The organism is Herbaspirillum sp. YR522 (genome assembly GCF_000282575.1).
GTDB lineage: Bacteria > Pseudomonadota > Gammaproteobacteria > Burkholderiales > Burkholderiaceae_D > Herbaspirillum.
The window spans coordinates 1-50816 of the sequence record NZ_AKJA01000101.1; the positions used below are offsets into that span (position 1 = coordinate 1).

Annotated in this window: 63 protein-coding genes; 50 read left to right on the forward strand and 13 right to left on the reverse strand. The window is 64.0% G+C overall.

Annotation, left to right across the window (positions count from 1 at the left end):
• A partial coding sequence (locus PMI40_RS12270; RefSeq protein WP_008115750.1) for a copper chaperone PCu(A)C occupies positions 1–382 on the reverse strand: 382 nt, incomplete at its 3' end.
• 185 nt (positions 383–567) lie between these two features.
• Between PMI40_RS12270 and PMI40_RS12275 the strand changes: the two genes are divergently transcribed.
• The 4 genes from PMI40_RS12275 (at position 568) to PMI40_RS12290 (ending at position 4448) form a co-directional block, all read left to right on the forward strand.
• On the forward strand, positions 568–1551 hold the full coding sequence (locus PMI40_RS12275) for an ABC transporter substrate-binding protein (protein WP_008115751.1): 984 nt from the start codon (positions 568–570) through the stop codon (positions 1549–1551).
• Positions 1552–1689: 138 nt separating this feature from the next.
• Positions 1690–2661 carry an ABC transporter substrate-binding protein gene (locus tag PMI40_RS12280; RefSeq protein ID WP_008115752.1) on the forward strand — a complete coding sequence of 324 codons (972 nt, stop codon included), beginning with the start codon at positions 1690–1692 and terminating at the stop codon, positions 2659–2661.
• 97 nt (positions 2662–2758) lie between these two features.
• Complete coding sequence (locus tag PMI40_RS12285) at positions 2759–3652, forward strand: ABC transporter permease (protein ID WP_008115753.1); 894 nt, start codon at positions 2759–2761, stop codon at positions 3650–3652.
• A gap of 1 nt (position 3653) precedes the next feature.
• Positions 3654–4448 (forward strand): ABC transporter ATP-binding protein, encoded by a 795-nt coding sequence (locus PMI40_RS12290; protein WP_008115754.1) that lies wholly within the window; start codon positions 3654–3656, stop codon positions 4446–4448.
• Between the two features lie 124 nt (positions 4449–4572).
• Here PMI40_RS12290 and PMI40_RS12295 read toward each other — a convergent pair whose 3' ends face one another.
• Both PMI40_RS12295 and PMI40_RS12300 read right to left on the reverse strand, forming a co-directional pair.
• Positions 4573–5055, reverse strand: a complete 483-nt coding sequence (locus PMI40_RS12295) for a tRNA (cytidine(34)-2'-O)-methyltransferase (protein WP_008115755.1) — start codon at positions 5053–5055, stop codon at positions 4573–4575.
• Positions 5056–5081: 26 nt separating this feature from the next.
• The gene (locus tag PMI40_RS12300) at positions 5082–5942 is read right to left on the reverse strand and encodes a ComF family protein (RefSeq protein ID WP_008115756.1); all 861 of its coding nucleotides are present in this window, start codon (positions 5940–5942) and stop codon (positions 5082–5084) included.
• A 66-nt stretch (positions 5943–6008) separates the two neighbouring features.
• On the opposite strand from PMI40_RS12300, the gene PMI40_RS12305 reads away from it, so the two are divergent.
• From PMI40_RS12305 to PMI40_RS12335, 8 genes are all read left to right on the forward strand, one after another.
• Entirely contained in the window at positions 6009–6950 is a 942-nt protein-coding gene (locus tag PMI40_RS12305) for a methyltransferase domain-containing protein (protein WP_008115757.1), read from the forward strand.
• Between the two features lie 216 nt (positions 6951–7166).
• Positions 7167–7406, forward strand: a complete 240-nt coding sequence (locus tag PMI40_RS22950) for a DUF2244 domain-containing protein (protein ID WP_008115758.1) — start codon at positions 7167–7169, stop codon at positions 7404–7406.
• 8 nt (positions 7407–7414) lie between these two features.
• Positions 7415–8575 carry a cytochrome c oxidase subunit II gene (coxB, locus tag PMI40_RS12315; protein ID WP_008115759.1) on the forward strand — a complete coding sequence of 387 codons (1161 nt, stop codon included), beginning with the start codon at positions 7415–7417 and terminating at the stop codon, positions 8573–8575.
• A gap of 49 nt (positions 8576–8624) precedes the next feature.
• Positions 8625–10232, forward strand: coding sequence for a cytochrome c oxidase subunit I (gene ctaD / locus PMI40_RS12320; protein WP_008115760.1), 1608 nt, complete (start codon positions 8625–8627; stop codon positions 10230–10232).
• Positions 10233–10256: 24 nt separating this feature from the next.
• Positions 10257–10367 carry a cytochrome oxidase small assembly protein gene (locus tag PMI40_RS24380; RefSeq protein ID WP_008115761.1) on the forward strand — a complete coding sequence of 37 codons (111 nt, stop codon included), beginning with the start codon at positions 10257–10259 and terminating at the stop codon, positions 10365–10367.
• Positions 10364–10912 (forward strand): cytochrome c oxidase assembly protein, encoded by a 549-nt coding sequence (locus PMI40_RS12325; RefSeq protein WP_008115762.1) that lies wholly within the window; start codon positions 10364–10366, stop codon positions 10910–10912. Before PMI40_RS24380 ends, PMI40_RS12325 begins: the two co-directional genes overlap by 4 nt.
• On the forward strand, positions 10905–11123 hold the full coding sequence (locus PMI40_RS12330) for a DUF2970 domain-containing protein (protein WP_008115763.1): 219 nt from the start codon (positions 10905–10907) through the stop codon (positions 11121–11123). Before PMI40_RS12325 ends, PMI40_RS12330 begins: the two co-directional genes overlap by 8 nt.
• 54 nt (positions 11124–11177) lie before the next feature.
• Entirely contained in the window at positions 11178–12038 is an 861-nt protein-coding gene (locus tag PMI40_RS12335) for a cytochrome c oxidase subunit 3 (RefSeq protein WP_008115764.1), read from the forward strand.
• Positions 12039–12092: 54 nt separating this feature from the next.
• On the opposite strand, the gene PMI40_RS12340 is transcribed toward PMI40_RS12335, so the two are convergent.
• Complete coding sequence (locus PMI40_RS12340; RefSeq protein ID WP_008115765.1) at positions 12093–12293, reverse strand: twin transmembrane helix small protein; 201 nt, start codon at positions 12291–12293, stop codon at positions 12093–12095.
• Between the two features lie 90 nt (positions 12294–12383).
• Between PMI40_RS12340 and PMI40_RS12345 the strand changes: the two genes are divergently transcribed.
• The 5 genes from PMI40_RS12345 to PMI40_RS12365 are packed head-to-tail and all read left to right on the forward strand — an operon-like array spanning position 12384 to position 16370.
• Positions 12384–13106 (forward strand): SURF1 family protein, encoded by a 723-nt coding sequence (locus PMI40_RS12345; protein WP_040501982.1) that lies wholly within the window; start codon positions 12384–12386, stop codon positions 13104–13106.
• Positions 13093–13707 carry a redoxin domain-containing protein gene (locus tag PMI40_RS12350; protein WP_008115767.1) on the forward strand — a complete coding sequence of 205 codons (615 nt, stop codon included), beginning with the start codon at positions 13093–13095 and terminating at the stop codon, positions 13705–13707. Before PMI40_RS12345 ends, PMI40_RS12350 begins: the two co-directional genes overlap by 14 nt.
• Before the next feature lie 54 nt (positions 13708–13761).
• Positions 13762–14874, forward strand: a complete 1113-nt coding sequence (locus PMI40_RS12355; RefSeq protein WP_008115768.1) for a heme A synthase — start codon at positions 13762–13764, stop codon at positions 14872–14874.
• A 1-nt stretch (position 14875) separates the two neighbouring features.
• Positions 14876–15769 (forward strand): heme o synthase, encoded by an 894-nt coding sequence (cyoE, locus tag PMI40_RS12360; protein WP_008115769.1) that lies wholly within the window; start codon positions 14876–14878, stop codon positions 15767–15769.
• A 7-nt stretch (positions 15770–15776) separates the two neighbouring features.
• Positions 15777–16370, forward strand: coding sequence for an SCO family protein (locus tag PMI40_RS12365; RefSeq protein WP_008115770.1), 594 nt, complete (start codon positions 15777–15779; stop codon positions 16368–16370).
• A gap of 78 nt (positions 16371–16448) precedes the next feature.
• Here PMI40_RS12365 and rpoH read toward each other — a convergent pair whose 3' ends face one another.
• From rpoH to ftsY, 4 genes are all read right to left on the reverse strand, one after another.
• The gene (gene rpoH, locus PMI40_RS12370) at positions 16449–17348 is read right to left on the reverse strand and encodes an RNA polymerase sigma factor RpoH (protein WP_008115771.1); all 900 of its coding nucleotides are present in this window, start codon (positions 17346–17348) and stop codon (positions 16449–16451) included.
• A gap of 325 nt (positions 17349–17673) precedes the next feature.
• Positions 17674–18597: a permease-like cell division protein FtsX gene (gene ftsX / locus PMI40_RS12375; RefSeq protein WP_008115772.1), complete on the reverse strand. Its 924-nt coding sequence runs from the start codon at positions 18595–18597 to the stop codon at positions 17674–17676.
• The gene (locus tag PMI40_RS12380) at positions 18594–19286 is read right to left on the reverse strand and encodes a cell division ATP-binding protein FtsE (protein WP_008115773.1); all 693 of its coding nucleotides are present in this window, start codon (positions 19284–19286) and stop codon (positions 18594–18596) included. The genes ftsX and PMI40_RS12380 overlap by 4 nt, the downstream gene beginning before the upstream one ends.
• Positions 19287–19295: 9 nt before the next feature.
• A complete protein-coding gene (ftsY, locus tag PMI40_RS12385; RefSeq protein WP_008115774.1) occupies positions 19296–20432 on the reverse strand; it encodes a signal recognition particle-docking protein FtsY in 1137 nt (378 codons plus the stop codon).
• A gap of 152 nt (positions 20433–20584) precedes the next feature.
• Between ftsY and PMI40_RS12390 the strand changes: the two genes are divergently transcribed.
• The 6 genes from PMI40_RS12390 (at position 20585) to PMI40_RS12415 (ending at position 25593) form a co-directional block, all read left to right on the forward strand.
• A complete protein-coding gene (locus tag PMI40_RS12390; protein ID WP_008115775.1) occupies positions 20585–21955 on the forward strand; it encodes a pitrilysin family protein in 1371 nt (456 codons plus the stop codon).
• A 48-nt stretch (positions 21956–22003) separates the two neighbouring features.
• Complete coding sequence (locus PMI40_RS12395) at positions 22004–22630, forward strand: ParA family protein (protein ID WP_008115777.1); 627 nt, start codon at positions 22004–22006, stop codon at positions 22628–22630.
• 64 nt (positions 22631–22694) lie between these two features.
• Positions 22695–24020, forward strand: a complete 1326-nt coding sequence (locus tag PMI40_RS12400; RefSeq protein ID WP_008115779.1) for a pitrilysin family protein — start codon at positions 22695–22697, stop codon at positions 24018–24020.
• 10 nt (positions 24021–24030) lie between these two features.
• Positions 24031–24684: a 16S rRNA (guanine(966)-N(2))-methyltransferase RsmD gene (rsmD, locus tag PMI40_RS12405; protein ID WP_008115782.1), complete on the forward strand. Its 654-nt coding sequence runs from the start codon at positions 24031–24033 to the stop codon at positions 24682–24684.
• A gap of 37 nt (positions 24685–24721) precedes the next feature.
• Positions 24722–25210, forward strand: a complete 489-nt coding sequence (coaD, locus tag PMI40_RS12410) for a pantetheine-phosphate adenylyltransferase (protein WP_008115784.1) — start codon at positions 24722–24724, stop codon at positions 25208–25210.
• Positions 25211–25326: 116 nt separating this feature from the next.
• Positions 25327–25593 (forward strand): YfhL family 4Fe-4S dicluster ferredoxin, encoded by a 267-nt coding sequence (locus PMI40_RS12415; RefSeq protein ID WP_008115787.1) that lies wholly within the window; start codon positions 25327–25329, stop codon positions 25591–25593.
• Between the two features lie 54 nt (positions 25594–25647).
• On the opposite strand, the gene PMI40_RS12420 is transcribed toward PMI40_RS12415, so the two are convergent.
• Positions 25648–26760, reverse strand: coding sequence for a sensor domain-containing diguanylate cyclase (locus PMI40_RS12420; protein WP_008115789.1), 1113 nt, complete (start codon positions 26758–26760; stop codon positions 25648–25650).
• Positions 26761–26936: 176 nt separating this feature from the next.
• Positions 26937–27845 (reverse strand): SAM-dependent methyltransferase, encoded by a 909-nt coding sequence (locus tag PMI40_RS12425; protein WP_008115791.1) that lies wholly within the window; start codon positions 27843–27845, stop codon positions 26937–26939.
• Positions 27846–28080: 235 nt separating this feature from the next.
• On the opposite strand from PMI40_RS12425, the gene PMI40_RS12430 reads away from it, so the two are divergent.
• A complete protein-coding gene (locus PMI40_RS12430; RefSeq protein ID WP_008115793.1) occupies positions 28081–28614 on the forward strand; it encodes a DUF3833 domain-containing protein in 534 nt (177 codons plus the stop codon).
• Between the two features lie 2 nt (positions 28615–28616).
• Positions 28617–29159: a chalcone isomerase family protein gene (locus PMI40_RS12435; protein WP_008115795.1), complete on the forward strand. Its 543-nt coding sequence runs from the start codon at positions 28617–28619 to the stop codon at positions 29157–29159.
• Between the two features lie 102 nt (positions 29160–29261).
• Here PMI40_RS12435 and ychF read toward each other — a convergent pair whose 3' ends face one another.
• A complete protein-coding gene (ychF, locus tag PMI40_RS12440; RefSeq protein ID WP_008115797.1) occupies positions 29262–30353 on the reverse strand; it encodes a redox-regulated ATPase YchF in 1092 nt (363 codons plus the stop codon).
• A gap of 295 nt (positions 30354–30648) precedes the next feature.
• Between ychF and PMI40_RS12445 the strand changes: the two genes are divergently transcribed.
• The 24 genes from PMI40_RS12445 to tatC all read left to right on the forward strand — a co-directional run bounded on the left by PMI40_RS12445 (position 30649) and on the right by tatC (position 47891).
• Entirely contained in the window at positions 30649–31452 is an 804-nt protein-coding gene (locus PMI40_RS12445; RefSeq protein ID WP_008115800.1) for an ABC transporter ATP-binding protein, read from the forward strand.
• Complete coding sequence (gene mlaE / locus PMI40_RS12450; protein ID WP_008115802.1) at positions 31449–32228, forward strand: lipid asymmetry maintenance ABC transporter permease subunit MlaE; 780 nt, start codon at positions 31449–31451, stop codon at positions 32226–32228. The genes PMI40_RS12445 and mlaE overlap by 4 nt, the downstream gene beginning before the upstream one ends.
• Before the next feature lie 72 nt (positions 32229–32300).
• A complete protein-coding gene (gene mlaD / locus PMI40_RS12455) occupies positions 32301–32777 on the forward strand; it encodes an outer membrane lipid asymmetry maintenance protein MlaD (protein ID WP_008115805.1) in 477 nt (158 codons plus the stop codon).
• Positions 32774–33490: a VacJ family lipoprotein gene (locus PMI40_RS12460; protein WP_008115807.1), complete on the forward strand. Its 717-nt coding sequence runs from the start codon at positions 32774–32776 to the stop codon at positions 33488–33490. The genes mlaD and PMI40_RS12460 overlap by 4 nt, the downstream gene beginning before the upstream one ends.
• A gap of 151 nt (positions 33491–33641) precedes the next feature.
• Positions 33642–34277 (forward strand): phospholipid-binding protein MlaC, encoded by a 636-nt coding sequence (locus PMI40_RS12465; protein ID WP_008115809.1) that lies wholly within the window; start codon positions 33642–33644, stop codon positions 34275–34277.
• A 35-nt stretch (positions 34278–34312) separates the two neighbouring features.
• Entirely contained in the window at positions 34313–34609 is a 297-nt protein-coding gene (locus PMI40_RS12470; protein WP_008115811.1) for a lipid asymmetry maintenance protein MlaB, read from the forward strand.
• Positions 34610–34809: 200 nt separating this feature from the next.
• A complete protein-coding gene (locus PMI40_RS12475) occupies positions 34810–35721 on the forward strand; it encodes an ABC transporter ATP-binding protein (RefSeq protein WP_008115813.1) in 912 nt (303 codons plus the stop codon).
• A complete protein-coding gene (locus PMI40_RS12480; RefSeq protein ID WP_008115814.1) occupies positions 35718–36482 on the forward strand; it encodes an ABC transporter permease in 765 nt (254 codons plus the stop codon). Before PMI40_RS12475 ends, PMI40_RS12480 begins: the two co-directional genes overlap by 4 nt.
• 42 nt (positions 36483–36524) lie before the next feature.
• Complete coding sequence (locus PMI40_RS12485) at positions 36525–36761, forward strand: BolA family protein (protein ID WP_008115817.1); 237 nt, start codon at positions 36525–36527, stop codon at positions 36759–36761.
• Between the two features lie 11 nt (positions 36762–36772).
• The gene (murA, locus tag PMI40_RS12490; protein WP_008115819.1) at positions 36773–38023 is read left to right on the forward strand and encodes a UDP-N-acetylglucosamine 1-carboxyvinyltransferase; all 1251 of its coding nucleotides are present in this window, start codon (positions 36773–36775) and stop codon (positions 38021–38023) included.
• A 13-nt stretch (positions 38024–38036) separates the two neighbouring features.
• Positions 38037–38687, forward strand: coding sequence for an ATP phosphoribosyltransferase (gene hisG / locus PMI40_RS12495; RefSeq protein ID WP_008115821.1), 651 nt, complete (start codon positions 38037–38039; stop codon positions 38685–38687).
• A gap of 35 nt (positions 38688–38722) precedes the next feature.
• The gene (gene hisD / locus PMI40_RS12500; RefSeq protein WP_008115823.1) at positions 38723–40036 is read left to right on the forward strand and encodes a histidinol dehydrogenase; all 1314 of its coding nucleotides are present in this window, start codon (positions 38723–38725) and stop codon (positions 40034–40036) included.
• A 4-nt stretch (positions 40037–40040) separates the two neighbouring features.
• Complete coding sequence (locus tag PMI40_RS12505) at positions 40041–40844, forward strand: site-specific DNA-methyltransferase (protein WP_008115825.1); 804 nt, start codon at positions 40041–40043, stop codon at positions 40842–40844.
• On the forward strand, positions 40825–41952 hold the full coding sequence (hisC, locus tag PMI40_RS12510; protein ID WP_008115827.1) for a histidinol-phosphate transaminase: 1128 nt from the start codon (positions 40825–40827) through the stop codon (positions 41950–41952). The genes PMI40_RS12505 and hisC overlap by 20 nt, the downstream gene beginning before the upstream one ends.
• Before the next feature lie 40 nt (positions 41953–41992).
• Entirely contained in the window at positions 41993–42589 is a 597-nt protein-coding gene (hisB, locus tag PMI40_RS12515) for an imidazoleglycerol-phosphate dehydratase HisB (protein WP_008115830.1), read from the forward strand.
• Between the two features lie 39 nt (positions 42590–42628).
• Positions 42629–43267 carry an imidazole glycerol phosphate synthase subunit HisH gene (gene hisH / locus PMI40_RS12520; protein WP_040501983.1) on the forward strand — a complete coding sequence of 213 codons (639 nt, stop codon included), beginning with the start codon at positions 42629–42631 and terminating at the stop codon, positions 43265–43267.
• An 80-nt stretch (positions 43268–43347) separates the two neighbouring features.
• The gene (gene hisA / locus PMI40_RS12525; RefSeq protein ID WP_008115834.1) at positions 43348–44145 is read left to right on the forward strand and encodes a 1-(5-phosphoribosyl)-5-[(5-phosphoribosylamino)methylideneamino]imidazole-4-carboxamide isomerase; all 798 of its coding nucleotides are present in this window, start codon (positions 43348–43350) and stop codon (positions 44143–44145) included.
• Position 44146: 1 nt separating this feature from the next.
• Positions 44147–44911, forward strand: a complete 765-nt coding sequence (gene hisF / locus PMI40_RS12530; RefSeq protein ID WP_008115836.1) for an imidazole glycerol phosphate synthase subunit HisF — start codon at positions 44147–44149, stop codon at positions 44909–44911.
• Positions 44908–45384, forward strand: coding sequence for a phosphoribosyl-AMP cyclohydrolase (hisI, locus tag PMI40_RS12535; protein ID WP_008115838.1), 477 nt, complete (start codon positions 44908–44910; stop codon positions 45382–45384). Before hisF ends, hisI begins: the two co-directional genes overlap by 4 nt.
• The gene (locus PMI40_RS12540; RefSeq protein ID WP_008115840.1) at positions 45381–45719 is read left to right on the forward strand and encodes a phosphoribosyl-ATP diphosphatase; all 339 of its coding nucleotides are present in this window, start codon (positions 45381–45383) and stop codon (positions 45717–45719) included. The genes hisI and PMI40_RS12540 overlap by 4 nt, the downstream gene beginning before the upstream one ends.
• A 27-nt stretch (positions 45720–45746) precedes the next feature.
• Positions 45747–46124: a histidine triad nucleotide-binding protein gene (locus PMI40_RS12545; RefSeq protein ID WP_008115841.1), complete on the forward strand. Its 378-nt coding sequence runs from the start codon at positions 45747–45749 to the stop codon at positions 46122–46124.
• Positions 46125–46200: 76 nt separating this feature from the next.
• Positions 46201–46404, forward strand: coding sequence for a Sec-independent protein translocase subunit TatA (gene tatA, locus PMI40_RS12550; RefSeq protein WP_008115843.1), 204 nt, complete (start codon positions 46201–46203; stop codon positions 46402–46404).
• Between the two features lie 132 nt (positions 46405–46536).
• The gene (tatB, locus tag PMI40_RS12555; RefSeq protein WP_008115844.1) at positions 46537–47061 is read left to right on the forward strand and encodes a Sec-independent protein translocase protein TatB; all 525 of its coding nucleotides are present in this window, start codon (positions 46537–46539) and stop codon (positions 47059–47061) included.
• A 47-nt stretch (positions 47062–47108) separates the two neighbouring features.
• Complete coding sequence (gene tatC, locus PMI40_RS12560; RefSeq protein ID WP_008115846.1) at positions 47109–47891, forward strand: twin-arginine translocase subunit TatC; 783 nt, start codon at positions 47109–47111, stop codon at positions 47889–47891.
• Positions 47892–48001: 110 nt separating this feature from the next.
• Here tatC and PMI40_RS12565 read toward each other — a convergent pair whose 3' ends face one another.
• The gene (locus tag PMI40_RS12565) at positions 48002–48688 is read right to left on the reverse strand and encodes a DUF2461 domain-containing protein (protein ID WP_008115848.1); all 687 of its coding nucleotides are present in this window, start codon (positions 48686–48688) and stop codon (positions 48002–48004) included.
• 63 nt (positions 48689–48751) lie between these two features.
• Positions 48752–49933, reverse strand: coding sequence for a Do family serine endopeptidase (locus PMI40_RS12570; RefSeq protein WP_040501984.1), 1182 nt, complete (start codon positions 49931–49933; stop codon positions 48752–48754).
• 24 nt (positions 49934–49957) lie between these two features.
• On the opposite strand from PMI40_RS12570, the gene PMI40_RS12575 reads away from it, so the two are divergent.
• Complete coding sequence (locus PMI40_RS12575; protein WP_008115852.1) at positions 49958–50722, forward strand: Nif3-like dinuclear metal center hexameric protein; 765 nt, start codon at positions 49958–49960, stop codon at positions 50720–50722.
• The last annotated feature ends 94 nt before the right edge of the window (positions 50723–50816 follow it).

The following is a 50816-nucleotide window of genomic DNA, read 5'->3' on the forward strand; positions in this document are numbered from 1 at the left end:
CCGCCAGCGGCTTGGCCAGCCCCATCAGCATGATGTGATAGCCGTTGCCTGGCTGCATGCTGATCTTCTGGCCGGGTTTGATTTCCAGCGCGCCGTCGACTGCGCGCATCTTCATCACATTGCCTTCCATGGCCATCGTATGGATCTCGGTGGTCTTGGCCGCCGGTGTGGACAGGGCCACCAGGCGGTCGGCTGCAGTGCCCTTGTTCTCGATGCTGAGATAGGCGCCGCCGGCCGGCTGGCCGGGCACGGTAGCGCGTGCATAGGGGTGGCCGATGTCCAGCTTGCCGACATGGTATTCATGGGCCTGCGCCAAGGCCGGTGCGGCCATTGCCGTTGCCAGGGCCAGTGCCGCCACGCCGTGTTGCATCAACTGCTTCATGTGCATTCCTTTGTGTTGTTCCGTCGCGCCCCCCACGGGCGCCGGGCGATTATAGCAACTGCCGCCATTGAGCCTGGACGTGGGCTCCAGCCCGATAATGACGCCGCGCAAATTGATTGTTGGGGTGCGCTAGGCTAGACTTACCCACTTTTCGCCCATTGGCCACCACTTTCACGAGGCAATCCATGTCCTACTACTCGAGCAACATGACACTGCGCGCGCTGGTTGGCGCATTGACCCTGGCCGCGGTCTGCAGCGCGCCCGCGATGGCGGCCGACAAGTCGGTGGCGGTCACCGCGATCGTCGAGCATCCGGCGCTCGACGCCGTACGTGACGGCGTCAAGGATGAGCTCAAGGACGCCGGCTTCGAGGCCGGCAAGAACCTGAAGTGGGATTACCAGAGCGCCCAGGGCAATACCGGTACCGCGGCCCAGATCGCCCGCAAGTTCGTCGGTGACAAGCCCGACGCGATCGTGGCCATCGCCACGCCGTCGGCGCAGGCGCTGGTGGCCGCCACCAAGACCATCCCGGTGATCTACTCCGGCGTGACCGACCCGGTGGCCGCGCAACTGGTGAAGGACTGGAAGGCTTCCGGCACCAATGTCACCGGCGTGTCCGACGTGCTCGAACTGGACAAGCAGCTCGAACTGATCAAGAAGATCGTGCCGGCGGCCAAGCGCGTGGGCATGGTCTACAACCCGGGCGAAGCCAATTCGGCGGTGGTGGTCAAGGCGTTCAAGGAACTGCTGGGCAAGTCCGGCATGACCCTGGTGGAAGCGGCCGCGCCGCGTTCGGTCGATGTCGGCAGCGCCGCCAAGAGCCTGATCGGCAAGGTCGATGTGATCTATACCAATACCGACAACAACGTGGTGTCGGCCTATGAGGCGCTGGTCAAGGTCGGCAACGATGCCAAGATCCCGCTGGTGGCGTCCGATACCGACAGCGTCAAGCGTGGCGCCATCGCCGCGCTGGGGGTGAACTACTACGACCTGGGCCGCCAGACCGGCAAGGTGGTGGTACGGGTGCTCAAGGGTGAAAAGCCGGGCGACATCGCCTCGGCCACCAGCAGCAAGCTGGAATTGTTCGTCAACACCGGCGCCGCCCAGAAGCAGGGTGTGACACTGTCGCCCGAACTGGTGAAGTCGGCCAAGACGGTCATCAAGCAATAAGTTAAAGTAGCGCCTGCCGCCACCGGCCAAGGGGGCGGCAGCGTAGGGTTTTGCCGGGATTGATCGCGTCAAATTCACGATAAGGGGCCAGGCGACGCCGTCGCCCAGGCCACGACACCACTGAAAGAGGAGAGGACCGTGTTTAAGTTATCCACATCGTTGCGCGCCATTGCAGGCGCGCTGGCGCTGGGCGTCGTGTGCGCCGGTGCCCTGGCGGCCGACAAGGTGGTCGCCATTACTTCCTTCGTCGAACACCCGGCGCTCGACGCCGTGCGCGACGGTACCAAGGACGAACTGATCGCCGAAGGCTTCGAGCCCGGCAAGAACCTCAAGTGGGATTTCCAGAGCGCGCAGGGCAATGCCGGCACCGCCGGCCAGATCGCCAAGAAATTCGTCGGTGACAATCCGGACGCCATCGTGGTGATCGGCACCCCGTCGGCACAGCCGATGGTAGCGTCCACCAAGACCATCCCGGTGGTCTATTCGGCCATTGCCGACCCGATGGCGGCGCAACTGGTCAAGGACTGGAAGCCTTCCGGCACCAACGTCACCGGCCTGTCGCACATGCTCGACCCGGTCAAGCAGGTCGAGATCATCAAGCGCGTGGTACCCAATGCCAAGCGCGTCGGTATCGTCTACAATCCGGGCGAAGCCAATTCGGTCTCGGCGCTCAACAACATCAAGGGCGAGCTGCACAAGCAGGGCATCACCCTGGTCGAGGCTGCCGCGCCCCGTTCGGTCGATGTGGCGCCTGCCGCCAAGAGCCTGATCGGCAAGATCGATGTGATGTACAGCACCACCGACAACAACGTGGTCTCGGTATTCGAGTCGCTGGCCAAGGTCTGCAACGACGCCAGGATCCCGCTGGTGGCGTCCGACACCGGCAGCGTCAAGCGCGGTGCGGTGGCGGCCCTGGGGGTGAACTTCTACGACCTCGGCCGCCAGACCGGCAAGGTCGTGGCGCGTATCCTCAAGGGTGAGAAAGCCGGTGACATCGCGTCGTCCACCAGCAAGAACCTGGAGCTGTACATCAACACCGCCGCCGCCCAGAAGCAAGGCGTGACCCTGGCGCCGGAGTTCCTGAAGTCGGCCACCAAGGTCCTGAACTGAAGACGGGCGCCCGCCCTGGCGGCGGGCGCCCAGCAGAAGACATTCGGCATTTGCGCAACACGCCAATGCCGAATGTGTTTTTTTTGAAAGTCCTGTCATGTCGTTGTATACCCTGTGGGGCGCGCTCGAGATCGGCCTGATCTTCAGCCTGGTCGCCCTCGGAGTGCTGATTTCGTTCCGCATTCTGGTCTTCCCCGATCTCACCGTGGACGGCAGCTTCCCGTTGGGCGGCGCCGTCGCCGCGACCATGATCGCGGCCGGGTTCGATCCCTTCCTGTCGACCTTCGTGGCAATCCTGGCCGGCGCCCTGGCCGGCTTCATCACCGCATGGCTCAATGTGCGCCTGAAGATCATGGACCTGCTGGCCAGCATCCTGATGATGATCGCCCTGTATTCGATCAACCTGCGGGTCATGGGCAAGCCGAATATCCCGCTCATTTCCGAACCGACCATCTTCACCGTGCTCGAGCCGGCGTGGATCCCCGACTACATCGCCCGTCCGCTGATCCTGCTGGTGGTGGTGACCGGTGTCAAATTGCTGCTGGACTGGTTCTTCTCGTCCGAGATCGGCCTGGCCATGCGCGCCACCGGCGCCAATGCGCGCATGGCGCGCGCCCAGGGCATCGCCACCGGGCGCGCCACGCTGGCCGGCATGGCGCTGGCCAACGCACTGGTGGCGTTCGCCGGTGCGCTGTTTGCGCAGACCCAGGGCGGCGCCGACATCTCGATGGGCATCGGCACCATCGTCATCGGCCTGGCGGCGGTGATCATCGGCGAAAACATCCTGCCGGCACGGCGCCTGGTGTGGACCACGCTGGCCGTCATCCTGGGGGCGATCCTGTACCGTTTCTTCATCGCGCTGGCGCTCAACAGCGACTTCATCGGACTGCAGGCGCAAGACCTGAACCTGGTCACGGCGGTGCTGGTGATGCTGGCGCTGGTGCTGCCGATGGGCAAGCGCAAGCTGAAACTGCTCAAGAAGGGAGCCTGAGATGCTCAAAGCCAATGATCTCAAGATCACCTTCAACCCCGGCACGCCGATCGAGAATCCTGCCTTGCGTGGCCTGTCGCTGGAAATCCCTACCGGCCAGTTCGTGGCCGTGATCGGCTCCAACGGCGCCGGCAAGTCGACCTTCCTCAACGCCATCTCGGGCGACCTGCTGATGGATTCGGGCAAGATCGAGATCGACGAGGTCGACGTCACCCGCAAACAGGCGTGGGACCGGGCCGGACTGGTGGCGCGGGTGTTCCAGGACCCGATGGCCGGTACCTGCGAAGCCCTGACCATCGAAGAGAACATGGCCCTGGCGATGGCGCGCGGGCGCCGTCGGGGGTTCAACTTCGCCATTCGCGGCAAGATGCGCGAACTGTTTCGCGAGAAGCTGGCGATCCTCAACCTGGGCCTCGAGAATCGCCTGACCGACCGCATCGGCCTGCTGTCCGGCGGCCAGCGCCAGGCGGTGAGCCTGTTGATGGCGTCGCTGCAGCCATCGCGCATCCTGTTGCTGGACGAACATACCGCCGCGCTCGACCCCAAGACTGCCGCCTTCGTGATGGAACTGACGGCCAAGATCGTCACCGAGAGCAAGCTCACCGCCATGATGGTGACGCACAGCATGCGCCAGGCGCTCGACTATGGCGATCGCACCGTGATGCTGCACCAGGGACGGGTGGTGCTCGACGTGGCCGGCCAGGAGCGCGCCGGGCTGGATGTGCCGGACCTGCTGCGCATGTTCGAGCAGACCCGTGGCGAGAAGCTGGCCGACGACGCATTGCTGCTGGGATAGACAGGCCCTGGCCCGGACCAATGCCGGCCAGGTGAACAAATGCCGTCCGCTTGCACGCCGGACGGCATTTTTTTGTGTTGAACGTCGACCGACCGTTTGCGGCGGCAGCCTGTGCCGCGGCGTCTCAACTACCGCCGGCGTAGCCGTTCTGCCGCCAGGCCTCGTACACCACCACCGCTACCGTATTGGACAGGTTCAGGCTGCGATTGTCGGGCCGCATCGGCAGTCGGATGCGTTGGCCGGGGGCAAACGACTCGCGCAACTGCGGCGCCAGGCCACGGGTTTCGGCCCCGAACACGAAGGTGTCGCCAGGTTGGAAGGCCAACCCCGCGAAGGGCGTCGAGCCGTGGGTGGTCATGGCGAACATGCGCGTGGGGTCGAACAGCGGATCGGCGCGGCGACGCGCCAGGAAGCTGTTCCAGTCGGGATGCACCTGCATGGTGGCGTAGTCGTGGTAATCCAGCCCTGCGCGACGCATCTTGGCGTCGTCGAGCGGAAAGCCGAGCGGTTCGATCAGGTGCAACTGGACGCCGGTATTGGCGCACAGGCGGATGATGTTGCCGGTGTTGGGCGGGATCTCGGGTTCGACCAGTACGACGTGAAACAAATGCTTCTCCAGATGAAAGGGATGGCCTACAAGGCCAGGGTCCGCGCGAAGACCAGGTTGGTCACGCGCTTGGCGCCGTGGCGCTTGAGGATGATGGCCACTTCGTTGAGCGTCTGGCCGGTGGTCATGACATCGTCGACGATACCCACGTGGCGTCCCTTGACGTGGTCCGACAGTCGATAGGGCACGGCAAACGCATTGCGGGTGTTGCGCGCCCGCGCCGACAGTGGCAGGCCGGATTGGGCCTGGGTGTCGCGCACCCGCTCCAGCAATTGCGGATGCAAGTCGATCTCGAGCAGGCGCGACAGCGGCCGAGCGATCTCGAGCGCCTGGTTGAACCCGCGCTCGCGCAGCCTGGCCGTGCCCAGCGGCACCGGTGCCAGCATGGTCGGCAGGGGCAACCGGATGTCGCTGCCCGGCAGCGGGTCGCGCAGCGCCGCGTTGCCGATCAGGTCGGCCAGCAGGGGCGCTACCCGCAGGTCGCCGCCGAACTTCAATGCCAACGCCATCTGGTCGGCCGGGCCGATGTAGTCGGTGGCGACGATGGTGGCGTCGAATGCGGGACGGTCCTTGAGGCAGGCGCCGCAGCGTGGATCCCTGCCGGTCACCGGCATGGGCAGGGCGCATTGCACGCAACGCCGGTGCTGGCGCGTGAAGAAACGCTGGCGGCAAGGTGCGCAGAGGGTATCGCGCCCATCCTGGCCGCACAGCACGCAGCTCGACGGCAACAGGCGGGGCACGCGTGCCAGCGTACGCAGCAGCCAGTTGCGGCCCGGCTTGGCCGCGTTTTTCAGCGCCGCTTTCTGCGCCGCGTTCTGGCGCGCACGCTCGAGCGCGTTCAATGGCGGTTTGCCGGGTGTGGCCGGCTTATGCGGTTTGCTGATCATGGTGCGCCCGGGAAAAAAGGATTTCGACTAAACTACGCGCAATTATCTCACCAGTCCCGCCCGCCGATGTCCGTTGCCCCACCTTCCGCCAGCGCCAAGCTCAGCGCACCGATCGACCTGCCGCTGGTGCGTCGCCATTTCGGCCGGCCCCAGCGGGTGGCGGAGTCGGACTTCCTGCGCCGCGAGGTATCGAACCGGATGCAGGAGCGGCTGGCACTGGTCAGGATCGAGCCGCGCCAGGTCCTGGACGCCGGCTGCGGCGAGGGCGCCGACCTGCCGGTGTTGCAAAAACGCTATCCGCAGGCGCAGGTGCTGGGCCTGGATGGCGCGCTTGGCATGCTCGATGTAGCGGCGCAACATCAGCGCAGTGCACAGTCGTCGCTGGACCGCTTGTTCGGATCGGTCAACCGTTGGCTCGGAACCTCCTCGTCCAACGGCCCGCAGCTGGCCTGCGGCGACTTTGCGCAACTGCCGCTGGCCCCCAACAGCCTGGACCTGGTCTGGTCCAACCTGGCGTTGCACTGGCATCCTCAGCCGGACCGGGTATTTGCCGAATGGCGCCGCGTACTGCGGGTCGAAGGTTTGCTGATGTTTTCCTGTTTCGGGCCCGATAGCCTGCGCGAGGTGCGCTCGGCCTTCGAGCGCATCGATCTTGCGCCGCATACCTTGCCCTTCGTCGACATGCACGATTTCGGCGACATGCTGGTCAATGCCGGCTTCTCCACGCCGGTGATGGATATGGAAACCATCACCGTCACCTACGACACGCCGCAGCGGCTGCTGGCCGATGTCCGCGCCTGGGGCGGCAACCCACTCGAAAACCGGCGCCGCGGATTGCTTTCGCGCAGCCAGTACCAGCATTTGCTGCAGGCCCTGGACGCCATGCGCGCTCGCGACGGCAAGATACCGCTGACCTTCGAGGTGGTCTATGGCCATGCCTTCCGTCCGGTGCCGCGCACCACGGCGGCGGGCGAATCGATCATTCGGCTGGACTTTCCGAGGAAATAAGCGCGGCCGGGGCCGGCTGATGCAACAGTTGTCGACATGTCACCGGGAGGCTGCCTGACGGCTGCTTGATCGTTCGCGGCGTTACCCCTTATACTCAAATGGTTAAAAATATAAAGAGCCGCATAGCGGACACTGCGCGCGCCACGGCGAGTGCATGGTCTACTGGTGGTTCGACCACGAGACACGCTCGACCGACTATGATGCTGGCGAGGTGCTATGGAGACGCGGGAATGGATATTGAAGCGCAATTGCTCGATTGCGCCACGCCGGCAGGCGTGGGTCACCGCAATTTTCTGTACCGTATCGCTGACGAACCTGTCGGCGTTCTTCGTCCAGGGGGCCTGGACCATCCTGATCGTTACCGTCGCTAGATGGGCTGCGTCCGGCGTTGCCGCTGCATGCGCGCCGATCGTGGACTGTCGGTCCAACCAGATTCTTGTCATCGCGGGCTTTTGAGGAAATCCATGAAACATGCGAAGCGCCTTCAGACCTTGACCCTCGGATCATCATTGCTGATGGCGGCCCTGCCGGCCTTGGCGGTGGTTGACAGCCAGGGAGGGCCGGCAGTCATGCAGATGAACTTCCAGCCGCCCGTGACCCGCATTGCCGAGCAGATCTACGACCTGCACACCCTGATGTTGATCATCTGCCTGGTGATCTTCGTGGCGGTGTTTGGCGTGATGTTCTATTCGATCCTCAAGCACCGCAAGTCGCTGGGCCACAAGCCGGCCACCTTCCACGAGAGCACCTACGTCGAGATCGCCTGGACCGTGGTGCCTTTCCTGATCGTCATCGGCATGGCCCTGCCGGCCACCAAGACGGTGGTGGCCATGAAGGACACTTCCAACGCCGACCTCACCATCAAGGTCACCGGCATGCAGTGGAAATGGGGCTACGACTACCTCAAGGGCGAAGGCGAGGGGATCTCTTTCCTGTCCAACCTGGCCACGCCGCGCGAGCAGATCACCGACCCCAGCATCAAGAAGAACGACAACTACCTGCTCGAAGTCGATAATCCGGTGGTGGTGCCGGTCAACAAGAAGGTGCGCATCGTCACCACCGCCAATGACGTGATCCACTCGTGGACCGTTCCCGCCTTCGGCGTGAAGCAGGACGCCATCCCCGGCTTCGTGCGCGACACCTGGTTCCGGGCCGAGAAGATCGGCACCTATCGTGGCCAGTGCGTCGAGCTGTGCGGCAAGGACCACGCCTTCATGCCGATCGTGGTCAACGTCGTCAGCGATGCCGACTACAAGAAGTGGGTCGACCAGAAGAAGAAGGAAATGGCCGCCAGTGCCGATGACCCGAGCAAGACCTGGACCATCGACGAGCTCAAGCAGCGCGGCGAAAAGGTCTACCTGGCCAATTGCGCGGTGTGCCACCAGGCCAGCGGCAAGGGCTCGCCAGGCACCTTCCCGGCGCTAGACGGCGACCCGGTGGTCAACGGCCCGCGCGCGGCGCAGATCAACGTGGTCCTCAACGGCAAGAACGCCATGCCGCCCTGGAAGGGGGTGTTGAACGACACCGAGATCGCCGCCGTGATCACCTACACCCGCAACAGCTGGTCGAACAAGGCGCAGGAAAACATCGTCCAGCCGGCAGAAGTCGTGGCCAGCCGCAAATAACCGAACACGAAGCGCACACCGCATCGCATACCGCATCGGAGACCGCAACATGACCACCACCGTCGACCACGCACCTGCCCATCCGCACGATCCGGGGCACGAGCACGGCCACCATGATCATCCGCACGGCTGGCGGCGCTGGCTGTTGGCCACCAACCACAAGGACATCGGCAGCCTGTACCTGTGGTTCTCGTTCACCATGCTGTTGTCGGGTGGCGTATTGGCCCTGCTGATCCGGGCCGAGCTGTTCCATCCCGGGCTGCAGTTCTTCCGTCCCGAGTTCTTCAACCAGCTCACCACCATGCACGGACTGGTGATGGTGTTCGGCGCCATCATGCCGGCCTTCGTGGGCTTCGCCAACTGGATGATTCCGCTGCAGATCGGCGCCTCCGACATGGCCTTTGCGCGCATGAACAATTTCTCGTTCTGGCTGCTTCCGCCGGCCGCGCTGCTGCTGGCCGGTTCGTTCCTGGCGCCGGGTGGTGCCACCGCCGCCGGCTGGACGCTGTATGCGCCGCTGTCGACCCAGATGGGACCGGGCATGGACATGGGCATCTTTGCCATGCACATCATGGGCGCGTCCTCGATCATGGGTTCGATCAACATCATCGTCACCATCCTCAACATGCGCGCCCCGGGCATGACGCTGATGAAGATGCCGATGTTCTGCTGGACCTGGCTCATCACCGCCTACCTGCTCATCGCCGTCATGCCGGTGCTGGCCGGCGCCATCACCATGACGCTGACCGACCGTCATTTCGGCACCTCCTTCTTCAACGCCGCCGGTGGCGGCGACCCGGTGATGTACCAGCATATCTTCTGGTTCTTCGGCCACCCCGAGGTCTACATCATGATCCTGCCGGCCTTCGGCATCGTCTCGCAGATCATCCCGGCGTTCGCCCGCAAGCCGCTGTTCGGCTATGCGTCGATGGTGTATGCCACGGCCTCGATCGCGATCCTGTCGTTCATCGTCTGGGCCCACCACATGTTCACCACCGGCATGCCGGTGACGGCCCAGCTGTTCTTCATGTACGCCACGATGCTCATTGCGGTACCGACCGGCGTGAAGATCTTCAACTGGATCGCCACCATGTGGCGCGGCTCGATGACCTTCGAGACGCCGATGCTGTTCTCGGTCGGCTTCATCTTCGTCTTCACCATGGGCGGTTTCACCGGGCTGATCCTGGCGGTGACGCCGATCGACATCCAGATGCAGGACACCTACTACGTGGTGGCCCACTTCCACTACGTGCTGGTGGCCGGCTCGCTGTTTGCGCTGTTCGCCGGGTTTTACTACTGGGGCCCGAAGTGGACCGGTTTCATGTACAACGAATGGCGCGGCAAGTTCCACTTCTGGGCGTCGCTGATCACCTTCAACGTCACCTTCTTCCCGATGCACTTCCTGGGCCTGGCGGGCATGCCGCGGCGCTATGCCGACTACCCGGCGCAGTTCACCGACTTCAACATGGTGGCGTCGATCGGGGCCTTCGGTTTCGGCCTGTCGCAGGTGTACTTCCTGTTCTGCGTGGTGATCCCGTCGATCAAGGGCGGCCAGAAGGCCGAGGCCAAGCCTTGGGAGGGCGCCGAGGGACTGGAGTGGACGGTGCCGAGCCCGGCGCCTTTCCATACCTTCGAAGAGCCGCCCATCGTCAAGTAAGCCTTGCACCTCACTGGGGACGCCATGCCTGAACGCAAGAAACCGAACAACGCGCGCACCGGCCTGCTGCTGGCACTGGTGGCGCTGGCGTTCTTCGTCGGTATTTTCATCAACCGCATCTGGTTTGCCAAATGAGCGGCGAACGGCGTGGCCTCGGCCTGAACCGTGTGATGCTGCGCAAGCTGCTGGTGGTGGCGGTATTGATGTTCGGTTTCGGTTACGCGCTGATCCCCTTGTACCGCAAGATCTGCGAAGTGACCGGCGTGAACCTGTTGACGCCGCGCGACGTCACCGCCCAGGCGCCGACCAATACCCAGGTCGACCGCTCGCGCACGGTGACCATCGAGTTCGATGGCAATGCGCAAGGCCCGTGGCGCTTCCGGCCCACGGTCAGCAGCATGAAGGTGCATCCGGGCGAGATGGTGCAGGTGACCTATGAGGTGGTCAACACCCAGGCGCGCAATGTCGACGCCCAGGCCATCCCCAGCTATGCGCCGCAGCAATCGGCGGCCTTCTTCAAGAAGGTCGAGTGCTTTTGCTTTACCCAGCAGACCCTGGGACCGAACCAGGCCAAGCAGATGCCGGTGGTGTTCTACATCGATCCCGGCTTGCCGCGGGAGGTCAGCACCATCACGCTGTCGTACACCTTCTTCGAGATCGGTGGCCGCGGCAATGGATGATCTGAAGCAGGCCAGCCGCCGCCGCGCATCGTTCGGCGCCACCATGAAGGCGGTGCTGTGGTCGTTCTTCGGCGTGCGCGGCAAGCGCGGCTACGAGCAGGATGCGGCGCGGCTGAACCCGTTGCATGTGCTCATTGCCGGGGTGATCGCAGCAGCCCTGTTGGTGCTGGGCCTGTTGCTGGTGGTCAAGCTGGTGTTGGCGCAGGCTTAATGGATGCAGGCACGATAGATCAGGTATACCTCGAAACCGAATCGGGAGAAGCACATGAGTTCACAGCAAGCCAAGGCGCCGTACTACTTCGTTCCGGGGCCATCGCGCTGGCCACTGCTGGCTGGCATCTCGATGCTGGTCACCATGATCGGGGCATCGGCCTGGGTCAATGGCGCCGCCTGGGCGCCGTATGTCAACCTGGTCGGTATCCTGATGGTGCTGGTGGTGCTGTACTACTGGTTCGGCGAGGCCATCCACGAATCCGAATCGGGCCTGTACGGAGAACGTATCGACCTGTCCTATCGCTGGAGCATGAGCTGGTTCATCTTCTCCGAGGTGATGTTCTTCGCCGCCTTCTTCGGTGCGTTGTTCTACGCCCGCAGCATCACCATGCCCTGGCTGGCGGACCTCGACCACAAGGTGCTGTGGCCCGAATATACCGGGCAGTGGGGCGGCACCGGGCCGGCCGGTACCATCGAAAGCTTCAATGTCATGGGACCGTTCCCGATCCCCACCATCAATACCTTGCTGCTGCTGAGCTCGGGCGTGACGCTGACCCTGTCGCACCACGCCCTGCGCGCCGGCCATCGACGCGCCACCTCGGTATGGCTGTTCCTGACCATCTTGCTGGGCGCGATCTTCATGGGCTTCCAGGCCTATGAATACATCCATGCCTATAGCGAGCTGAACCTGAAGCTGACCTCGGGCATCTATGGGTCGACCTTTTTCATGCTGACCGGCTTTCACGGCTTTCACGTGACGATGGGGGCGATCATGCTGTCGGTGGTGCTGTATCGGCACTTGCGTGGCCATTTCACACCTACCAATCATTTCGCCTTCGAGGGCGCAGCCTGGTATTGGCACTTCGTCGACGTGGTGTGGCTGGGGCTGTACGTGGTGGTGTACTGGCTCTAGCGCAACGGCGGCGTCGGCGCCCGTCACGAGCCGCACCTGGGGTGCGGCTTTTTTTTAGCGGATGCCGGTGGGCTGGATCCAGCCCAGCTTGTAGCACAGCAGGATCAGCAGGAACAGGCCCACCGACAGGCCCACGCGCCAGGTCAGCGCCTGTACCGTGCGGTTGCTCTTGCCCTTGTCGCGCATCAGGAATATCAACGCCGACGCCAGGCTGGCGAGGATCAGGATGAAGGCAATCGCGACGAAGATTTTCATACGGGTAAAATCCTTCTGTCTCCTGCCGCGCCTGGTCGCCGGGCGGGGCGATTGCTGACGCGACTGTTTAAATATTTTCCGGCCATTGTAATGCCAATCAGATTCCGAATTCGCTGGGTACCGTTGTGCGCCACCTTGATGGTCGCGGCCGCCGGCGTCATGCTGGGCCAGTGGCAGAGTCGTCGCGCCGAAGAAAAGACCGAGATCCAGCAGCGCCTGGAGTCGCGCGCCAGGCAGGCGCCCCTGCTGGCCCTGCCGCCCGACAGCGCGCTCGACCAGGCCGAGTTCCGGCAGGTGCTGCTGGCGGGCCGGTTCATCCCGCAATGGAGCATCTATCTCGAGAACCGGCCGCATGCCGGGGTCAGCGGGTTTCATGTGCTGATGCCGTTCAGGATAGCGGGCTCGGACCAGGTGGTCATGGTGGGACGAGGCTGGGCACCGCGCGACGCGGTCGATCGCACCCGCCTGCCGCAGGTGCGCACGCCCGCCGGCGAGGTCCGGATACAGGGCGTGCTGCGGCGGGGCGCCGGTCATGTGCTCCAGTTGGGGCAGCCCGATACGCCACGGCCGGGGGCGATCCTGCAGAATCTGGATATCGTGGCGCTGGCCGAGGCCAGCGCGCTGCCGCTGTCGACGGCGGTCATCGAGCAGACCGGTGCGTCCGACGATGGGCTGGTGCGCGACTGGCCGCTACCATCGCTGGGCGTCGACCGCCACCGCGCCTATGCATTGCAGTGGTACGCACTGGCGGCGATGGCGTTGATTTTTTTCCTTGTGACGGGATTCAAGCGTGGACGCAATGACAAAGCCTGAAGCAGTATCGGATGCAGACCAGGGGCGTCGCCGGCGCGGGCGCTGGAAGTTGTTGCTGGTGGTGGCCGTGTGCGCCGCGCCGATGATCGCATCCTATCTCACCTATTACGTCATCAAGCCGCAAGGGCGCAACAACTACGGGACCCTGATCGATCCCCGGCAACATCCGATCCCCGACCTGGGCAGCACGGCGCTGGACGGCCATCGGGCGGGCCTCGAGGATTACCGGGGCAAGTGGGTCATGCTGCAGGTCGATCGCGGCGACTGTACCGAGGTTTGTCGCAACAAGCTGTTCACCATGCGCCAGCTCAGATTGATGCAAGGTAAGGAAATGGACCGCATCGAGCGCGTCTGGCTGATCGTCGACCGCGAGCCGGTGCAGACCATGCTGATACGCGAATTCGACGGTACCGACATGCTGCGGGTGGATGCGGCGCGCCTGCGCTCCTGGCTGCCGGTGGAGGCGACCACCATGGCCGAGGATCATATCTACCTGATCGACCCGCTGGGCAACCTGATGCTGCGCTTTCCGAAGGATCCCGATCCGGGGCGCATGAAGAAGGACATCTCCAAGCTGCTGCGGGCCTCGGCCATCGGTTGACGGCCCGGGGCCGGGGCCGGACATGACGATTTTTCTAGGGAAGAGATTCAAACGATGTTGATTCAATTGGGCCTGATGGGCCTCCTGGTGGCGCTGATCCCGCTGACGCTGGTGTGGGTCTCCAACGACGCCAACAAGTACCGCAAGCTGGTGTGGGTGACGCTGTTCCTGACCTTCGACCTGATCATGTTCGGCGCTTTCACGCGCCTGACCGATTCCGGCCTGGGATGCCCGGACTGGCCGGGTTGCTATGGTCATTCCAACCCGTTGTTGGCACACGAGCATATCAGCGCCGCCCAGGAGGCCATGCCGACCGGGCCGGTGACGGTGGCCAAGGCCTGGATCGAGATGACGCACCGCTACCTGGCCATGGCGGTCGGGGTGCTGATCATCACCATGGTGGCGATCGCCTGGCAGCGCTGGCTCAAGTCGCGCCGCACCGCGCGCGACTTCCGCCCCGGCTTTCCCACCGCGCTGTTGGGTTTCGTATGCCTGCAGGGCGCCTTCGGGGCCTGGACCGTAACCATGAAGCTGCAACCGGTGATCGTTACCATCCACCTGTTGCTGGGCCTGACCCTGCTGGCGATGCTGGCGTGGATGGCGGCGCGCCAGGAGACCCACCTGCCGCTGACCCGGGTGGGACGGTCGCTGGCCGCGCCGGCCACCGTCGGCCTGCTGTTGCTGGTGCTGCAGGTGGCCCTGGGCGGCTGGGTCAGCACCAATTATGCAGCGCTGGCCTGCAGCGACTTTCCATTGTGCAATGGCCAGCTGGTGCCAGACATGGACTTCGAGCACGGTTTCACACTCTGGCGTCACCTGGGCATGACGGCCGCAGGCGACTACCTGCCGTTCCAGGCGCTCACGGCGATCCACTGGGTGCACCGCAGTTTTGCCTTTGTCGTGATCTTGTATGTTGTATGGCTGGCACACCGGGCAATGCGCGATGGCGGACTGCGTCGCACCGCCCGCTGGCTCTTGCTGGTCATCGGTTTGCAGCTGGCCACCGGGCTCGCCACCATCTATTTCAACTGGCCGCTGGCCATTGCCGTGGTGCACAACGGCGGTGCGGCGCTGCTGGTGCTGTTACTGGTCATGTTAAACTACAAGGCTAGATTCGCTCCCGTTGGCGCCGCCAGCCCGGACGATGCGCCAGCCGCTGCCACCTGACATGACCACTCTGACTGCCCAACCCAATCGTATTGCCCAGTACTGGGCGCTGACCAAGCCACGCGTGACGCAGCTGGCCGTGTTCTGTGCCGTGATCGGCATGTTCCTGTCGTCGCCCGAGTTGCCGGATTGGCGCAAGGTGGTATTCGGCACGCTGGGGATCTGGCTGCTGGCCGGGGCGGCATTCGCCATCAACTGCCTGGTCGAGCGCGAGATCGACTCGCGCATGGCCCGTACCGCGCGGCGCCCGATGGCGCGCGGCGAGATCACGGTACCGCAGACGCTGGTGTTTTCGGGCGTGCTGGGCGGCCTGGGGATGTGGGTGCTGTATGCGCTGGTCAATCCGCTGACCATGTGGCTGACCTTTGCCACCTTCCTCGGCTACGCCATCATCTACACCATCCTGCTCAAGCCGGCGACGTCGCAGAACATCGTCATCGGCGGCCTGGCCGGCGCCATGCCGCCGGCGCTGGGCTGGGCGGCCATGGCCAATGACGTGCCGATGCAGGCATGGGTGCTGGTGATGATCATCTTCATCTGGACCCCGCCGCATTTCTGGGCGTTGGCCATGTACCGTCGCGACGACTACGCCAGGTCGGGCCTGCCGATGTTGCCCATCACGCACGGCATGGAAGTGACCAAGCTGCATATCCTGATGTACACCATCGCCCTGGTGGCCACCACCATGCTGCCGTTTGCCATCGGCATGAGCGGCCTGATCTACCTGGGTACGGCCATCGTGCTGGACGCGATCTTCTTCTGGTTCTCGTGGCAGATCTATCGGCACTACACCGACCTGGTCGCCCGTCGCGCGTTCGCCTACTCGATCATCTACCTGTCGATCCTGTTCGCGGTGCTGCTGGTGGACCATTATTTCCTGTTCCGTACCTTCTGATTAAGCGATGATCAAGCCAATCCTGAGGGCCATGCTGCTGGCCGCCTGCACCACGCTGCTGGTGGCATGCGGCCCCTCCAAGCCCGAGGCCAAGTTCAACAACACCGATGTCACCGGGCTCGACTACGCCAAGGACTTCGCGCTGACCGACCACAACGGCACGCCGCGCACCCTGGCCGACTTCAAGGGCAAGGTGGTGGTCATGTTCTTCGGCTATACCCAATGCCCCGACGTCTGCCCCACCACCATGGTGGAAATGGCCAACGTGATGAAGGAACTGGGGGCCGACGCCGAGCGCGTGCAGGTATTGTTCGTCACCGTCGATCCCGAGCGCGATACGCAGCAGATCCTGTCGCAGTACGTGCCGGCGTTCGACAAGCGCTTCCTCGGCCTGCGCGGCGACGCGGCCGCCACCGAGAAGGTCGGCCGCGAATTCAAGGTGTTCTACCAGAAGGTGCCGGGCAAGGAGCCGGGCAGCTATACCATGGACCATACCGCTGGCAGCTACGTGTTCGACCCGCAGGGGCACATCCGGCTGTTCGTCAAGCATGGCCAGGGGCCGCAGACGCTGACCCACGATATCAAGTTGCTGTTGTCCTGATCCGGCCGCCCCGGATGCGGAAAAAGGAAAAGGCACCCGAGGGTGCCTTTTCTGTTTGCTGCGAATAAATGTCGCCAATCAGGAAAACGCCTGCAGCGAGGTCTTCATCTTCTTCAGCGCCACCGCTTCGATCTGGCGGATACGCTCGGCCGAGACGCCGAATTCGTCGGCCAGCTCGTGCAGCGTGGCGCCTGAGCCGTCGTCGTTGGCCAGCCAGCGCGCTTCGACGATGCGACGCGAGCGGTCGTCCAGCTTGGACAGTGCAGCTTCCAGTCCTTCGGACTGCATGCGATCGTACTGCTTGGCTTCCATTACGCGGGTCGGCTCCGAGCTCTCCGAAGACAGGTACGCGATCGGTGCGAACTTGTCATCTTCATCGTCGGTGGGCGACTCCAGCGCGATGTCGCGACCCGACAGGCGGGTTTCCATCTCGATCACTTCTTCGCGCTTGACGTCGAGCGTCTTGGCCAATGCATCGACCTGGGCCGGTGTCATGGTGTCCAGGCCCGACTTGTGGCTGCGCAGGTTGAAGAACAACTTGCGCTGGGCCTTGGTCGTGGCGACCTTCACCAGGCGCCAGTTCTTCAGGATGTACTCGTGGATCTCGGCCTTGATCCAGTGCATCGCGTACGACACCAGGCGCACGTTCTGGCCCGGATCGAAACGCTTGACCGCCTTCATCAGGCCGATATTGCCTTCCTGGATCAGGTCGGCGTGCGGCAGGCCATAGCCCAGGTAACCGCGGGCGATCGACACTACCAGGCGCAAGTGGGACAACACCATCTTCTGGGCCGCGCCCAGGTCATTGTTGTCGCGCAACTTGCGAGCCAGGCTCATTTCTTCTTCGTGAGTCAGCATCGGCAGGCGATTGACTGCCGAGATATATGCATCGATATTGCCCAGGGTGCCGGAAAAACCGAGCGCGAGCGCATTGGACTCGACCGGCATGAGTGCAGTTTGTGCAGACGCAGATTTCATTGATTTCTCCTTTGGTCCCGACGGAAAGCCACGTACGGATGGCGGTAATGCTAAAACTGGAGCATTTCGATAAGGTATTCTAGCACTCGTCAATTGAGAGTGCTAATTGCAGTTTTGGAAGGCCCCGATAGACTCGCTCTATTGCAATTCTGATAACGATTGCATTCATCCCTGCCATCTTAGAAGCAATTCGAGAAACAAAGTTGCGATGGCGGTCAAATGCGGCCGCAAAAAGGTGTAACAAAGTTTGCAGCCGGTCGGCATCATCCGCCAGATCCAGAAGGGCGGCCGAAGATGCGGTACAGCCGCCGCAGCAGCAGCCAGCTCAGCCCATGCGTGCCAGGTGGCGCCGTACCGAGATCATGGCCCCCAGCAAGCCCAGCAGGGCGCTGGTGGCCAGCAGCAGGGCAATGGCCACCGGGCTGGGCAGCGCCAGCTGGAATTCGGACGCATACAGGTGCGCAAAATCGATGATGGCGGCGTTCAGCGGCTGCTGCGCGGCCACCACCAGGCCCAGCGCCACCACGCCCGCGCACAGGCCCAGCAAGGCGCCCGTGTAGTAGAAGGGGCGGTGGATGAAGGACCGGGTCGCGCCCAGCAGGCGCGATACCTCGATCTCTTCGCTCTGGGTCATCACCTGCAGGCGGATGGTATTGAACACCACCGCCACCACCACCGCGCCCAGCGTCATGCCCAGGAACAGCAGCACCAGGCGCAAGATGCGCAGCAGCGCAGCCAGGCGCTTGACCCAGGCCGAGTCGATCTGCACCGACTCCACGCCCGGCTGGTCCTTGAGCTTGCCGGCGATGTCATCGACGCGACCGGCGTCCATGGCGTTCTCGAAGCCGGGCAGGCGCAGCACATAGCTGTCGGGCAAGGGGTTGCTGCCCAGCGTGGCCAGGACGTCGCCCATGCCGCTCTTGTTCTTGAGCGCGTCGAAGGCCTTTTCGCGGGGGACGAATTCGGTCTTGCCCACCGTATCGCTCTGCTTGAGTACCTGTTCGATGGTGCGGCCCATGGCCTGGGCCGTCTCGCGGCTGGCGTCGAGCTTCATGAAGATGCTGATCTCGGGCTCGACCGACATCTGTTCGGAAATCGGACGTACGTTTTCCAGTGCCGACAGGCCGGCGAACGGCAGCGCCAGCGCGATCGACACCACCAGTACGTTGAGCAGGAAGTTGCCTGGCGAGCGCAGCAGGTGGCGCAGGGCGTCGGCCATCGCGGCCAGGTGTTGGCGCAACCAGTTCATGGCGATACCTCGACCGGGTTGGCCACGCCGTTATGCCAGCCGTCGACGATGCGTCCCTGGTCCAGGTAGACGATGCGGTCGGCGCCGGTCAGGTATTGCTCGTCATGGGTCGAGATGAGGCAGGTCACGCCCACGCCGTGGAACGACTTCAATGCCGCCAATACCTTGTTGGCATTGGCGCGGTCGAGGTTGGCGGTCGGTTCGTCGGCCAGGATGATCTGCGGACGGTTGACGATGGCGCGGGCGATGGCCACCCGTTGCTGCTCGCCGCCCGACAGCTCCTGCGGCTCCGAGCCAGCCTTGTCGAGCAGGTCGACCTTGTCGAGGGCGGCGCGGGCCCGGCGCTCGGCGTCGGCGCGCGAGGCGCCGGTGACGATCAGGGGCAACATCACGTTGGCCAGCAGGTTGCGGTCCAGCAGCAGTCGCTGCTGCTGGAAGATCAGTCCCAGGTTGCGGCGCAGGTAGGGCAGGCCGGAGGCCTTGATGGCGCCGATGTCCTGGCCATTGACCGACAGGCTGCCGGCGCTGGGGCGCTCGATGGCTGCGATCATCTTCAGCAGCGTCGACTTGCCGGCACCGGAAGGTCCGGCCAGGAACAGCAGTTCGCCTTTCTGCACCGACAACGAAATGTCGCGCAGGGCGTACACCTCGCGCGCATATTGCTTGGATACCCGGGAAAATTCGATCATCTATGGTTTTCAGCTCAGCAAGGCGTCGACGAATTCGGTGGCGTCGAACGGCTGCAGATCCTCGATCTGCTCGCCCACGCCGATGAAATACAGCGGCACCGGGCGGGTCTTGGCGATGGCGGCCAGGATGCCGCCCTTGGCGGTGCCGTCCAGCTTGGTCACCACCAGCCCGGTCAGTCCCAGGGCGTCGTCGAAGGCCTTGACCTGGGCCAGCGCGTTCTGGCCGGTATTGCCGTCGATCACCAGCAGGATCTCGTGCGGCGCCGAGGCCATGCCCTTGGCAATGACCCGCTTGATCTTCTTGAGTTCATCCATCAGGTGCAACTGGGTGGGCAGGCGTCCGGCGGTGTCGATCATCACCACGTTGGTGCCGCGTGCCTGGGCCGAATGCACGGCATCGAATGCCACCGCCGCCGGGTCGCCGGATTCCTGGGCGATCACCGAGACGTTGTTGCGCTCGCCCCAGACCGCCAGCTGTTCGCGCGCGGCGGCGCGGAAGGTGTCGCCGGCGGCCAGCAGCACCGATTGCTGGTGCGCCTGCAGGTGCAGCGCCAGCTTGCCGATGGTGGTGGTCTTGCCGGCGCCGTTGACGCCGGCGATCATCATCACCAGCGGCTGTTCGCGGCCCAGCACCAGCGGCCGTTGCAACGGCCGCAGCAACTCGATGAGCAGTGCCCGCAGGGCCGTGCGTACCTGGGCCGCCTCGGTCAGGCGTTCGGCCTTGACCTTTTTCTTGAGCTCGTCGAGCAACCAGCGGGTGGCGTCGACCCCGGCGTCCGACACCAGCAGCGCCGACTCGAGTTCTTCATAGAGATCGTCATCGATGCGGGCACCGACGAACAAGGTGGTCAGGTTGCTGGATGTCTTGGACAGCCCCGACTTGAGCCGCGTCAGCCAGGACCGCTTGGCTTCGGGAGCCGGTGCGGGCGCAGGCACGATGTCGGCTTCGGCCTCCTCGATGGCGGCGGCCGCGGCCAGCGCCGCCGGGGTAGGCACGTCGAGTACGACCGGCGCGGTGGCAGCCGGGCTGGGGACAGGGGCGGGGGATGCGGCGGGAGCGGCGGGTGTCTCGGGGGCCGTCGGGGGCGTCAGCGGCACTTCCGGCTGGGCTTCCGGCTTCGGCTTTCTCTTGAAGAAACTGAACATCGGGTGGCGTATGGGTCTGTTGGGTGACGACAGCGGCGCGGGCGGGTCTGGCATGCCCTGACAAGCGCATGGGACAGGTTACAATTGCCCGTCCATAAGACCTGAGCGGCAGCCTGGGTCGAAGAATCCCGCATTTTATCAGAGCCCAGCCCATGAATTTGAAGATCACAGCAATCCTGGCCGTCGGCCTTTTCGGTATGTGCGCCGCCCTGGCGCAGGCGCAAACGGCCCGCGAGTTCGTACTCGGCAATGGCATGAAGGTGGTGGTCAAGGAAGACCGGCGCGCCCCGACCGCGGTGCAGATGGTCTGGTACAAGGTGGGCTCGATGGATGAGCTCAACGGCACCACCGGCATCTCGCACGCGCTGGAACACATGATGTTCAAGGGCACCATCAAGCACAAGGTGGGCGAATTCAGCCGCCTGGTGGCCGAGATGGGCGGGCGCGAGAACGCCTTCACCGCCAACGACTACACCGCCTATTTCCAGCAGATCGAGAAGTCGCACCTGGAAGCCATCATGGCGCTGGAGGCCGATCGCATGGCCAACCTGCAGTTCGATGCCGCCGAGTTCTCCAAGGAAATCCGGGTCGTCATGGAAGAGCGCCGCTGGCGCACCGACGACCAGCCGATGGGCTTGCTCAACGAAGCGCTCAACGCCGTCGCCTGGACCGCGCATCCCTACCACCACCCGGTGATCGGCTGGATGGACGATCTCGACAACATGAAGGTGCAGGACCTCGCCGCCTGGTATCGCCAATGGTATGCGCCCAACAACGCGACCCTGGTGGTGGCTGGCGACGTCGATGCCGAGCGCGTGCTGGCGCTGGCCAGGAAATACTTCGGCAAGATCGCCGCCCGCCCGCGCCCGGCCAGCCGGCCCCAGAACGAGCCGCAGCAGCTGGGGCTGCGTCGGGTGACGGTCAAGGCGCCGGCCGAGAACCCCTATGTGGTGCTGGGATTCAAGGTGCCCGCGCTGCGCCAGGTGGAGCAGGACCAGGAGGCGTATGCCCTCGATGTACTCTCGGCAGTGCTCGACGGCTATGAAAACGCGCGCCTGACCGCCAACCTGGTGCGTACCGGCAACAAGGCCACCAGCGTCGGCGCCAGCTACATGGGCGTGGCCCGCGGGCCGGTCATGTTCACGCTGGAGGGGACCCCGGCCGAGGGCGTGAGCAGCGAGCAGCTCGAAGCGCTGCTGCGCGGCGAAGTCGCCCGCATCGCCAGCGAAGGCGTATCCGAGCAGGAGTTGCAGCGGGTCAAGACGCAATTGATCGCCGCCCAGGTCTACAAGCGCGATTCGGTGTTCGGCCAGGCCATGGAGATCGGCATGATGGAAACCACCGGCATCGGGCAACGCAATATCGAGCGCATCATCGACCGCCTCAAGACGGTCACGCCGGCCCAGGTGCAGGCGGTGGCCGCCAAGTATTTCAAGGACGACAACCTGACCGTTGCCACGCTGGTGCCGCTGCCGTTGGAGGGCAAGAAGCCGAGCCCGCCGCCGGCCGGCCTGTTGCACTGACGGCCGGTCTCGTCTTGCTACGGTTCGCTGTTCTTCACGGAGAAAAACATGCCTGTCATCGTCGTGGCCAATCCCAAGGGAGGTGTCGGCAAGACCACCTTGTCGACCAACCTGGCGGGGTATTTCGCCAGCCAGGGGCATGGCGTGCTGCTGGGCGATATCGACCGCCAGCAATCCGCCCGCGCCTGGCTGGCCCTGCGCCCGCCGCAAGCGCGCCCGATCACCACCTGGGAGGTCAGCGAGGACTATATCGCCAAGCCGCCCAAGGGCACGTCGCATGTGGTGCTCGATACGCCGGCCGGCTTGCACGGCTGGCGCCTGGGGGATGCCCTGAAGATGGCCGACAAGATACTGGTGCCGCTGCAGCCGTCGATCTTCGACATCCTCGCCACCCAGGATTTCCTGCGTCGCCTGGCCGATGAAAAGGCGGTGCGCGAAGGCCAGATCGATGTCGGCATCGTCGGCATGCGGGTCGACGCACGTACCCGCTCGGCCGAGCAGTTGCATCGTTTCATCGATGGCCTGAAGCTGCCGGTGCTGGGATACCTGCGCGACACGCAGAATTACGTCCAGCTCGCCGCGCACGGCCTGACCCTGTGGGATATCGCACCCTCGCGTGTGCAGCGCGACCTCGACCAGTGGCAGCCGGTGCTGCAGTGGGTAGAAAAGAAGTAACACGGCTGATGCAGTGCCGGACGCGGCGCTGCGGCCTGATTGCCATCCATTTTCCTTGAGCCTCATGAAAAAAATCCTTGCCCTGTTGTTCCTTTCCTTCTGCGTCACGGCGCCAGCGATGGCGGCTTTGCAGATCGAGTCCTGGACCCTGCCCAATGGCGCGCGTGTGCTGTTCGTGTCGAACCACAGCATTCCGATGCTCGACGTCAGCGTCCAGTTCGACGCCGGCCAGCGGCGCGACCCTGCCGGACGCGCCGGCCTGGCCGAATTGACGGTGGCCAGCCTGAGCCGCGGTGTGGCCGGCGGTGGGCGCGAGCTGTCCGAGGCGCAGATCCTCGACGGCTTCGCCGACGTCGCCGCCGAGCGCAATATCGGCGCCGGCCAGGACCGTGCGGGCGTCACCCTGCGTACGCTGTCGTCGGCCACCGAGCGCGATACGGCCGTCACCCTGCTGGCGCGCACGCTGGCGCACCCCAGCTTTCCGCAGGCCGGCCTCGACCGCGACAAGGCCCTGGCCATCGCCGGCATCCGCGAAGAACTCACCAAGCCCGAATCGATTGCCGAGAAGGCCTTCATGCAAGCCATCTACGGCAGCCATCCGTATGCCGTCGATGCCACCGAGGCCAGCGTGCAGGCCATCGGTCGCGACGATGTGGTGGCTTTCCATCGTACTCACTATGTCGCCAATGGCGCAGTCATCTCGATGATCGGCGACATTACCCGTGCCCAGGCCGAGCAGATCGCCGTCGAGTTGACCCGGGACCTGCCGCAGGGCGCGACACTGCCGGCACTGCCCCCGGTGGCCGCGCCGCGTGGCGGCGAACAGCGCATTGCGCACCCGGCGTCGCAGTCGCATATCCTGATCGGGGCGCCGGCACTCAAGCGCGGCGATCCGGACTTCTTCGCCTTGACCGTCGGCAACTACATCCTGGGCGGCGGCGGTTTCGTCTCGCGCCTGACCGACGAGGTGCGCGAGAAGCGCGGCCTGACCTATAGCGTCTACAGTGGCTTCTCGCCGCTGGCCCAGCCGGGGCCGTTCCAGATCGGACTGCAGACCAAGAAGGAGCAGACCGGCGAAGCCCTGAAGGTGGTGCGCGCCACGCTGGCGCGCTTCCTCGAGGAAGGCCCGACGGCGGCCGAGATGAAGGCGGCCAAGGACAACCTGGCCGGCGGCTTTGCGCTGCGTATCGACAGCAATGCCAAGTTGATCGAGAACCTGTCGGTGATCGGGTTCTACCAGCTGCCGCTGGATTATCTCGACCGCTGGATCGACCAGGTCAAGGCCGTCAGCGTCAAGGATGTGCGCGCCGCGTTCGCCCGTCATATCCATGCGGCCGAGCTGGCCACGGTGGTGGTGGGTGACGCCGATACCCCGACCGCCGCCAAGTGAAGGGGCAGGCATGAAGCAGACGCAAGCAAAGCGCGGCGCGGGCAGGCCCGCCGCGCCCCGGGTGGTGCCCCGCCAGGTCCGGATCATCGGCGGCCAGTGGAAACGCACACCGTTGCCGGTACTGGACGCCGAAGGCCTGCGGCCCACGCCGGACCGGGTGCGCGAGACCGTGTTCAACTGGCTTACGCACCTGCTGGACGGCAACTGGGAAGGTGTCGACTGCCTGGACCTCTTCGCCGGCTCCGGCGCGCTGGGTTTTGAAGCGGCCAGTCGCGGCGCGGCGCAAGTGACGATGGTGGAACTGGGCACGGCAGCGGTACGCCAGCTCGAAGCCACGCGCGACAAGCTGCGTGCCACCCAGGTCAGCGTGCAGCGCGCCGATGCGCTCTCGGCGGTGCGCAACCTGGCGCAGCACCGCGCCGGCCGATTCCAGCTGGTGTTCGTCGATCCGCCCTACAACGGCGGCTGGCTCGAGAAGATGTTGCCGCTGTGCCAGCCTTTGCTGGCGCCGCGGGGCCTGGTCTACGCCGAGGCCGAGTTTGCGCTCGACGGCGACGATGCGCCGCGATGGATGGACGATTGGGAGGTACTGCGCTCAGACAAGGCGGGGATGGTCTTCTATCATTTATTGCAACGCAAAAGTGCCCGGGGAATTGAGGCATAATGCGCGTTCTGATTGATTTGCCGGTGAGGAGACACCCATGGTGACAGCAGTATATCCAGGGACATTCGATCCGTTGACGCGTGGCCATGAAGACCTGGTCCGTCGCGCGTCCGGGTTGTTTGACAAGTTGGTGGTGGGGGTGGCGGACAGCAAGAACAAGAAGCCGTTTTTCTCGCTCGAGGAACGCCTGTCGATTGCCAACGAAGTGCTGGGCCATTATCCGAATGTGCAGGTCGAGAGCTTTTCCGGCCTGTTGAAGGACTTCGTGCGGCAGAACAACGCGCGCGTGATCGTGCGCGGCTTGCGCGCGGTGTCCGACTTCGAATACGAATTCCAGATGGCCGGCATGAATCGTTACCTGCTACCCGACGTCGAGACCTTGTTCCTGACGCCGTCGGACCAATATCAATTCATCTCGGGCACCATCGTGCGCGAGATCGCCATTCTCGGCGGGGATGTATCGAAGTTCGTGTTCCCGTCGGTCGAAAAATGGCTCAAGACCAAGATAGCGAAGCAGGAAGGGTAACCCTGGACTGTGGTAGCCAACGCAACAAGGCAGGGTAAGGCAATGAACGGCAGCACAGACGGGTTTGACGACGTGAAGGCATGCCCCCGTGGCGGCATGCGCAACTGGGAGTGGCCATGGCACTGATGATCACGGACGACTGCATCAATTGCGATGTGTGCGAGCCCGAGTGCCCCAACGAAGCGATCTTCATGGGGCCGCAGATCTACGAGATCGATCCCGGCAAGTGCACCGAGTGCGTCGGGCATTTCAACGAGCCGCAGTGCCAGCAGGTGTGCCCGGTGTCGTGCATCCCTTTCGATCCGGCCTGGCGCGAAAGCCCCGAGCAGCTGATGGTCAAGTTCGAGCAACTGCAGTCGCAGTCCAAGGGCAACGCCGCCTGAAGGCCGCCGCCATCCGTGGCTGTATGTTGAACAAGCCGGCATTGCCGGCTTTTTTCATGGCGCCTGCACCACGCGGTTGCGACCGCCTTCCTTGGCCTGGTAGAGGGCCTGGTCGGCCGCCTTGAGCATGGCCTGCTTGACCTCCTCGGCCGGGCGGTTGCGGTCGGGCGGCACCAGCGAGGCGGTGCCGATGGAGGCACTGATGCGCAACGGGTCGCGCGAACCCTCGATCATGATGCCGCGGCTGCAGATGCCGCTGCGAATCCGTTCCGCGATGCGGGCCGCATCCTCGCGGGTGGCATGCGTGAGCAGCACCACGAACTCTTCGCCCCCGAAGCGGCCGAGGGCATCCGACAGGCGCAGTTCTTTCTTGATCCGGCCGGCGACTTCGCGCAGCACGTCATCACCGCTCTGGTGGCCGAAATTGTCGTTGACGCGCTTGAAATGGTCGATGTCGATGAACAGGCAGGACAAGGCCGAGCGTTCGCGCTGGCCGCGCGCGACTTCCTCGTGCATGCGTTGCTCGATGTAGCGGCGGTTGTTGACCCCGGTCAAGGGGTCGGTCAGGCCGATATGCTTGAGTCGCTCGTTGTTGATGACGTTTTCGAGGCAGATCGCCACCACCGTGGCCAGGCGTTCGATGAAATCGGTCGCCAGCGTGCGGGTGAAACGCTCGCCATAGGCGCTTCCCAGCGCCAGGTAACCCAGCAGCCGGTGCTGGCGCACCAGCGGCAACACCGCCACGCTGACCGGCTGGTAGCGGGGAAACAAGACCTCGTGCTGCCAGGCCACGTATTGACCCAGGCGCGGCTTTTCGGCCGCCAGGTGGTCGTCCTCGGGCGAGGAGGTGATCGGTTCCTTCAGGAACAGCAGGTTGGGAAACTCCTGCATGCCGATCTGCAGGTCACGCAAGATGCGCTGGATGGCATAGTCGCCATCGATCAGCGACAGCGTCACCGCTTCCAGGTTGAACACCCCCGGCATGCCATTGAGCATGGTATCGATCAACTCGCGAAATTCGCTGGCGCTGATCAATTTCAGGTCGAACGCCTGGTGCCGTTCGATGATCGACTGGTTGATGTGTGCCTGCTGCAATAGATCCTGCAATTCGGATCGCAGCTGCTGGTTGTCGGCGATAAGCATTTCCGTGTCGACAGCGGATGTCATGTGCGTTTTCCGGCCAGGCCGGCCCCCTTTGCCCACCGGTCTCCCGGCTCCCCTACCGCACGCCCCAGGCATGCGGCACGTCTTGCTGCATTGCGTTTACGGCAGGACCCAGCCCCGCTGTAGTCTTGCCGCCAAAAAAGCGTTACCGAGGTCGGCGCTGCAAGATCCGTTCCTGCTCAGGCCGCCTCGGGCACGAAGAAGCGCTGGCCCATCTCTTCCAGGCCCAGCGTGCGCAATACCTCCTGCAATCGCTCGGTCGGTCGGCGTCGCGGCAGGTCGCGGTATTGGGCGACGATCAATTCGTTCTTCATCGAATGCTCCCAGCCCACCAGCTCGGTCACGCTGACCTTGTAGCCATGCGCTTCCAGTTGCAGGCAGCGCAATACGTTGGTCACCTGGCTGCCGAATTCGCGGGTGTGCAGCGGATGGCGCCAGATCTCGGTCAGCGAGTTGTTGAGCGACTTGCCCTTGTTGCGATTGAGTACCGAAGCCACTTCGGCCTGGCAGCACGGCACCAGCACGATGAAACGGGCCTTCTTGTGGAGCGCGAAATGGATGGCGTCGTCGGTGGCGGTGTCGCAGGCATGCAAGGCGGTGACCACGTCGATGGCACCCGGCAGGCGATCGGAGGTGATCGAATCGGCCACCGACAGGTTGACGAACGACATCCCGCCAAATCCCAGGCGGCTGGCCAGTTCTTCGGACTTGCGCACCAGTTCTTCGCGGGTCTCGATGCCGTAGATGTGCGACGCGCCCTGCAAGGCCTTGAAGAACAGGTCGTACAGGATGAACCCCAGGTAGGACTTGCCCGCCCCGTGGTCGACCAGGGTCACGTCCGGATGGTCCTGCAGCACTTCGGCCAGCAGCGGCTCGATGAACTGGACCAGGTGGTAGACCTGCTTCAACTTGCGGCGGCTGTCCTGGTTCAGCTTGCCGTCGCGGGTCAGGATGTGCAGTTCCTTGAGCAGCTCGATGGACTGGCCGGGACGGATCTCGTGCGGCATGGCCGTGGCTTGTCCGGCGGGTTCGGAAGGGAGGCGCTTGCCCTGGGGGCGACCCGAATCGTTCGGGGTTTTCTTGCTCATGATGTGCTGCCGGATCGGTTGCGCCGGCCAAGATGCCAGGCGTGATTGCCATAAAGCAGGTGCTGCGCGCCTGTTTATCGGAAAAGCAGAGATAGTACCCGTTTTTAAGGACCTGATCCGGTGCTGGTGGCGGTGTTCATTCCAATAATACCACTTGGTAAAGTAAATTACTAATCGGTAGCATTCATTTTTCTTTGCGTGTAAGCTGGCTCTCGACCCATTTCAGGAGAGCCCGATGACCCGATTGCTCAAGACCCTGGTTGTGCTGTGCCTGCCCTGGTTGTTGGCGGCCTGTGCGTCGCAGGACATCAAGGACTACGCCCAGGCGCAACCGAAGTTCGACCCGGCGCAGTTCTTCGCCGGCCGCACCCAGGCCTGGGGCATCTTCCAGAAACGCGACGGTAGCGTGGCACGGCGCTTCCACGTGGTCATCGAAGGTCGTGCCGAAGGGCGCAAGCTGACGCTGGACGAGCGCTTCCGCTATGACGACGGCGAAACCCAGCAGCGGATCTGGACGCTGGACCGGCAAGACGACGGCACCTGGCGCGGCAGCGCCGGCGATGTCAAGGGCGAGGCCGTGGGCGAGGTAGCGGGTAACACCTTGCACTGGCGCTACACGCTCGTGTTGCCGGTCAAGGACACCACCTACGACATGCGCATGGATGACTGGATGTACCTGATCGATGACAAGACCATGATCAATCGCACCAGCATGCGCAAGTTCGGCATCGAGGTGGGCCAGGTCAGCCTGTTTTTCCGCAAGGATTGACGGTGGGCATCGGGCTACGTTGGATTGCCGGCGCGGTGCATTGCGTGGTGTTGTCGCTGTCGTTGGCGGGTGGGCCGGCCCGCGCCGACCAGGCGTGGCAACAGGCGGTGCCGCAGGCGAAACTACTGGGCAGTGGCGAGATGACCTGGTTCGGCCTGCACATCTACCGGGCCGGGCTGTGGAGTGCACAAGCCCCGTTTGACCCGACCCGACCGTTCGCCCTGCAACTGACCTATCACATGTCGATCAGCCGCCAGCGGCTGGCCAGCGCCAGCATCGATGAAATCCGGCGCCTGAGCGCTGCGCCGATCGCGTCCGATACGCTGCTGCGCTGGCAGGCGGCGCTGGAAAGGACGCTGGTCGATGTGGCGCGCGATGATCAGTTGATTGGCGTCTACCTGCCGGGCCGCGGCATGCAGCTCTACGACGCCGACAAGCTGCTGGGCGAGATCGACGACCCGGCGCTGGCGCGGGCATTCTTCGATATCTGGCTTGGTCCGGGCACGCGCGACCAGGGATTGCGCAGGCGCTTGCTGGGGCAGTAGCGGGCGTGACGACATCCGATTGCCTCCATCAAAAAAGCCCCGGACTTGCCAGTCGCGGGGCTTCGGTGCTACTGCGGATGTCTGCGAGCGGCGGGTTCTTGCTCAGACGTTGAACAGGAAATTCATCACATCGCCATCCTTGACCACGTATTCCTTGCCTTCGGCGCGCATCTTGCCCGCTTCCTTGGCGCCGGTCTCGCCCTTGAAGGCGATGTAGTCTTCGTAGGCGATGGTCTGGGCGCGGATGAAGCCGCGCTCGAAGTCGGTGTGGATCACGCCGGCCGCCTGTGGGCCGGTGGCGCCCACGGGGACGGTCCAGGCGCGCACTTCCTTGACGCCCGCGGTGAAGTAGGTCTGCAGGCCCAGCAGCTTGAAGGCGGCGCGGATCAGGCGGTCCAGGCCCGGTTCCTGCATGCCCATGTCGGCCAGGAAGTCGATCTTGTCGGCGTCGTCCAGGTCGGCGATCTCGGCTTCGATGGCCGCGCAGATGGCCACGATCGGGGCATTCTGCTCTTTCGCATAGGCGGTCAACTGGTCCAGCAACGGGTTGTCGGTGAAGCCGCTATCGGACACGTTGGCCACATACATGGCCGGCTTGGCCGTGATCAGGCACAGCGGCTTGATCAGCAGCATTTCCTCGGCGTCCAGGTTCAACGCGCGCACCGGCTTGGCCTCGTCCAGCGCCGGCATGATGCGTTCGAGCAGCGCCACCAGCTTGGCGGCGTCCTTGTCGCCCGAACGGGCCTTCTTCTGTTCGCGGTGGATCGCCTTTTCGACGGTGCCCATGTCGGCCAGCGCCAGTTCGGTCTGGATCACGGCGATATCGTCCAGCGGACTCACGCGGCCGGCCACGTGGATCACGTTGGGGTCTTCGAAGCAGCGCACCACATTGACGATGGCGTCGGTCTCGCGGATGTGCGACAGGAACTGGTTACCCAGGCCTTCGCCCTTGGACGCGCCCGCCACCAGGCCGGCGATGTCGACGAATTCGACCGTGGCCGGCAGGATGCGCTCGGGCTTGACGATCTCGGCCAGCGCGGTCAAGCGCGGATCCGGCACTTCGACCACGCCGACGTTGGGCTCGATGGTGCAGAACGGGTAGTTCTCGGCGGCGATGCCAGCCTTGGTCAGCGCGTTGAAGAGAGTGGACTTGCCGACGTTGGGCAGGCCCACGATGCCGCATTTGAGACTCATGACAGAATTCTTCCGAAAAGCAAAACCTCCATTGTATCAAGGCGCACGGGGATGCCCTAGCGTTGCGCGCACGCCACGGCAAGCCCTCGCCAGCGCACCGCAACAAATTAACTGACTGAATTGTCAGTAACGGACTTTGTCGGTAACGGGTGCCAAGTGGCGGCAAAATGATTCGAAAGGGTGGAAACTGCCCCTTTTTGTTGCAAACGTTTTACATCTGGTGTTGCCGCCTTGAAAGCGCTTTTACAAATTTGCTCTACAATGTCGCTTTTCCCAGCATTCTCCGAAAGCCGCTTTGCCAAACATCGTTGAAATCCGCGATCTGCATTTCCGCTATGGCGACCGTCCCATCCTCACCGGACTGCGGATGGATTTCCCGCGCGGCAAGGTCGTGGCGGTCATGGGCGGCTCCGGTTCCGGCAAGACCACCATCCTGCGCCTGATTGGCGGCCAGTTGCAGCCGCAAGAGGGCACCTTGCAGGTGGATGGCGAGAATGTCCCCGGCATGGCCACCCGCCAGCTGTATCTGCTGCGCCGCAAGATGGGCATGCTGTTCCAGAATGGGGCCCTGTTTACCGACATGACGGTGTTCGACAATGTGGCCTTCCCGTTGCGCGAACATACCGACCTCGATGAGCAGCTGATTCGTGACCTGGTGTTGATGAAGCTCAACGCGGTCGGCCTGCGCAATGCGGCCCAGTTGAAGCCGGCCGAGATATCCGGCGGCATGGCGCGGCGGGTGGCGCTGGCGCGGGCCATTGCACTCGATCCGCTGCTGATCATGTATGACGAGCCCTTCGCCGGCCTCGATCCGATCTCCATGGGCGTGACCGCCAACCTGATCCGCCGCCTCAACGATGCGCTGGGCTCGACCTCGATCCTGGTCTCGCACGACGTCAACGAATCGTTCGGCATCGCCGACTACGTCTATTTCCTGTCGCAGGGCAAGATCGTGGCCCAGGGCACGCCGGCCGATATGCGTGAGTCCACCGATCCCTATGTGAAGCAGTTCGTGCATGCCGAGACCGATGGTCCGGTGCCGTTCCACTATGCCGGCAAGTCGTTGGCCGAGGATCTCGGCCTGGAGGGGCGCCCATGATCGCCAACCTGCTCGGCGGGCTCGGTCGCAGCGTGCGCGAATTCATCGGCGGCGTGGGTTTTGCCGCGCGCATGTTCGTCAATATGCTGGGCGCTTCGGTCGGGCTGTTGCGCCGCCCGCGCCTGATTACCGACCAGATCCACTTCATCGGCAACTATTCGCTGGTGATCATTGCCGTGTCGGGCCTGTTCGTGGGCTTCGTGCTGGGCCTGCAAGGCTACTACACGCTCAACAAGTACGGCTCCGAGCAGGCGCTGGGCCTGCTGGTGGCGTTGTCGCTGGTGCGCGAGCTGGGCCCGGTGGTGACCGCGCTGTTGTTTGCCGGACGCGCCGGCACCTCGTTGACCGCCGAGATCGGCCTGATGAAGGCCGGCGAGCAGTTGTCGGCCATGGAGATGATGGCGGTCGATCCGCTGCAGCGCGTGGTGGCGCCCCGCTTCTGGGCGGGCGTGATCGCCATGCCGGTGCTGGCAGCCATCTTCAGCGCCGTGGGCATCATCGGTGGATACGTGGTCGGTGTGCTGATGATCGGCGTCGACGAGGGCGCGTTCTGGTCGCAGATGCAGGGCGGCGTCGATGTCTGGGCCGATATCGCCAACGGGGTATTGAAGAGCATCGTGTTCGGCATCGCCGTCACCTTCGTGGCGCTGTTCCAGGGCTACGAGGCGCAACCGACCCCCGAGGGCGTGGCCCGCGCCACTACCCGCACCGTGGTGATCGCCTCGCTCACCGTGCTGGGACTGGACTTCCTGCTCACCGCGCTGATGTTCAGCTGAGTGGATCCAAGCGCTGGCGCAGAACACATAAGAAGGCGGGCGAGATGCCGGCCATGAATGAAAAGGGTTGATATGCAACGTAAATCACTGGACGTCTGGGTTGGCATCTTCGTGCTGCTGGGCGTGGCTGCGCTGGTGTTCCTGGCATTGAAGGCGGGCAACATGAGCGCGCTGTCGTTCGGCCAGAAAACCTACACCGTCAAGGCCAATTTCGATAACATCGGTGGCCTGAAGTCACGCGCGGCGGTCAAGAGCGCCGGCGTGGTGGTCGGCCGGGTCGATTCGATCCGCTTCGACGACCAGACGTTCCGCGCCACTGTCATCGTGAACATGGACGACAACTACAAGTTTCCGAAAGACAGTTCGGCCAAGATCCTCACCTCGGGTCTGCTGGGCGAGCAGTACATCGGGATCGAACCGGGTGGCGATACGGCCAACCTGGCATCGGGCGACACTATAAAAATGACACAGTCCGCCATTGTCCTGGAGAACCTGATCGGTCAGTTTCTCTATAGCAAGGCGGCCGAGGGAAAGGATGAACCAAAATGAAATACGCAGCACGCATCGCCGCACTGGCACTGGCGGCAACCCTGACCGGTTGCGCCACCAGCAATAACCCGAATGACCCGCTGGAGGGCTTCAACCGTGCCATGTTCAGCTTCAACGACGGCGTCGACCGGGTCGCCCTGAAACCCGCCGCGCAAGCCTACGACACGGTCGTGCCTGGACCGGTGCAGACCGGCATCGGCAACTTCTTCGGCAACATCGGCGACCTGTGGTCGTCGATCAACCAGTTGCTGCAGGGACGTATCGAACAGGGCGTGTCGACCTTCATGCGGGTGGCGATCAACACCACCTTCGGTCTGGGTGGCGTGCTCGATGTGGCCACCGAGGCGCGCCTGCCGCGCGAAAAGTCCGACTTCGGGCAGACGCTGGGCAAGTGGGGCGTGGGCTCCGGTCCGTACGTGGTGCTGCCTTTCTTCGGCCCCTCCACGCTGCGCGATACGGCCGGCCTGCCGATCGACCTGTATGGCGACCTGTGGACCTACAAGCGGCCGACCCGCTGGCGCAACGTGGGTAGCGTGGTGCGCGTGATCGACCGTCGCGCCCAGTTGCTGGACGCATCGACACTGCTGGAAGACGCAGCGCTGGATAAATACGACTTCGTGCGCGATGCCTACCTGCAACGCCGCCAGTCGCAGATCAGCGGCAGCCGCAGTGGCGGCGGCGATCAGCAGAAGCAAGAAGCGGTCAAGCCCTGATCGATGGGCTGGCCCCAAGGCGAGTGCCTGCCCCCGCAGTCGCTCGCCTTGAATTTTTGCGGGAACGCACCATCTAAAAAAGCCGGCCTGCCCGTGGGTTGTCGTTTTGTACAGGCCTGCTGCGTTCGGCTCAATCTGAATGGATAGACTTATGAAGATCTTCACCAAATTCCTCGCCGTTACCCTGGCCGCCTCGGCGTTCGCCTTTGCTGGCGCCGCCAGCGCTCAGGAAGCCCCCGATGCGCTGGTCAAGCGGATCAGCTCCGAAGTGCTCGACACTGCCCGCAGCGACAAGGACATCCAGTCCGGCAACAACAATCGCATCATGCAACTGGTCGAGCAGAAGATCCTGCCGTATGTCGACTTCGAGCACATGACACGCCTGGCCGCCGGTCGTTTCTGGCGCCAGGCCACGCCCGAGCAGCAGAACCAGCTGATCACCGAGTTCCGCAGCCTGCTGGTTTATACCTACGCCGGCGCGCTGTCGCAGGTACGTGACCAGAAGATCGAGTTCAAGCCGCTGCGTGCATCCGCTGCCGACACCGATGTGGAAGTCAATTCGCAGGTGATCTCCTCGCGCGGCGGCGAGCCGATCCAGATCAGCTATCGTCTCGAGAAGAAGAACGATGGCTGGAAGCTGTACGACGTCAACGTGCTGGGTGCATGGCTGGTCGAGGCCTACAAGGGCACCTTCACCAGCGAGATCAACAAGGGCGGTATCGATGGCCTGATCAAGGCGCTGTCGGACAAGAACAAGCAGCTGGCCGCCCGCGCTGGCAAGAAGTAACACGTCGTCGACCGTTCACCCTGCCAGGAACCGCCATGTTCAAGCCCGCCGATTCGCTGACCTTCAAGAACGCCAGTGCCGTCCTGCGTGACGGCCTGGCGGCCATTGCAGGCGGGCAGGCGGGCATCGACCTGTCCGGCGTGGTGGTGGTCGATTCATCGGCCGTGGCCACCTTGCTGGCCTGGCGGCGCGAGGCGCAAAAGCGCGGCGTCGCGCTCGATTTCGGCATCCTGCCGGCCAACCTGCAAAGCCTGGCCGACCTGTATGGCGTGTCGAGCTTGCTCTACGGCACCGTCTCGGCGCCCACCTCCGCTACCGATCGACATCACTGACGGCAGCTTTTTCCCGCGGTAGTGTTGCGCGCTTGGCGCGGCTGACCGGCCCGGGAACCCGAATTCCCCTATAATCACCGGTTTTATCGCGTCGCGGTTCCCGCTTTCAAGGTCCGTGCCGTTGCGCCTTCGTGGCGTCACGGAGCCGCCGCCTCATATTTCCTCCTGCACGTAACGAACTCTAAGGCTGTCCAGGCATCATGGCCGCATTGCAAATCAATGACATCAAGAAGCGCTACCAGTCGCTGCAAGCACTGGGTGGCGTTTCGCTGGCAATCGAGGAAGGTGAGTTCTTCGGCCTGCTCGGTCCCAATGGCGCCGGCAAGACCACACTGATCTCGATCATTGCCGGCTTGAACCGCGCCGACTCCGGCAGCGTCAGCATCCACGGCCACGATGTGGTCAGCGACTACCGCAGCGCCCGCACCAAGCTCGGCGTGGTGCCGCAGGAACTGGTATTCGATCCCTTCTTCACGGTACGCGAGACGCTGCGCATGCAGTCGGGCTACTTCGGCCTGAAGAACAACGACCGCTGGATCGACGAGGTGATGGACAACCTGGACCTCACCAACAAGGCCGACACCAACATGCGCGCGCTGTCGGGTGGCATGAAACGGCGTGTGCTGGTGGCCCAGGCGCTGGTGCACAAGCCACCAGTGATCGTGCTCGACGAGCCCACCGCCGGGGTCGACGTGGAGCTGCGCCAGACCTTATGGAAATTCGTCGGCCGCCTCAACCGGGAAGGCCACACCATCGTGCTGACCACGCACTACCTGGAAGAAGCCCAGGCCTTGTGCAACCGCATCGCCATGCTCAAGCTCGGGCGTGTGGTGGCGCTCGATTCGACCGACGCGCTGATCAAGCGGATCTCGGGTTCGCAACTGGTGCTGCGCCTGAGGCAGGGCACCTTGCCGGATGGCCTCAAGCCGCTGGTGACGCGGCCGGAGGAACTGCTGGGGGGCAACAAGTACACCCTGCGGGTGACCGATTACAACGAAGTCGAGCCGATCCTGGCCGCGTTGCGCCAGGCCGGCGCCGAGCTCGACGACATGCAACTGCAGCAGGCCGACCTGGAAGACGTCTTCATCCAGATCATGGGAGAAGAAAAATGACCGGATTCCAGACCCTGTTCTACAAGGAAATCCTGCGTTTCTGGAAGGTCGCCACGCAGACCGTGACCGCGCCCATCCTGACCGCCGTGCTCTACCTGATGATCTTCGGCCATGTGCTGCAAGACCATGTGCAGGTCTATCCGGGGGTGCAGTACACCGGTTTCCTGGTGCCTGGCCTGGTGATGATGAGCGTGTTGCAGAATGCCTTCGCCAACAGTTCGTCGTCGCTGATCCAGTCCAAGATCACCGGCAACCTGGTGTTCGTGCTGCTTACGCCGCTGTCGCACTGGGAACTGTTCGGTGGCTATGTGCTGGCCGCCGTGGTGCGTGGCCTCATCGTCGGCGCCGGGGTGTTCGTGGTGACGGCCTGGTTTGGTCATCTCGATTTCGTCGCGCCATGGTGGATCGTGTTGTTCGCCTTGCTGGGCGCAGGCATCCTGGCCACGATGGGCTTGATCGCCGGCATCTGGGCCGAGAAATTCGACCAGCTGGCGGCGTTCCAGAATTTCCTGATCGTGCCGCTGACCTTCCTGGCCGGCGTGTTCTACTCGATCCATTCGCTGCCGCCGTTCTGGCAGGCGGTATCGCATTTCAACCCGTTCTTTTATATGATCGACGGCTTCCGCTACGGGTTCTTCGGCCAGTCCGACATCGCGCCCACCACCAGCCTGGCCATCGTCGCCGTGTTCTTCGTCGCCCTGGCCACCCTGGCCGTGCGCATGCTCAAGAGCGGTTACAAATTGCGCGCAGGCGCACACTGAGCGGCCTGGCCCAGTCATCCTATCCTTGTGAAGAGCCGAATCATGCTACCCACTCCTGAACTCGTCAAAAGCTACATCGTCGCCGGCCTGGCCTGCCAACACATCGAAGTCGAAGGCGATGGCCAGCACTTCAACGCCGTGATCGTCTCCGAGGCGTTTGCGGGCAAGCAGCGCATCCAGCGCCACCAGTTGGTCTACGCCGCGCTGGGCGACCGCATGCGTGAAGAAATCCATGCCTTGTCGATGAAGACACTGACCCCCGAAGAATTCCAGAAATAAGGCCCAGCACCATGGACAAGCTCCTCATCCGCGGCGGCAAGCGCCTGTCAGGCGAAGTCACCATCTCCGGCGCCAAGAATGCGGCGTTGCCCATCCTGTGCGCCGGCCTGCTCACGGCCGATGACCTGCGCCTGACCAACATCCCGCATCTGCAAGACGTGCTCACCATCACCAAGCTGATGAAGCAGATGGGCCTGCGGGTTCAGGAAAACGGCGAGGAAGTGGTGTTGAACGGCAATGACATCACCCGCCTGGAAGCGCCCTACGAGCTGGTCAAGACCATGCGCGCCTCGATCCTGACCCTGGGGCCGTTGCTGGCGCGCTTCGGCGAGGCCAAGGTGTCGTTGCCGGGTGGCTGCGCGATCGGTTCGCGTCCGGTCGACCAGCACATCAAGGGCCTGCAGGCGATGGGCGCCGAGATCCATATCGATGGCGGTTATATCTATGCCAAGGCCAAGCGCCTCAAGGGCGCGCGCATCGTGACCGACATGATCACCGTCACCGGTACCGAGAACCTGCTGATGGCGGCGGTACTGGCCGAGGGCGAGACCGTGCTCGAGAATGCCGCGCGCGAACCCGAAGTGGGCGACCTGGCCCACCTGCTGGTCAAGATGGGCGCCAGGATCGACGGCATCGGCAGCGACCGCCTGGTGATCCACGGTGTCGAGCGCCTGCACGGCGCCACCCATGACGTCATTGCCGACCGTATCGAGACCGGCACCTTCCTGTGCGCGGCGGCCGCCGCCGGTGGCGACGTGACCTTGCGTCGCACCCGTTCCGGGCTGCTTGACGCCGCCCTCGACAAGCTGCGCGAAGCCGGCGCGATCCTGACCTCGGGCGACGACTGGATCCGGCTGCAGATGGCGGCGCGCCCCAAGGCGGTGAGCTTTCGCACGACCGAATACCCGGGCTTCCCGACCGACATGCAGGCCCAGTTCATGGCGCTCAACTGCATCGCCGACGGTACCAGCCATGTCACCGAAACCATCTTCGAGAACCGCTTCATGCACGTCCAGGAGCTCAACCGGCTGGGCGCGGCGATCGATATCGAAGGCAATACATCCATCGTCAACGGCGTCGAGCGCTTCATCGGCGCCCCGGTCATGGCGACCGACCTGCGTGCTTCGGCCTCGCTGGTGATCGCCGGCCTGGCGGCCCAGGGCGAAACCCTGATCGAGCGCATCTACCATCTCGATCGCGGCTACGACCGGATGGAACTGAAGCTGTCGTCGATCGGCGCCGACATCGAACGCGTCAAATAAGCAGATAGAGAACATGACTCAACAATTGACGCTGGCCCTGTCCAAGGGCCGCATCTTCGAAGAAACCCTGCCGTTGCTGGAAGCGGCCGGCATCAAGGTCACCGAAGGCCCCGAATCGTCGCGCAAGCTGATCCTGCCCACCAATGACCCCGCGGTACGGGTCATCATCGTGCGCGCCTCGGATGTGCCGACCTATGTGCAGTATGGGGCGGCCGACTTCGGCGTGGCCGGCAAGGACGTGCTGATGGAACATGGCGGTGAAGGCCTGTACCAGCCGATCGACCTCAATATCGCCAAGTGCCGCCTGTCGGTCGCGGTGCAGGAAGGGTTCGACTACGCCAGCGCGGTGCGCCAGGGCGCACGCCTGCGGGTGGTCACCAAGTACGTCAAGACCGCGCGCGAGCACTTCGCGGCCAAGGGTGTGCACGTCGACCTGATCAAGCTGTACGGCTCGATGGAACTGGGCCCGCTGGTGGGCCTGTCGGATGCCATCGTCGACCTGGTCAGCACCGGCGGCACGCTGCGCGCCAACAAGCTGGTCGAGGTCGAGCACATCATCGAGATCTCGTCGCGCCTGGTGGTCAACCAGGCCGCCCTGAAGCTCAAGCGCGAGCGCTTGCAACCGATCCTGGATGCGTTTGAAAAGGCATCCCGCCAAAAGTGATACCGACTGACCGAGCCGACTCCCAGGTAGACCCCATGAGCATTGCCATCCGAAAACTCGATTCGACCGAACCCGGCTTTCGCGACAAGCTGGCCGCCGTGCTGGCCTTCGAAGCCAGCGAAGACGAAGCCATCGATCGCGCCGCAGCCACCATCCTGGCCGACGTGAAGGCACGCGGCGACGCCGCCGTGCTCGATGCCACGCAGCGTTTCGATCGCCTGCAGGCGGCGTCGGTGGCGGCGCTGGAAATCGGTCCTGCGGCATTGCAGGCGGCCCTGGCAGGCTTGCCCGCGACCCGGCGTGCCGCATTGCAGACGGCGGCCGACCGCGTACGCGCGTACCACGAGCGGCAGAAGAAGGAATGCGGCTCGGACGGTTTCCTGTACCGCGAAGCGGATGGCACCGAACTGGGCCAGAAGGTCACGCCGCTGGACCGCGTGGGTATCTACGTGCCGGGTGGCAAGGCGGCCTATCCGTCGTCGGTGCTGATGAACGCGATTCCGGCCAAGGTCGCCGGCGTAGCCGAAGTGATCATGGTGGTGCCGACCCCCGATGGCGTGCACAACGAACTGGTGCTGGCGGCCGCGGCCATCGCCGGCGTCGACCGCGTGTTTACCATCGGCGGCGCCCAGGCCGTGGGTGCGCTGGCCTACGGCACCGCCACCATCCCCCAGGTCGACAAGATCGTCGGCCCCGGCAACGCCTATGTGGCCGCGGCCAAGCGGCGCGTGTTCGGCGTGGTCGGCATCGACATGATCGCCGGCCCGTCCGAGATCCTGGTGATCTGCGACGGCAGCACCGACCCCGACTGGATCGCCATGGACCTGTTCTCGCAGGCCGAGCACGACGAACTGGCGCAATCGATCCTGCTGTGTCCGGATGCCGGCTACATCGCCCGCGTCGAAGCCAGCATCAACCGGCTGCTCGACGGCATGCCCCGGCGCGACGTGATCCGCACCTCGCTGACCGACCGTGGTGCGCTGGTCAAGGTGCGCGACATGCACGAGGCGTGCGAGATCGCCAACCTGATCGCCGCCGAGCACCTCGAGATCTCGACCGAGGAGCCGCAACAGTGGGCAGACCTGATTCGCCACGCCGGCGCGATGTTCCTCGGCCGTTTTTCGTCCGAGTCGCTGGGCGACTACTGCGCCGGACCCAACCACGTCCTGCCCACCTCGCGCACCGCGCGCTTCTCCTCGCCGCTGGGCGTGTACGACTTCCAGAAGCGCTCCAGCCTGATCCGGGTGTCCGAGGCGGGTGCCCAGACGCTGGGCCGGGTCGCCGCCGAGCTGGCCTATGGCGAGGGGCTGCAGGCCCACGCGCGCTCGGCCGAATTGCGCCTGAAATGATGCGATGACGGCGGTCGCGGACGAAGGCTGGATCGATCGTATCCATTGCGAGGACGCACTGGCCGGCTTGCGGCGCATTCCCGACGGCAGCATCGACCTGCTCATCGCCGACCCGCCCTACGGCCTGGGCAAGGACTATGGCAACGACTCCGACAAGCTCGAGGCGGCCACCTACCTGGCCTGGACCGAGCGCTGGATCGACGCCGCGTTGCCCAAGCTCAAGGGCAATGCCAGCCTGTATATCTTCCTCACCTGGCGTTATTCGCCCGAGATATTCGTCATGCTCAAGCAGCGCATGACGATGCTCAACGAAATCGTCTGGGATCGCCGGGTACCTTCCATGGGCGGCAGTACCCGCCGCTATTCGTCGGTGCATGACACCATCGGCTTCTTCGCCCGCGCCAAGGATTATTTCTTCGACCTCGATGCGATCCGCATCCCCTACGACGCCCAGACCAAGAAAGCCCGCTCGCGCTCCATCTTCGTGGGCGCCAAATGGCTGGAGATGGGATACAACCCCAAGGACGTGTGGAGCGTGTCGCGCCTGCATCGCGAACACCGTGAGCGTGCCGACCATCCGACCCAGAAGCCGCTGGAGATCGTCGAACGCATGGTCAAGGCGTCCTGCCCGCCGGGCGGCGTAGTGCTCGACCCCTTCATGGGCAGCGGCACCACGGCGGTGGCCGCGCGCCGCTGTGGCCGGCGCTTCGTCGGCTTCGAACTCAATCCGGATTACTGTGAACTGACCCGCCAGCGGCTGGATGCGCTGCAAGCCACGAGCCCCCAAGATGAACCCGTCACCGACTGACCCCGCCTGCCTCGATCCACTGGTCGCCACCGTGATCCGCGCCGATGTGCGCGCGCAATCGGCCTATCACGTGCCCGATGCGGCCGGCATGGTCAAGCTCGACGCGATGGAAAATCCCTATCCGCTGCCGGCGCAGTTGCGCCAGGAACTGGCGCTGCGGCTGGCCGACGTGGCCTTGAACCGTTACCCGGTGCCGTCCTACCTGGCGTTGAAGCAAGCCATCTGCCGTGAGCAGCAGGTGCCGTCCGGCTACGATGTGCTGCTGGGCAATGGCTCGGACGAACTGATCTCCATCATCTCGACCGCCTGCGCCGGCGATGGCCGCAAGGTGCTGGCCCCGGAGCCCGGCTTCGTGATGTACGCGGCCTCGGCCCGGCTGGCCGGACTCGAGTACGTCGGCGTGCCCTTGCGCGCCGATTTCACGCTCGACCTGCCGGCCATGCTGGCCGCGTTGGCGCAGCACCGCCCGGCGGTGACCTACCTGGCCTATCCGAACAATCCCACCGGCACGTTGTTCGACGCGCAGCAGGTGCTGCAGATCGTGGCCGCCGCCGCGCCCTTCGGCATCGTCGTGGTGGACGAGGCCTATGGGCCGTTTGCGCCGCATAGCCTGATGCCTGCATTGCCGCGCTTCAACAACTTGGTGCTCATGCGTACCGTCTCCAAGCTGGGCCTGGCCGGGATTCGGCTGGGCTACATGGCGGCGGCGCCGGCCTTGTTGCGCCAATTCGACAAGGTGCGGCCGCCCTATAACATCAACGTGCTCACCGAGACCGCGGCGCTGTTCATGCTGGAGCATCTCGATGTGCTGCAGGAGCAGGCCGCCCGGTTGCGCGTCGCGCGCGCCGAGCTGTCTTCCCGGCTGGCGCAGTTGGGCGGGGTAGAGGTGTTCCCGTCGGCTGCCAATTTCGTGTTGATCCGGGTGCCGGATGCCGATAAAGTCTTCGCCGCGCTGGTCGCGCGCAAGGTGCTTGTCAAAAATGCCGGTAGAATGCACGGATTGTTACAAAACTGCTTGCGCATCACGGTCGGCACCGAGCACGAAAACCTGCTCCTGCTGGCAGCGCTGGCAGAGGCCTTGCAGGTGTCGTCTTCGGCACCAGATTAATCACTCATCCCTTTCGTCCGAACCCCGCATTACCCTGACCATGTCTACACCGAGAACCGCAGAAGTCGTCCGCAACACCAACGAGACGCAGATCCGCGTAGCGATCAACCTCGATGGCACCGGCAAGCAAAAGCTCGACACCGGCGTGCCGTTCCTGGATCACATGCTGGACCAGATCGCCCGGCACGGCCTGATCGACCTCGACATCCACGCCCGCGGCGACTTGCATATCGATGCCCACCATACGGTGGAAGACGTCGGCATCACGCTGGGCCAGGCGTTTGCCAAGGCCATCGGCGACAAGAAGGGCATCCGCCGCTACGGCCATGCCTACGTGCCGCTGGACGAGGCGCTGTCGCGGGTGGTGATCGACTTCTCGGGGCGTCCCGGCCTGCAGTACCATATCCCGTTCACGCGGTCGATGATCGGCGGCTTCGATGTCGACCTCACCAGCGAGTTCTTCCACGGCTTCGTCAATCACGCACAGGTGACCTTGCACATCGACAACCTGCGCGGCCTGAACGCACACCATCAGTGCGAGACCGTGTTCAAGGCATTCGGCCGCGCGCTGCGCATGGCGATCGAACTCGATGATCGCGCCGCCGGCACCATTCCATCGACCAAGGGCAGCCTGTAATCACACCCGTGCGCCGGCGTCGTGGCCGGTCATCTCGATATGAATAAAATTGTTGTAGTGGATTACGGCATGGGCAACCTGCGCTCGGTGGCGCAGGCACTGCGCCATGTCGCGCCCGAGGCCGACGTGCGTATCTCCGGCGAGGTCGCCGACATCAAGGCCGCGGATCGCATCGTATTGCCGGGCCAGGGCGCCATGCCCGACTGCATGCGCAGCCTGCGCGAGTCGGGAGTGCAGGAAGCGGTGCTCGAGGCCGCGCGCAGCAAGCCGCTGTTTGGCGTGTGCGTGGGCGAACAGATGCTGTTCGACTGGAGCGAGGAGGGCGATACGCCCGGCCTGGGCCTGCTGCCCGGCCGTGTGGTGCGCTTCGAGCTGGACGGCCTGGTGCAGGATGACGGCTCGCGCTTCAAGGTGCCGCAGATGGGCTGGAACCACGTGCGCCAGAGCGCGCCGCACCCGCTGTGGAATGGTATTGCCGATAATGCATTCTTTTACTTCGTGCATAGTTTCTATGCGGTGCCGGGCGAGCAGTCGCAGGTGGTCGGACAGACTCCCTATGGACGCGAGTTCGCCTGTGCAGTGGCACGAGATAACATTTTTGCAACCCAGTTCCATCCTGAAAAAAGTGCATCTGCGGGTTTGCAGCTGTATCGGAATTTCGTACACTGGAAGCCTTGATTTTGCATTAAAGGCAAGTCGGCGCCACGGGCGCCACCGGTCTTCATCCCAACCCCTCACTGACAAGCCCACCCGTAGCCATGCTGCTGATACCCGCCATCGACCTCAAAGACGGTCATTGCGTCCGCCTCAAACAAGGCGATATGGAACAAGCCACCGTATTTTCCGAAGACCCGGGAGAAATGGCCATGCACTGGTTGCGCCAGGGCGCGCGCCGTTTGCACCTGGTCGATCTCAACGGCGCCTTTGCCGGCAAGCCCAAGAACGAATCGGCGGTCAAGGCCATCCTCAAGGCCGTGGCGCAATTCGCCCGGGACAACGACGTCGACGAGATCCCGGTGCAACTGGGTGGCGGCATTCGTGACCTCGACACCATCGAGCGCTATCTCGACGATGGCCTGTCGTACATCATCATCGGCACGGCGGCGGTGAAGAGCCCCGGCTTCCTGCACGACGCCTGCAGCGCCTTCCCCGGCCAGATCATCGTCGGCCTGGACGCCAAGGACGGCAAGGTCGCCACCGACGGCTGGAGCAAGCTGTCCGGTCACGAGGTGATCGACCTGGCCCAGAAATTCGAAGGCTATGGCTGCGAAGCCATCGTCTACACCGACATCGGCCGCGACGGCATGATGGGCGGCGTCAACATCGAAGCCACGGTGCGCCTGGCGCAGGCGGTATCGATCCCGATCATCGCCTCCGGCGGCGTGCACAACATCAAGGACGTCGAAGCGCTGTGCGAAGTCGAGGACGAAGGCGTGGAGGCTGTCATCTGCGGCCGCTCGATCTACGAAGGCACGCTCGACCTGAGTTCGGCCCAGGACCGCGCCGACGAACTGACTCTCGCCCAAGACGCCGACGGCCAAGCCGGCGGTCAATGACATGGCACTTGCTAAACGCATCATCCCGTGCCTGGACGTGACGGCCGGCCGCGTGGTCAAGGGGGTCAACTTCCTTGAGCTGCGCGATGCCGGCGACCCGGTCGAGATCGCCCGTCGCTACGACGACCAGGGCGCCGACGAACTGACTTTCCTCGATATCACGGCTTCTTCGGATGGCCGCGACCTGATCCTCGACATCATCGAGGCGGTGGCCTCGCAGGTCTTCATCCCGCTCACGGTGGGCGGCGGCGTGCGCTCGGTCGAGGATGTGCGACGCCTGCTCAACGCCGGCGCCGACAAGGTCGGCATCAACACCTCGGCCGTGACCAATCCGCAACTGGTGGCCGATGCCGCCGGCAAGTACGGTTCGCAGTGCATCGTGGTGGCGATCGACGCCAAGCGCGCCGGTGACGGCCGCTGGGAGGTCTATACCCACGGCGGACGCAACGCCACTGGCCTGGACGCGGTGGATTGGGCGCGCAACATGGCACGCCTGGGCGCCGGCGAGATCCTGCTGACCAGCATGGATCGCGACGGCACCAAGAGCGGCTTCGATCTCGACCTCACGCGCGCGGTCTCGGAAGCGGTCGCCATCCCGGTGATCGCCTCGGGCGGCGTCGGCGGCCTGCAGGACCTGGCCGACGGCATCACGCGCGGACGCGCCGACGCCGTGCTGGCCGCCAGCATTTTCCACTATGGCCAGCACACCGTGCAGGAAGCCAAGCGCTTCATGGCCGACCAGAACATTTCCATGAGGCTGGCATGAGCATCAGCGCCAAATGGCTCAACAAGGTACGCTGGGACGAAGTGGGCCTGGTGCCCGTGATCGCCCAGGAAGTCGGTTCCAATGACGTGCTGATGTTTGCCTGGATGAACCGCGAGGCATTGACGCGCACGGTCGAGACCGGTGAAGCCGTGTACTGGAGCCGTTCGCGCAAGAAGCTGTGGCACAAGGGCGAAGAGTCGGGGCATTTCCAGAAGGTGCACGAGATCCGCCTCGACTGCGACGAAGACGTGGTGCTGCTCAAGATCGAGCAGATCGCCGGCATCGCCTGCCATACGGGACGTCACTCCTGCTTCTTCCAGAAGCTCGAGGGCGACGCCACCAACGGCGAGTGGGTCACCGTGGAGCCGGTGCTCAAGGACCTGGCACCCGGCGCCGGTGGCGCAACGCCCACCCCGCCGGCGGCAAAGGCCGGGAAACCCCGCAAGGGCGTGGAGCCGGGCGAGACATCATGAGTGACATCCTGCAACGCGTGGCCGACGTGATCGAGTCGCGCAAGCCCGCCAATGGCGGCAATCCCGAGCAATCGTACGTGGCAAGGCTGTTTGCCAAGGGCGACGATGCCATCCTCAAGAAGATCGGCGAAGAGGCCACCGAGACCGTGATGGCCGCCAAGGACGCACGGGTCTCGGGCGACAGTTCCAAGGTGCTCTACGAATGTGCCGACCTGTGGTTCCATTCGATGGTGCTGCTGGCACAGTTCGACCTGAAGCCACAGGACGTCATCGATGAGCTGGCCCGCCGCGAGGGCCTCTCCGGGCTGGCTGAAAAGGCCGCGCGCCCGGACTGAGTCCGATCCATCCACCAGGAGAACGAGTTGGACAACTGCATATTCTGCAAGATCGCGGCCGGCGAGATCCCGTCCAGGAAGATCTACGAAGACGAGGACGTGATCGCCTTCCACGACATCAATCCGGCAGCGCCGGTGCACTTCCTGGTAGTGCCACGCCGTCACATTGCAACCCTGGCCGACTGCGGCCCGGCCGACGAGGCCCTGCTGGGCAAGATGGCGGCGCTGGCGCCCAAGCTGGCGGCCGAACAGGGCTGCGGTTACCTGCGTGACGCCGCCGGCCAGGCCAGCGGTGGTTTCAAGACCTTGTTCAACACCGGACCGGATGGCGGGCAAGAGGTGTACCATCTGCACATGCATGTGATTGGCGGGCCGCAACCGTGGCGCGTGCGCGTGCAACAATGACAAGCCCGATCTGACGGGCGTAGGACAGGGAACGTTTTTACAGACTGGGACAGGGATGTCCGCTTAGGAGAATAGAATGGGTTCGTTCAGTGTTTGGCATTGGCTGATTGTCTTGGTGATCGTGATGCTGGTGTTTGGTACCAAGAAGCTCGGCAACATGGGGTCCGACCTGGGCAAGGCCGTCAAGGGCTTCAAGGACGGCGTCAAGAGTGGCGACGAGGAAAAGAAGGATGCCGCCATCGACGTCCAGGCCAAGGAAAAGGACAAGACCGGCACCTGATCCGTATTCCGGCCCTGGCCGGTGCTGCCCGTGGCAGCGCCCGCCGGGCCTGCTTTCTCCTGACGGGTGCCGGCCCGTCTGTCATCGGGCCTGGCCCTTGCTTAATCTGCACTCAATTGCCCAGAAAGACTCATGATTGATATCGGCCTTACCAAGCTGGCCCTCATCGGTGTGGTCGCGCTGGTGGTGATCGGCCCCGAGCGGCTGCCCAAGGTGGCGCGCATGGCCGGCACCCTGTTCGGCCGGGCCCAGCGCTACATCAACGACGTCAAGAGCGAGGTCAGCCGCGAGATCGAGCTGGAAGAGCTGCGCAAGATGCGCACCGATGTCGAGCAGGCGGCCAGCGCCGTGTCCAGCGATTTCAACAAGAGCATGTCGGAAACCGAATCGCAGTTGAACGATGCCTGGAACGGCACCGGCGAAGGCGCGACCTACGACGGCGCCGGTACCGGTGGCGACAGCTGGAAGCGCGCGCCCAGCGCCGACCTGCTGGCGATCAAGGCGCGTGCCTTCAGGCGCAAGAAGCTGGCGCGCACCACGGCCGTGCCAACCTGGTACAAGCAGCACAACGGGCGCAAGACGCGCGTGATTTCGGCCTCGGCCCGCGTGGCCAGGTATCGTCCGATCAGCGCTGGCAAATCGGCCGGCTTCTTTTAATCCCGGGATGCGATACGTCGCGTCCCTTTTGATCCTGCTGCAAATCCATGGCTGAAGAAAACAATCCGGCCGCCGGCGACGACACCTTCATCTCGCACCTGATCGAATTGCGCAGCCGCCTGGTCAAGGCGGCCGCGGTGGTGCTGGTGGTGTTCCTGTGCATGATGCCGTTCGCGGCCCATATCTTCGATGTGCTGGCCGCGCCGATGCTGGCGGCCCTGCCCACCGGCAGCAAGATGATCGCCACCGGCGTCATCACCCCGTTCCTGATCCCCATCAAGGTCACCATGATGGCGGCCGTGCTGGTGTCCCTGCCCTGGGTGCTGTACCAGGTGTGGGCCTTCGTCGCGCCCGGCCTGTATACCCACGAGAAGCGGCTGATTGCGCCTCTGGTGGTGTCTTCGTCGTTGCTGTTCGTGGTCGGCGTGGCGTTCTGCTACTTCTTCGTCTTCGGCGTGGTATTTCCTTTCATCAACAATTTCGCGCCCAAGTCGGTATCAGTGGCGCCGGATATCGATGCCTACGTCGATTTCGTGCTGACCATGTTCGTGGCCTTCGGCGTGACCTTCGAAGTGCCGGTGATCGTGGTGGTGCTGGTGCGCATGGGGGTGGTGCCGCTGGTCAAGCTCAAGCAGATCCGTCCGTACGTGATCGTCGGCGCGTTCGTCATCGCCGCCGTGGTGACGCCGCCGGACATCATGAGCCAACTGATGTTGGCCGTGCCGCTGGTGTTGCTCTACGAGATCGGCCTGTTGATCGCGCCCATCTTCGAGCGCGTCACGCGCGCACCGGACAGCACCGAGGAGCCCAGCTCGTCGGTTGCCGACTAGCCAGCGCGGCGCCGAACTGGCGCCTTTGCCGCAGCAGCATCAGCATCAGCAAACGCCGTTGGCAGCCAGTCTGCGAACGGCGTTTTTCATTGCGCCACCGGGATGGTGATCTACTCGGGTGTGTAGAGGGCGATTCCCCGCAGCCAATCCACCAGAGGATAGGCATCCTTGAAGCCGGCCAGCACATCGCCGGCCAGGTCCTTGGGGACCTTCTTGCTGACGTCGGTCTCGGTCCAGACGATGAAGCTCTTGCGCTTGACGTAGTCGAGGTTGGGGCTGTCGGCATCGAAGCCCTTGGGCGGGCGCGACAGCATGCCTTCCTGCTGCAGGTCGCCGAAGGTCGCCACCAGCTTCTTGTTCTTGCGCATCCTGGTAAAGCCGGCAGCGTCCTCGACGACGCGGGTGCGGATGGCACGCAGCCGCGGTGGCGGCGGCAGGTATTCGCCGCCGGCGACGAGCAACGTGCCGGCCGCATCGATGTGGAAGTAGTAGGCCGGGCCACCGCCCTGGCTGGGCTTCTTCAGTCCGCTGGCCGTGATGGCGGCCGAGAAATGGGTCTTGTAGGGGCTCTTGTCGTGCGAAAAACGCATGTCGCGGTTGATCCGGAACAGCGCCTTCTTGGGGTTGCATCCCGCCACCGCCGGATCGAATTTGGCGATGTCGGCGATCAGTTGCGTGGTCAGCGCCAGGAACTCGGCGCGCAGGATGTCATAGCGCGGCTTGTTCATCACGAACCAGGCGCGGTTGTTGTTCTCGCTCAGTTCCGCCAGGAAGCGGGTCAGGTCACGCACATGCATGGAAATCGGTCTCCGGTGGGATTGGCTGTGCCGAACCAGCGCGGCAGCAGCCATCGATGATGCCTACTCTTCTTCCTCGTCGTCGGTGCGCACCGGCGGCGGACGCTTGCCGACCGTGATCGACAGCTTGGTCTCCTGCGCCCGGCGCAGTACCGTCATGTCGATCGCCTGGCCAGGAGTGAGCTGGGCGATCACGTTGAGCATCTCGGTGGTGTCGACCACCGGCTTGCCATCGATGCTGACCAGGATGTCGCCCGGCTTCATGCCTGCACGATCGGCCGGACCGCCCTTGAGCACGCCGGCGATGATGGCGCCGGTCTTCTTGCCCAGGCCGAAGCTCTCGGCCAGTTCAGGCGTGATGTCCTGCGGCTCGACACCGATCCAGCCGCGCACCACCTGGCCGTGGCTGATGATGGATTCCATCACGGTCTTGGCGGTCGACATCGGAATCGCAAAGCCGATACCCAGGTTGCCGCCGGTACGCGAATAGATCGCCGTGTTGACGCCCAGCAGGTTGCCGTTGGTATCGACCAGGGCCCCGCCCGAATTGCCCGGGTTGATGGCGGCATCGGTCTGGATGAAGTTCTCGAAGGTGTTGATGCCCAGGTGGTTGCGACCCAGTGCCGAGACGATGCCCATGGTCACGGTCTGGCCTACGCCGAAGGGATTGCCGATGGCCAGCACCACATCGCCTACCGAGCTGTTCTCGGGATGTCCCAGGGTGATCGCCGGCAGGTTCGGCAGGTCGATCTTGATCACCGCCAGGTCGGTCTCGGGATCGATACCCACCACCTTGGCGGTGGCCTTGCGGCCGTCGGCCAGCGCCACCTCGATCTGGTCGGCCGCCTCGACCACATGGTTGTTGGTCAGGATGTAGCCTTGCGGGCTGACGATCACGCCCGAGCCCAGGCTGGACTGCTTGTCTTCCCCCTGCTGGTCGTCGAACTGGTCGCCGAAGAACTTGCGGAAGAACGGATCATTCTGGAACGGGCTTTTTTGCGGACGTGCCTCGGTGGTGGTGAATATGTTGACCACCGACGGCATCGCCTGGCGCGCGGCGTGACGATACGAGGTCAGCGCCGGTGCATCTGGCGTGGCCTCCTGCATCTGCACGGTGGAAGCGGCGGGGCGGGCACGCGAACTGGAGCTGCCCGATGCCCAGTCGGGCTTGAGGGTCGCTACAATGAACCACAAAGCCAAACCTACTGTTACGGTTTGGGCAAACAACAGCCATAGACGTCGCATATTGAAATTGAAAGAGGAAAGAGAATGACCCGGCAGATTAACAGAGACGAGCTATCGACATTCCTGGGGCAGACCCTGAATGCCGCGCAATTCAAGGATTATTGCCCAAACGGCCTGCAGGTGGAAGGGCGTTCCCGGATCGCCTCGGTGGTCAGCGGCGTCACTGCCAGCCTGGCGCTGCTGGAGGCGGCACTCGACCTCAAGGCCGATGCGGTCCTGGTTCATCACGGTTATTTCTGGCGCGGCGAGGACCCGCGCGTGGTCGGGATCCGGCAACGGCGCTTGAGGCTGCTTCTGGCCAACGACATCAACCTGTTCGCCTATCACCTGCCGCTCGATGCCCATCCGCAACTGGGTAACAATGCCCAGCTGGCGCGCCAGCTCGACCTGTTGCCCGAGGGGCGTTTCGGCGACAACGACCTCGGCTGGTGGGGCCGCTCCGGCATGGCGGCGATCAAGACCGCAGCCGATCTCGCCGCCCTGATCGAAAAACGCCTGGGTCGTGCGCCGCTGCTGATCGGCGACCCGCAACAGCCGCTGGGCCAGATCGCCTGGTGTACGGGTGCGGCGCAAGGCATGCTCGACGACGCCATCGCCGCCGGCGCCAACGCCTACATCAGCGGCGAGATCTCCGAGCCCACGGTGCACCTGGCGCGCGAGACCGGCACCGTCTATATCGCTGCCGGTCACCATGCCACCGAGCGCTATGGCGTGCAGGCGCTGGGCGCCTACGCGGCCCAGCACTTCGGTATCGAGCACCGGTTCATCGATATCGACAATCCGGTATGAGCACCACAGGCTGGCTTACTGCTTCTTGAGCGCATCGCGGATCTCGCGCAGCAGCAGCACGTCCTCGGGCGGGACCGCCGGCTTGGCGGCGGCT

Coding starts and splice junctions, on each gene's coding strand:
- coxB (WP_008115759.1), top strand. CDS start 7,415: ATGAAACATGCGAAGCGCCTTCAGACCTTGACCCTCGGATCATCATTG.
- hisA (WP_008115834.1), top strand. CDS start 43,348: ATGCTGCTGATACCCGCCATCGACCTCAAAGACGGTCATTGCGTCCGC.
- PMI40_RS12340 (WP_008115765.1), bottom strand. CDS start 12,293: ATGAAAATCTTCGTCGCGATTGCCTTCATCCTGATCCTCGCCAGCCTG.
- hisF (WP_008115836.1), top strand. CDS start 44,147: ATGGCACTTGCTAAACGCATCATCCCGTGCCTGGACGTGACGGCCGGC.
- hisI (WP_008115838.1), top strand. CDS start 44,908: ATGAGCATCAGCGCCAAATGGCTCAACAAGGTACGCTGGGACGAAGTG.
- hisC (WP_008115827.1), top strand. CDS start 40,825: ATGAACCCGTCACCGACTGACCCCGCCTGCCTCGATCCACTGGTCGCC.
- PMI40_RS12570 (WP_040501984.1), bottom strand. CDS start 49,933: ATGCGACGTCTATGGCTGTTGTTTGCCCAAACCGTAACAGTAGGTTTG.
- hisH (WP_040501983.1), top strand. CDS start 42,629: ATGAATAAAATTGTTGTAGTGGATTACGGCATGGGCAACCTGCGCTCG.
- cyoE (WP_008115769.1), top strand. CDS start 14,876: ATGACCACTCTGACTGCCCAACCCAATCGTATTGCCCAGTACTGGGCG.
- PMI40_RS12400 (WP_008115779.1), top strand. CDS start 22,695: ATGAAAAAAATCCTTGCCCTGTTGTTCCTTTCCTTCTGCGTCACGGCG.
- PMI40_RS12465 (WP_008115809.1), top strand. CDS start 33,642: ATGAAGATCTTCACCAAATTCCTCGCCGTTACCCTGGCCGCCTCGGCG.
- PMI40_RS12420 (WP_008115789.1), bottom strand. CDS start 26,760: ATGACATCCGCTGTCGACACGGAAATGCTTATCGCCGACAACCAGCAG.
- rpoH (WP_008115771.1), bottom strand. CDS start 17,348: ATGAAATCTGCGTCTGCACAAACTGCACTCATGCCGGTCGAGTCCAAT.
- PMI40_RS12355 (WP_008115768.1), top strand. CDS start 13,762: ATGTTGATTCAATTGGGCCTGATGGGCCTCCTGGTGGCGCTGATCCCG.
- ftsY (WP_008115774.1), bottom strand. CDS start 20,432: ATGTTCAGTTTCTTCAAGAGAAAGCCGAAGCCGGAAGCCCAGCCGGAA.
- PMI40_RS12345 (WP_040501982.1), top strand. CDS start 12,384: ATGCCAATCAGATTCCGAATTCGCTGGGTACCGTTGTGCGCCACCTTG.
- coaD (WP_008115784.1), top strand. CDS start 24,722: ATGGTGACAGCAGTATATCCAGGGACATTCGATCCGTTGACGCGTGGC.
- ychF (WP_008115797.1), bottom strand. CDS start 30,353: ATGAGTCTCAAATGCGGCATCGTGGGCCTGCCCAACGTCGGCAAGTCC.
- PMI40_RS12395 (WP_008115777.1), top strand. CDS start 22,004: ATGCCTGTCATCGTCGTGGCCAATCCCAAGGGAGGTGTCGGCAAGACC.
- PMI40_RS12575 (WP_008115852.1), top strand. CDS start 49,958: ATGACCCGGCAGATTAACAGAGACGAGCTATCGACATTCCTGGGGCAG.
- hisB (WP_008115830.1), top strand. CDS start 41,993: ATGTCTACACCGAGAACCGCAGAAGTCGTCCGCAACACCAACGAGACG.
- PMI40_RS12475 (WP_008115813.1), top strand. CDS start 34,810: ATGGCCGCATTGCAAATCAATGACATCAAGAAGCGCTACCAGTCGCTG.
- PMI40_RS12350 (WP_008115767.1), top strand. CDS start 13,093: ATGACAAAGCCTGAAGCAGTATCGGATGCAGACCAGGGGCGTCGCCGG.
- rsmD (WP_008115782.1), top strand. CDS start 24,031: ATGAAGCAGACGCAAGCAAAGCGCGGCGCGGGCAGGCCCGCCGCGCCC.
- PMI40_RS12485 (WP_008115817.1), top strand. CDS start 36,525: ATGCTACCCACTCCTGAACTCGTCAAAAGCTACATCGTCGCCGGCCTG.
- ftsX (WP_008115772.1), bottom strand. CDS start 18,597: ATGAACTGGTTGCGCCAACACCTGGCCGCGATGGCCGACGCCCTGCGC.
- murA (WP_008115819.1), top strand. CDS start 36,773: ATGGACAAGCTCCTCATCCGCGGCGGCAAGCGCCTGTCAGGCGAAGTC.
- PMI40_RS12460 (WP_008115807.1), top strand. CDS start 32,774: ATGAAATACGCAGCACGCATCGCCGCACTGGCACTGGCGGCAACCCTG.
- PMI40_RS24380 (WP_008115761.1), top strand. CDS start 10,257: ATGCCTGAACGCAAGAAACCGAACAACGCGCGCACCGGCCTGCTGCTG.
- PMI40_RS12505 (WP_008115825.1), top strand. CDS start 40,041: ATGACGGCGGTCGCGGACGAAGGCTGGATCGATCGTATCCATTGCGAG.
- PMI40_RS12430 (WP_008115793.1), top strand. CDS start 28,081: ATGACCCGATTGCTCAAGACCCTGGTTGTGCTGTGCCTGCCCTGGTTG.
- PMI40_RS12275 (WP_008115751.1), top strand. CDS start 568: ATGTCCTACTACTCGAGCAACATGACACTGCGCGCGCTGGTTGGCGCA.
- PMI40_RS12390 (WP_008115775.1), top strand. CDS start 20,585: ATGAATTTGAAGATCACAGCAATCCTGGCCGTCGGCCTTTTCGGTATG.
- mlaE (WP_008115802.1), top strand. CDS start 31,449: ATGATCGCCAACCTGCTCGGCGGGCTCGGTCGCAGCGTGCGCGAATTC.
- PMI40_RS12325 (WP_008115762.1), top strand. CDS start 10,364: ATGAGCGGCGAACGGCGTGGCCTCGGCCTGAACCGTGTGATGCTGCGC.
- tatB (WP_008115844.1), top strand. CDS start 46,537: ATGATTGATATCGGCCTTACCAAGCTGGCCCTCATCGGTGTGGTCGCG.
- PMI40_RS12285 (WP_008115753.1), top strand. CDS start 2,759: ATGTCGTTGTATACCCTGTGGGGCGCGCTCGAGATCGGCCTGATCTTC.
- PMI40_RS12540 (WP_008115840.1), top strand. CDS start 45,381: ATGAGTGACATCCTGCAACGCGTGGCCGACGTGATCGAGTCGCGCAAG.
- tatC (WP_008115846.1), top strand. CDS start 47,109: ATGGCTGAAGAAAACAATCCGGCCGCCGGCGACGACACCTTCATCTCG.
- PMI40_RS12365 (WP_008115770.1), top strand. CDS start 15,777: ATGATCAAGCCAATCCTGAGGGCCATGCTGCTGGCCGCCTGCACCACG.
- PMI40_RS12335 (WP_008115764.1), top strand. CDS start 11,178: ATGAGTTCACAGCAAGCCAAGGCGCCGTACTACTTCGTTCCGGGGCCA.
- PMI40_RS22950 (WP_008115758.1), top strand. CDS start 7,167: ATGGAGACGCGGGAATGGATATTGAAGCGCAATTGCTCGATTGCGCCA.
- tatA (WP_008115843.1), top strand. CDS start 46,201: ATGGGTTCGTTCAGTGTTTGGCATTGGCTGATTGTCTTGGTGATCGTG.
- PMI40_RS12480 (WP_008115814.1), top strand. CDS start 35,718: ATGACCGGATTCCAGACCCTGTTCTACAAGGAAATCCTGCGTTTCTGG.
- PMI40_RS12565 (WP_008115848.1), bottom strand. CDS start 48,688: ATGCATGTGCGTGACCTGACCCGCTTCCTGGCGGAACTGAGCGAGAAC.
- PMI40_RS12470 (WP_008115811.1), top strand. CDS start 34,313: ATGTTCAAGCCCGCCGATTCGCTGACCTTCAAGAACGCCAGTGCCGTC.
- PMI40_RS12425 (WP_008115791.1), bottom strand. CDS start 27,845: ATGAGCAAGAAAACCCCGAACGATTCGGGTCGCCCCCAGGGCAAGCGC.
- PMI40_RS12300 (WP_008115756.1), bottom strand. CDS start 5,942: ATGATCAGCAAACCGCATAAGCCGGCCACACCCGGCAAACCGCCATTG.
- PMI40_RS12290 (WP_008115754.1), top strand. CDS start 3,654: ATGCTCAAAGCCAATGATCTCAAGATCACCTTCAACCCCGGCACGCCG.
- PMI40_RS12330 (WP_008115763.1), top strand. CDS start 10,905: ATGGATGATCTGAAGCAGGCCAGCCGCCGCCGCGCATCGTTCGGCGCC.
- ctaD (WP_008115760.1), top strand. CDS start 8,625: ATGACCACCACCGTCGACCACGCACCTGCCCATCCGCACGATCCGGGG.
- hisD (WP_008115823.1), top strand. CDS start 38,723: ATGAGCATTGCCATCCGAAAACTCGATTCGACCGAACCCGGCTTTCGC.
- PMI40_RS12305 (WP_008115757.1), top strand. CDS start 6,009: ATGTCCGTTGCCCCACCTTCCGCCAGCGCCAAGCTCAGCGCACCGATC.
- PMI40_RS12415 (WP_008115787.1), top strand. CDS start 25,327: ATGGCACTGATGATCACGGACGACTGCATCAATTGCGATGTGTGCGAG.
- PMI40_RS12380 (WP_008115773.1), bottom strand. CDS start 19,286: ATGATCGAATTTTCCCGGGTATCCAAGCAATATGCGCGCGAGGTGTAC.
- mlaD (WP_008115805.1), top strand. CDS start 32,301: ATGCAACGTAAATCACTGGACGTCTGGGTTGGCATCTTCGTGCTGCTG.
- hisG (WP_008115821.1), top strand. CDS start 38,037: ATGACTCAACAATTGACGCTGGCCCTGTCCAAGGGCCGCATCTTCGAA.